56 protein-coding genes and 1 tRNA gene (1 of these 57 cut by a window edge) are annotated in these 55,261 nt (G+C 64.8%); 30 read left to right on the top strand and 27 right to left on the bottom strand.

The genetic code is table 11. From position 1 onward, the window contains the following. The 3 genes in view from B5X73_RS17805 to B5X73_RS17795 are tightly spaced (each overlapping or abutting the next) and all read left to right on the top strand, a layout consistent with a single transcriptional unit that may run on beyond the window. On the top strand, positions 1–684 hold the 3' portion of the coding sequence (locus B5X73_RS17805; protein WP_079522755.1) for a hypothetical protein. Its footprint begins 111 nt before the window's first position; only the last 684 of its 795 coding nucleotides appear in the window; the start codon falls outside the window, past its left edge; it ends in the stop codon at positions 682–684. Then, complete coding sequence (locus B5X73_RS17800; RefSeq protein WP_079522754.1) at positions 681–1,910, top strand: hypothetical protein; 1,230 nt, start codon at positions 681–683, stop codon at positions 1,908–1,910. The genes B5X73_RS17805 and B5X73_RS17800 overlap by 4 nt, the downstream gene beginning before the upstream one ends. Then, the gene (locus tag B5X73_RS17795; RefSeq protein WP_079522753.1) at positions 1,907–2,758 is read left to right on the top strand and encodes a hypothetical protein; all 852 of its coding nucleotides are present in this window, start codon (positions 1,907–1,909) and stop codon (positions 2,756–2,758) included. Before B5X73_RS17800 ends, B5X73_RS17795 begins: the two co-directional genes overlap by 4 nt. Before the next feature lie 9 nt (positions 2,759–2,767). On the opposite strand, the gene dbpA is transcribed toward B5X73_RS17795, so the two are convergent. The 8 genes from dbpA to B5X73_RS17755 form a co-directional block, all read right to left on the bottom strand. After that, a complete protein-coding gene (dbpA, locus tag B5X73_RS17790; protein WP_079522775.1) occupies positions 2,768–4,144 on the bottom strand; it encodes an ATP-dependent RNA helicase DbpA in 1,377 nt (458 codons plus the stop codon). A gap of 40 nt (positions 4,145–4,184) precedes the next feature. Beyond that, the gene (locus B5X73_RS17785; protein ID WP_079522752.1) at positions 4,185–5,261 is read right to left on the bottom strand and encodes a hypothetical protein; all 1,077 of its coding nucleotides are present in this window, start codon (positions 5,259–5,261) and stop codon (positions 4,185–4,187) included. A 5-nt stretch (positions 5,262–5,266) separates the two neighbouring features. Next, positions 5,267–6,370: a hypothetical protein gene (locus tag B5X73_RS17780; protein ID WP_079522751.1), complete on the bottom strand. Its 1,104-nt coding sequence runs from the start codon at positions 6,368–6,370 to the stop codon at positions 5,267–5,269. Between the two features lie 8 nt (positions 6,371–6,378). Beyond that, a complete protein-coding gene (locus tag B5X73_RS17775; protein ID WP_217699790.1) occupies positions 6,379–7,356 on the bottom strand; it encodes a hypothetical protein in 978 nt (325 codons plus the stop codon). A gap of 11 nt (positions 7,357–7,367) precedes the next feature. After that, positions 7,368–8,465, bottom strand: a complete 1,098-nt coding sequence (locus B5X73_RS17770; protein ID WP_139382826.1) for a hypothetical protein — start codon at positions 8,463–8,465, stop codon at positions 7,368–7,370. 172 nt (positions 8,466–8,637) lie between these two features. Beyond that, entirely contained in the window at positions 8,638–9,357 is a 720-nt protein-coding gene (locus tag B5X73_RS17765) for a pseudouridine synthase (protein ID WP_036109873.1), read from the bottom strand. A 4-nt stretch (positions 9,358–9,361) separates the two neighbouring features. Continuing rightward, positions 9,362–10,135 (bottom strand): ABC transporter permease, encoded by a 774-nt coding sequence (locus B5X73_RS17760; protein ID WP_079522748.1) that lies wholly within the window; start codon positions 10,133–10,135, stop codon positions 9,362–9,364. Further along, on the bottom strand, positions 10,132–11,064 hold the full coding sequence (locus tag B5X73_RS17755) for an ABC transporter ATP-binding protein (RefSeq protein ID WP_079522747.1): 933 nt from the start codon (positions 11,062–11,064) through the stop codon (positions 10,132–10,134). The genes B5X73_RS17760 and B5X73_RS17755 overlap by 4 nt, the downstream gene beginning before the upstream one ends. An 82-nt stretch (positions 11,065–11,146) precedes the next feature. Between B5X73_RS17755 and B5X73_RS17750 the strand changes: the two genes are divergently transcribed. Continuing rightward, complete coding sequence (locus B5X73_RS17750; RefSeq protein ID WP_079522746.1) at positions 11,147–11,893, top strand: FAD-binding oxidoreductase; 747 nt, start codon at positions 11,147–11,149, stop codon at positions 11,891–11,893. Between the two features lie 65 nt (positions 11,894–11,958). Continuing rightward, the gene (locus tag B5X73_RS17745; protein ID WP_254857328.1) at positions 11,959–13,185 is read left to right on the top strand and encodes a peptidase MATCAP family protein; all 1,227 of its coding nucleotides are present in this window, start codon (positions 11,959–11,961) and stop codon (positions 13,183–13,185) included. Positions 13,186–13,195: 10 nt separating this feature from the next. On the opposite strand, the gene B5X73_RS17740 is transcribed toward B5X73_RS17745, so the two are convergent. Both B5X73_RS17740 and B5X73_RS17735 read right to left on the bottom strand, forming a co-directional pair. Continuing rightward, on the bottom strand, positions 13,196–15,292 hold the full coding sequence (locus tag B5X73_RS17740; RefSeq protein WP_176167882.1) for a reprolysin-like metallopeptidase: 2,097 nt from the start codon (positions 15,290–15,292) through the stop codon (positions 13,196–13,198). Between the two features lie 125 nt (positions 15,293–15,417). After that, entirely contained in the window at positions 15,418–17,304 is a 1,887-nt protein-coding gene (locus tag B5X73_RS17735) for a reprolysin-like metallopeptidase (RefSeq protein WP_079522743.1), read from the bottom strand. 196 nt (positions 17,305–17,500) lie between these two features. Here B5X73_RS17735 and B5X73_RS17730 point away from each other — a divergent pair, with 196 nt between their 5' ends. From B5X73_RS17730 to B5X73_RS17720, 3 genes are all read left to right on the top strand, one after another. After that, positions 17,501–19,801, top strand: coding sequence for an NADP-dependent malic enzyme (locus B5X73_RS17730; RefSeq protein ID WP_036109889.1), 2,301 nt, complete (start codon positions 17,501–17,503; stop codon positions 19,799–19,801). A 136-nt stretch (positions 19,802–19,937) separates the two neighbouring features. Beyond that, positions 19,938–22,631 carry a pyruvate dehydrogenase (acetyl-transferring), homodimeric type gene (aceE, locus tag B5X73_RS17725; RefSeq protein ID WP_036109892.1) on the top strand — a complete coding sequence of 898 codons (2,694 nt, stop codon included), beginning with the start codon at positions 19,938–19,940 and terminating at the stop codon, positions 22,629–22,631. A 121-nt stretch (positions 22,632–22,752) separates the two neighbouring features. Then, positions 22,753–23,097 carry a DUF4377 domain-containing protein gene (locus B5X73_RS17720; RefSeq protein ID WP_176167881.1) on the top strand — a complete coding sequence of 115 codons (345 nt, stop codon included), beginning with the start codon at positions 22,753–22,755 and terminating at the stop codon, positions 23,095–23,097. Positions 23,098–23,193: 96 nt separating this feature from the next. Here the strand turns inward: B5X73_RS17720 and B5X73_RS17715 are convergent, their stop codons facing one another. Both B5X73_RS17715 and B5X73_RS17710 read right to left on the bottom strand, forming a co-directional pair. After that, the gene (locus tag B5X73_RS17715; RefSeq protein ID WP_036109896.1) at positions 23,194–23,517 is read right to left on the bottom strand and encodes a hypothetical protein; all 324 of its coding nucleotides are present in this window, start codon (positions 23,515–23,517) and stop codon (positions 23,194–23,196) included. A 95-nt stretch (positions 23,518–23,612) separates the two neighbouring features. Beyond that, a complete protein-coding gene (locus B5X73_RS17710) occupies positions 23,613–24,296 on the bottom strand; it encodes a glutathione S-transferase (protein ID WP_079522741.1) in 684 nt (227 codons plus the stop codon). Between the two features lie 107 nt (positions 24,297–24,403). Here B5X73_RS17710 and B5X73_RS17705 point away from each other — a divergent pair, with 107 nt between their 5' ends. After that, complete coding sequence (locus B5X73_RS17705) at positions 24,404–24,712, top strand: DUF3247 family protein (RefSeq protein WP_079522740.1); 309 nt, start codon at positions 24,404–24,406, stop codon at positions 24,710–24,712. A gap of 58 nt (positions 24,713–24,770) precedes the next feature. Here B5X73_RS17705 and B5X73_RS17700 read toward each other — a convergent pair whose 3' ends face one another. Both B5X73_RS17700 and B5X73_RS17695 read right to left on the bottom strand, forming a co-directional pair. Then, the gene (locus B5X73_RS17700) at positions 24,771–26,075 is read right to left on the bottom strand and encodes a thioredoxin family protein (RefSeq protein WP_079522739.1); all 1,305 of its coding nucleotides are present in this window, start codon (positions 26,073–26,075) and stop codon (positions 24,771–24,773) included. 62 nt (positions 26,076–26,137) lie between these two features. Then, positions 26,138–27,397, bottom strand: coding sequence for an MFS transporter (locus tag B5X73_RS17695; protein WP_079522738.1), 1,260 nt, complete (start codon positions 27,395–27,397; stop codon positions 26,138–26,140). A gap of 100 nt (positions 27,398–27,497) precedes the next feature. On the opposite strand from B5X73_RS17695, the gene B5X73_RS17690 reads away from it, so the two are divergent. After that, positions 27,498–28,205 (top strand): hypothetical protein, encoded by a 708-nt coding sequence (locus B5X73_RS17690; protein ID WP_079522737.1) that lies wholly within the window; start codon positions 27,498–27,500, stop codon positions 28,203–28,205. On the opposite strand, the gene B5X73_RS17685 is transcribed toward B5X73_RS17690, so the two are convergent. Beyond that, positions 28,206–29,027 carry a ferritin-like domain-containing protein gene (locus B5X73_RS17685; protein ID WP_079522736.1) on the bottom strand — a complete coding sequence of 274 codons (822 nt, stop codon included), beginning with the start codon at positions 29,025–29,027 and terminating at the stop codon, positions 28,206–28,208. Positions 29,028–29,097: 70 nt separating this feature from the next. After that, positions 29,098–29,511: a universal stress protein gene (locus B5X73_RS17680; RefSeq protein WP_079522735.1), complete on the bottom strand. Its 414-nt coding sequence runs from the start codon at positions 29,509–29,511 to the stop codon at positions 29,098–29,100. Between the two features lie 199 nt (positions 29,512–29,710). On the opposite strand from B5X73_RS17680, the gene B5X73_RS17675 reads away from it, so the two are divergent. The 5 genes from B5X73_RS17675 to B5X73_RS17655 all read left to right on the top strand — a co-directional run bounded on the left by B5X73_RS17675 (position 29,711) and on the right by B5X73_RS17655 (position 32,676). After that, positions 29,711–30,172: a hypothetical protein gene (locus B5X73_RS17675; protein ID WP_036109922.1), complete on the top strand. Its 462-nt coding sequence runs from the start codon at positions 29,711–29,713 to the stop codon at positions 30,170–30,172. Positions 30,173–30,303: 131 nt separating this feature from the next. Next, the gene (locus B5X73_RS17670; protein ID WP_043696203.1) at positions 30,304–30,828 is read left to right on the top strand and encodes a peroxiredoxin; all 525 of its coding nucleotides are present in this window, start codon (positions 30,304–30,306) and stop codon (positions 30,826–30,828) included. A gap of 2 nt (positions 30,829–30,830) precedes the next feature. Further along, the gene (locus B5X73_RS17665) at positions 30,831–31,361 is read left to right on the top strand and encodes a hypothetical protein (RefSeq protein WP_079522734.1); all 531 of its coding nucleotides are present in this window, start codon (positions 30,831–30,833) and stop codon (positions 31,359–31,361) included. 61 nt (positions 31,362–31,422) lie between these two features. Beyond that, entirely contained in the window at positions 31,423–32,175 is a 753-nt protein-coding gene (locus B5X73_RS17660) for a DUF2884 family protein (protein WP_079522733.1), read from the top strand. Between the two features lie 66 nt (positions 32,176–32,241). Then, positions 32,242–32,676 (top strand): PA2169 family four-helix-bundle protein, encoded by a 435-nt coding sequence (locus tag B5X73_RS17655; RefSeq protein WP_036109934.1) that lies wholly within the window; start codon positions 32,242–32,244, stop codon positions 32,674–32,676. A gap of 3 nt (positions 32,677–32,679) precedes the next feature. On the opposite strand, the gene B5X73_RS17650 is transcribed toward B5X73_RS17655, so the two are convergent. Next, complete coding sequence (locus B5X73_RS17650; RefSeq protein ID WP_079522732.1) at positions 32,680–32,901, bottom strand: hypothetical protein; 222 nt, start codon at positions 32,899–32,901, stop codon at positions 32,680–32,682. Between the two features lie 108 nt (positions 32,902–33,009). Then, entirely contained in the window at positions 33,010–35,901 is a 2,892-nt protein-coding gene (locus B5X73_RS17645; RefSeq protein ID WP_079522731.1) for an ATP-binding protein, read from the bottom strand. 107 nt (positions 35,902–36,008) lie between these two features. On the opposite strand from B5X73_RS17645, the gene B5X73_RS17640 reads away from it, so the two are divergent. Both B5X73_RS17640 and B5X73_RS17635 read left to right on the top strand, forming a co-directional pair. Beyond that, the gene (locus tag B5X73_RS17640; protein WP_036109944.1) at positions 36,009–36,647 is read left to right on the top strand and encodes a response regulator; all 639 of its coding nucleotides are present in this window, start codon (positions 36,009–36,011) and stop codon (positions 36,645–36,647) included. Positions 36,648–36,763: 116 nt separating this feature from the next. Next, entirely contained in the window at positions 36,764–37,600 is an 837-nt protein-coding gene (locus tag B5X73_RS17635; RefSeq protein ID WP_176167880.1) for a DUF2884 family protein, read from the top strand. 7 nt (positions 37,601–37,607) lie between these two features. Here B5X73_RS17635 and B5X73_RS17630 read toward each other — a convergent pair whose 3' ends face one another. Further along, a complete protein-coding gene (locus B5X73_RS17630; protein ID WP_217699789.1) occupies positions 37,608–38,552 on the bottom strand; it encodes a D-2-hydroxyacid dehydrogenase family protein in 945 nt (314 codons plus the stop codon). A 12-nt stretch (positions 38,553–38,564) separates the two neighbouring features. Further along, positions 38,565–38,954 carry a VOC family protein gene (locus tag B5X73_RS17625; protein WP_079522727.1) on the bottom strand — a complete coding sequence of 130 codons (390 nt, stop codon included), beginning with the start codon at positions 38,952–38,954 and terminating at the stop codon, positions 38,565–38,567. A 148-nt stretch (positions 38,955–39,102) separates the two neighbouring features. On the opposite strand from B5X73_RS17625, the gene B5X73_RS17620 reads away from it, so the two are divergent. After that, positions 39,103–39,564, top strand: coding sequence for a MarR family winged helix-turn-helix transcriptional regulator (locus B5X73_RS17620; protein WP_079522726.1), 462 nt, complete (start codon positions 39,103–39,105; stop codon positions 39,562–39,564). 116 nt (positions 39,565–39,680) lie between these two features. Continuing rightward, positions 39,681–40,232: an isochorismatase family protein gene (locus tag B5X73_RS17615; RefSeq protein WP_079522725.1), complete on the top strand. Its 552-nt coding sequence runs from the start codon at positions 39,681–39,683 to the stop codon at positions 40,230–40,232. Between the two features lie 3 nt (positions 40,233–40,235). On the opposite strand, the gene B5X73_RS17610 is transcribed toward B5X73_RS17615, so the two are convergent. From B5X73_RS17610 to B5X73_RS17595, 3 genes are all read right to left on the bottom strand, one after another. Further along, a complete protein-coding gene (locus B5X73_RS17610) occupies positions 40,236–40,766 on the bottom strand; it encodes a cupin (protein ID WP_079522724.1) in 531 nt (176 codons plus the stop codon). 17 nt (positions 40,767–40,783) lie between these two features. Continuing rightward, the gene (locus tag B5X73_RS21085; protein WP_079522723.1) at positions 40,784–41,497 is read right to left on the bottom strand and encodes a hypothetical protein; all 714 of its coding nucleotides are present in this window, start codon (positions 41,495–41,497) and stop codon (positions 40,784–40,786) included. Between the two features lie 427 nt (positions 41,498–41,924). Further along, entirely contained in the window at positions 41,925–42,584 is a 660-nt protein-coding gene (locus B5X73_RS17595; protein WP_176167879.1) for a transcriptional regulator, read from the bottom strand. Between the two features lie 191 nt (positions 42,585–42,775). Here B5X73_RS17595 and B5X73_RS17590 point away from each other — a divergent pair, with 191 nt between their 5' ends. From B5X73_RS17590 to B5X73_RS17575, 4 genes are read left to right on the top strand one after another with little or no spacing between them, the layout of a single operon-like run. Then, a complete protein-coding gene (locus B5X73_RS17590; RefSeq protein WP_036109965.1) occupies positions 42,776–43,372 on the top strand; it encodes an anthranilate synthase component II in 597 nt (198 codons plus the stop codon). Between the two features lie 23 nt (positions 43,373–43,395). Continuing rightward, complete coding sequence (trpD, locus tag B5X73_RS17585) at positions 43,396–44,427, top strand: anthranilate phosphoribosyltransferase (protein ID WP_036109968.1); 1,032 nt, start codon at positions 43,396–43,398, stop codon at positions 44,425–44,427. Between the two features lie 48 nt (positions 44,428–44,475). Further along, positions 44,476–45,315 carry an indole-3-glycerol phosphate synthase TrpC gene (gene trpC / locus B5X73_RS17580; protein ID WP_079522721.1) on the top strand — a complete coding sequence of 280 codons (840 nt, stop codon included), beginning with the start codon at positions 44,476–44,478 and terminating at the stop codon, positions 45,313–45,315. A 7-nt stretch (positions 45,316–45,322) separates the two neighbouring features. Beyond that, positions 45,323–46,033 (top strand): haloacid dehalogenase-like hydrolase, encoded by a 711-nt coding sequence (locus B5X73_RS17575; protein WP_079522720.1) that lies wholly within the window; start codon positions 45,323–45,325, stop codon positions 46,031–46,033. A 9-nt stretch (positions 46,034–46,042) separates the two neighbouring features. On the opposite strand, the gene B5X73_RS17570 is transcribed toward B5X73_RS17575, so the two are convergent. Next, complete coding sequence (locus B5X73_RS17570; protein ID WP_079522719.1) at positions 46,043–46,789, bottom strand: sulfite exporter TauE/SafE family protein; 747 nt, start codon at positions 46,787–46,789, stop codon at positions 46,043–46,045. Positions 46,790–46,925: 136 nt separating this feature from the next. On the opposite strand from B5X73_RS17570, the gene B5X73_RS17565 reads away from it, so the two are divergent. After that, a complete protein-coding gene (locus B5X73_RS17565) occupies positions 46,926–47,873 on the top strand; it encodes a bifunctional helix-turn-helix transcriptional regulator/GNAT family N-acetyltransferase (protein WP_079522718.1) in 948 nt (315 codons plus the stop codon). A 45-nt stretch (positions 47,874–47,918) separates the two neighbouring features. Here B5X73_RS17565 and crp read toward each other — a convergent pair whose 3' ends face one another. Then, complete coding sequence (crp, locus tag B5X73_RS17560) at positions 47,919–48,614, bottom strand: cAMP-activated global transcriptional regulator CRP (RefSeq protein WP_036109985.1); 696 nt, start codon at positions 48,612–48,614, stop codon at positions 47,919–47,921. Positions 48,615–48,950: 336 nt separating this feature from the next. Between crp and speD the strand changes: the two genes are divergently transcribed. Continuing rightward, positions 48,951–49,736, top strand: coding sequence for an adenosylmethionine decarboxylase (gene speD, locus B5X73_RS17555; protein WP_036109987.1), 786 nt, complete (start codon positions 48,951–48,953; stop codon positions 49,734–49,736). A gap of 40 nt (positions 49,737–49,776) precedes the next feature. Here speD and B5X73_RS17550 read toward each other — a convergent pair whose 3' ends face one another. Then, on the bottom strand, positions 49,777–50,661 hold the full coding sequence (locus B5X73_RS17550) for a LysR family transcriptional regulator (RefSeq protein ID WP_197056647.1): 885 nt from the start codon (positions 50,659–50,661) through the stop codon (positions 49,777–49,779). Between the two features lie 141 nt (positions 50,662–50,802). Here B5X73_RS17550 and B5X73_RS17545 point away from each other — a divergent pair, with 141 nt between their 5' ends. Further along, on the top strand, positions 50,803–51,675 hold the full coding sequence (locus tag B5X73_RS17545; protein WP_079522717.1) for an aldo/keto reductase family oxidoreductase: 873 nt from the start codon (positions 50,803–50,805) through the stop codon (positions 51,673–51,675). 78 nt (positions 51,676–51,753) lie between these two features. Here B5X73_RS17545 and coq7 read toward each other — a convergent pair whose 3' ends face one another. Beyond that, positions 51,754–52,395 (bottom strand): 2-polyprenyl-3-methyl-6-methoxy-1,4-benzoquinone monooxygenase, encoded by a 642-nt coding sequence (coq7, locus tag B5X73_RS17540; protein WP_079522716.1) that lies wholly within the window; start codon positions 52,393–52,395, stop codon positions 51,754–51,756. A 269-nt stretch (positions 52,396–52,664) separates the two neighbouring features. Between coq7 and rplM the strand changes: the two genes are divergently transcribed. The 4 genes from rplM to B5X73_RS17520 form a co-directional block, all read left to right on the top strand. After that, on the top strand, positions 52,665–53,093 hold the full coding sequence (gene rplM / locus B5X73_RS17535) for a 50S ribosomal protein L13 (RefSeq protein WP_036109995.1): 429 nt from the start codon (positions 52,665–52,667) through the stop codon (positions 53,091–53,093). Between the two features lie 9 nt (positions 53,094–53,102). After that, on the top strand, positions 53,103–53,495 hold the full coding sequence (gene rpsI, locus B5X73_RS17530) for a 30S ribosomal protein S9 (RefSeq protein ID WP_036109997.1): 393 nt from the start codon (positions 53,103–53,105) through the stop codon (positions 53,493–53,495). Positions 53,496–53,555: 60 nt separating this feature from the next. Beyond that, a tRNA-Gln gene (locus B5X73_RS17525) sits at positions 53,556–53,629 on the top strand. A 1,409-nt stretch (positions 53,630–55,038) separates the two neighbouring features. Further along, positions 55,039–55,261: transposase (locus B5X73_RS17520; protein ID WP_139382825.1), on the top strand; the 223-nt coding region annotated here is incomplete at its 3' end.

Here is a 55,261-nt window from a genome sequence, read left to right as displayed (position 1 = left end):
TTTCTCAGGTCAGGTGTCATGGCCAGGCTCCTGGCGTCTTTCGACGCGCATGCCGATGCGGCCCGGAAATGGTACGTCGATGCCTTTCATGGGCGACCCGTGGCTCGCGAAACGTTCGATCGCTTTGGCCAGTCGCTGGAGACCGATCGCATCGTCAGTTTTACCTACGAATACAACCGGGACGGAAACGCCATGACGCACGTCTACCATGGTCGTTCCGGCGCCAATAACCCGTGGAGTGCCCTGCCTTCTTCACGACGCGCCGCGCCCTACGCGTCGTACTTTTCCCGTGTGTCCGCAGACACGGTAGTGTGGAATCGCGAGAGGCTTCCTGCGGGCCGCGATGCCGAACGTAAGATTGCCCGCCAGATCGAGCGCGATATTCGTGACGGTCTGGTGTCTTCGGGCGGAACATTGCGCGGATTCAGCAGCGCAGCCCTTTGCGGGACCTGCGAAAGCGCCTTGCGCACGCTCTCGGACAGATGGGGGATATCGGTCAGAGTCACTCATTATGTCGAGGGCGGTTCCGCTCATCGACGCTTTCAGAACTTTCGCAAGCAGTATATCGAGTCGATTTATGCGGCGCTGAATGGCACTTCGTTGAACCGCCCGTACGCTGCTTCTTCCGGGGCGTCGCCAGTGCCGACGTGTATGCGAACGTCGCAGGTGGAGGTCGCCGAATGAAACGACACCTCAAAGCACCGCGGCGCGTTCATCGTTACCACGGAAGGACGATCGTCTTTTTGCTGCTGGCGTCCGCCCATGCCGTCGCTACGCCAACGGCGGAGCGATTCCACGCGCCCCCGTCACTCGGTGACGCGTTTCAGGCGTGGACGTTTCACTCGCTCGCCAGGATGGACGCGCATAGTCTCGGCGACTTTCATCCTCTCCAGGCGGATGTCGCCTGGCGTAGCGAGTATCTGAAAGACCCGGGCTCCATATACAGCGACCTGCATCCGCATCTCTTCTCCAGGATCGCCGGCGAGCCGCCACGCCCCGATGTCTTCCCCGCCGATGTTTCCAGCGGACGAAAGATCGCATGGGACCTGGGCTTCGATAAGGCCCTCATCGGATATCAGGTCCTTCCCGGGTATCCGCAACGACTTCCGGTCACCGCACATCATCCCCTGGTCTCCGCCAGCCTGGAAAAAGCGGGTGTGCGGCGGCGTTATTTCGATCTCGCATACAAGCTCAGCGGCACGGAGCTCTCCATGATCACGGCGGAGATGGCCGTGGCTCTGGAAGTGCTCCGGCATTGGGTCGACACCACACCGGTCGACGACCGCGGCATGTTGGGCGTCAACGCGCATGCGCTTGGACGGTTCGAGGCTGCCGATAATCTTGCGGATATCCCGGACGCCGATCTCGCCTACCTCGCGGATGTCCTGCGTCTGGAACTGTCGCTATGGAATGCGGGCCGGGCAAATGCCGAAGGCTCGAATGCGGTACCTCAGCGAGAACTGCCGACTCCCCTGCGCATCGCCCGGGTGGCGGCCGCCTATCGCACGTCGCAACCGCCCCTCTACACGGCATGTCTGGCCGACGGGCAGCGAGATCCGGCGACATCGGGCGACAATCCCGAGGACTTGTCGCGCCCCATCTGCTTTACCGACGCAACCGACCGGGCCGTCTATCGGTGGTATCGCGCCGCTCGCGCACACCAGTTGGCGCAGGCGCCCGAAGCATTCTCCCGCTTCGACGTCGCGGCGCGCCTGATCGACACCTTTGCCGACGTCCGTCCCGCCTGGGCGGGCGCGTACACGAACCAGGCGCTGGACTGGTCGAACCATGTCGAGGTTGTCGAGGCACAGATGGCGCTCGCTGGGGACGCCTCGGGCAGTCACGACATCACCTTCTACCGTCTCGTCGAACGAGCCAATCTGCTCATCTGCCGGAGGTCCCTGCCATGAAACATCGTTACGGGCTTTTCGGGGCTTATCTTCTTGCCATCGGCTTGCTGTTCGCGTCGGCCTGGTCCGTAGCGGGACCCGTATTGAAACGTCGCGTAGACGCGGTAGGTACGGGCAGCGTCAACGCACGAATCCTCGCATCGTTCCAGACGCACATACGACCCGCTCAGGAATGGTATGTAACGGTGCTCGACGGCGGCACACCCAGCACCGCTCAGTTCGCGGCATTCTCGCGGCAGTTCGCGACGGCCACCTTCGTCAGTTTCACCTACGAGTACTCAGTCAACGGCCGGTCGATGCAGCGCGTGTATCACGCACGCTCGGGGCATAACGAGCCGAACACGGGCATGGCCGGTGTTCGTGCGCCCAGGTCCTACCGGAGTTTCTTCACGCATCAGGGCGCCGACATCGTCGCCTGGCACGATGCACGGCCCAACACGAGTACGGTGACCGTGTCTCCCGTTCCCGGCGACAACTTTCCGCAGCAGCGTAAGCGCGACGCGGAGCTGAAGGTCGCCCAGCGCATCGAGCGCGACATTCTGGCGGGTCGCGTTCCGGCGGGAGGTCAGCTCTATGGGTTCTCGAGTCAGGAGCCTTGTGCGTCCTGCGAAGCGGCACTACAGGCACTGTCGGACCGCCGTAACATCACCGTGAGGGTCTCGTTTCTCGGTTTTGGCAGCGCGGCATATACGGCGTTCGACCGTCTCCGGCACCAGCATCTGACGTCCATTGAGGTGGCGGTCAACGGGGGGCAGCTGAACCTGTTGAACCAGTCGGCTGAGTCGCCGGCTGCCCGGGTTGGGGTCGCATGCATCGACACACCGGGGGATGGCGAGGTGGCCGACTGAGCGAGCCGCTCAACCTAAGGGGCGTACGCGAAACGTGCGCCCCTTGATCTTCCCGGCGCGCAAGCGCTCGAGCGCCCGGTTGGCGAGATCCCGTCGGATCGCCACGTATGCGCGCGTCGCAAACACGTCGATCTTGCCGATGTCCTTGCCGTCCAGGCCCGCGTCGCCGGTCAGCGCACCGAGGATGTCACCGGGGCGCATCTTGTCTTTACGGCCACCGTCGATGACCAGGGTCTTCATCGGCGCGAGGTTGAGGACTTTCTTCCCTTCGGGTTGCGCGCGGGCCGGATGCCGCGGGATCGTGCCGCCGAGACGCTCTTCGATCGCCTTGATCTTCGGCAACTCGCGGGAGCTCGCCAGCGAGATGGCCATGCCGTTGGCACCGGCGCGACCGGTGCGCCCGATCCGATGCGTGTGCGTATCCACGTCGTGCGCGATGTCGAAGCTCACCACCAGCGGCAGCGCGGCGATGTCGAGTCCTCGCGCGGCGACGTCGGTCGCCACGAGGATCGAGCAGCTGTGGTTGGCGAAGCGCACCAGCACCTCGTCACGATCGCGTTGTTCGAGATCGCCATGCAGGGCGAGCGCCGTGAAGCCACGCCGGTCGAGCTCAGCGGCCAGACTCTCGGTGTCCTTGCGCATGTTGCAGAAGACCAGGGCGGCCTCGGGCTTTTCGTGCGACAGGATGCGTGCGAGAACATCGGCCTTCTGCGCCGGCTCGACCTCGACCACGCGTTGCTCGATGGTCGGGACGTCGTGCGGTTCATCGGCGGTCACCGTGACGGGGTTGCGCTGGACGCGACCGCTCATGGTGCGGATGTCGTCCGGATACGTGGCGGAGAACAGCAGCGTCTGGTGGTGCTTCGAGATCCGCTTGACGATGTCGTCGATGGCCTCTTCGAAACCCATGTCGAGCATCCGGTCCGCCTCGTCCAGCACCAGCATCTTGATGCCGCCACCGTGCAGGCTCTCGCGTTTGAGGTGCTCCTGCACCCGGCCCGGCGTGCCGACGACGATGTGCGGATCGTGTTCCAGCGACGCCAGCTGCGGGCCGAGCGGCATGCCGCCGCAGAGCGTCAGCAGCTTCACGTTCGGGATGTTCACGGCCAGCCGTCGCAGCGCCTTGCTGACCTGGTCGGCCAGTTCACGGGTGGGGCACAGCACGAGTGCCTGCAGGCGGATTTCGTCGGGGTCGAGCTGCTGTAGCAGCCCCAGCCCGAACGCCGCCGTCTTGCCACTGCCGGTGCGGGCCTGGGCGATGACGTCGCGGCCCTCGAGAATCGGCGGCAGACTGTCCCGCTGGATGGGCGTCATCGACGTGTAGCCGATGCCCTCGACGGCGGAGAGCAGGGCGGGCTTTAGGGGCAGGGAAGCAAAGGTATCCATGGCGGCATGATCGCACATCGTCCCCCGGTACCCCTCCCTGTCAGCATCCGGGCGCGGCCGACGGTTCCGCAGAGACGGCGGTGTCTTCCGTGGACGACCCCTCCGAGACCCGGGGCAGGCGCGGTGGACCCAGGCGAAACGACCGCCGCCGCCACGAAAAGCCCTTGAACGTCCGGTCGAGAGCGCGCGGACTCAGGTCGCGGTGAATCTGGGCGGCGCGCGCGCTGTCCAGCACGTCGCGGGCCAGTAGCGGCTCACCCTCGGAGCCGACCAGCATGCGACCTTTGAGACGGGCGCTGCCGGACTCGATCAGGGCGCGCTGCTCGCCGCTGGGAATGGAGCCGAACATGTGGCTGACCCTGACGTCGACACTGTATTCGTCCGACAGCCTGCGCATGGCATCCTCACAGGAGCCGCACGTAGCGCCGCCGATTGCACCGCGTATGCGTCCACCACGAGGGATCACACCCGCACGGATGTCATTTTCGATCGTGCGCATGGCCTTGAACTCGGCATCGAGGCCGCCTTGCGCGCCGGGGGCCGTGTAGCTTGCCAGTACCGAGCCGGACGAGGGGAGGACACGCGCACGCACGTTCATGCTGTCGAACTCATCGAACAGCAGGTCGTCGCCGATATCCGCGTCGACGAGATCGTTCGCTGCGCCGAACGTCTCCGTGGCGCTCGTCTCCTCGATGTCGCTGCCCGATGATCCGTCGAGGCTGCCCGGCGACTGCGGTGGAGTAGGTGATCCCCGTGGCGTGGTGCCGCCGAAGGCATCGTCGGCGATGACGCTCAGGGGTAGGCCATCCATCGCGTGGTAGACCCTGACTTGGTCGACCCCATTCAGCGTGAAACGGTATTCGAAACGGGCGACCCGCGATCTGGTCATCGTCTCCTCGAGGCCTTCCCAGCGGATCGCGCGGTACTGCTCGCGATAGCTTTGCACGATGAGCTTACGCATCGCATTGACGAAGTACTGGCTGCTGCGTTCGAGCTGGGCCGTGACATTGCCTTTGTCGAGGCCGACCGACTCGATCACGACGGGTGCCGCGCGCGCGTGGACGACGACGAGGGCGGCAACGCCTGCCCCCAGGGAAACGATCAGGTGGCGATGCATGGGCCTCACTCCGGAATGGGGCACGAAAGCAGGTCGGCGCGCGCGAACGATGCCTCGGCCTCGGCATCGCCGATGGCTTCCGAGGTGACCAGGCTCTCTGCCACGGTGGCCTCGACGAACTCGAGAACGCCGGCCAGGTCCACCAGCGTCAGAACCAGGCCGGCGAACCTGGCCAGACGGCTGAGGCCGTCATCATGGTGTTCCGGCACGTAGGTGCTTTGGCGCGTGTACTCCGCCAGATACCAGGCATGCACTGCGCGGTCGGTGGCAGCGGCGAAGCACAGGGGCCGGTCGTCATCGCCACCTGTGCCCGCCGATGACGCGCGAGGTGTGCCATCGCGGGTGCAGGGCGAACTGCCCGCATATCCCTGGGCATCGCGGTAGGCGGCCGCAGTGCGCGCTACACGGTAAACGACCGGCAGGCTTCGATGCCCCGACGAGCTTTCCGCGCCCGCTTTCCAGTGGATCAGCCGGTATTGCACGAGCGTAGAAAGGTACTCCAGATCGTAGGGACGCAGCTGGTCCATATGCTGCGCACGCATCACACGCGTAAATACGTCTGGGTCGATCGCTTTGGCTATCCACTCGTCAGAAGGAACCGCGATCGCCTGCGCACGGAGAATCTGCATGCCGACCGCGTACACCGCGGCCTTCGTGGAGTGACGATAACCCGTCAGATCGAGCATATGCCAGAACACGTCGGCATCGACGTCGGCCTTGATCGCGCTGGCGGCGACGAAGTCATCGCGAAAGCCCGCCTTCACTTTGATATCCATCCGGGGACGCGCTCTCGTCATGCCGAGATCCCACTGCAACGCGGCGAGCGCACCCGCGGCCGTGAGGCCGCGGGCCGAGAACGCGTCGACGGTGGCCACCCAGTCCACGTCATTGGTGAACTCGGGCTGGGCGATCAGGTCGCTGTACGGAGAGCCCGGATTCGAGAGCATTTGCCGGGCGATGTCCTGCGCGGCCAACGATGCCTGCTCTCCGCCAAGGCGCGCGATGCGCGTCCGTTGCCAGCGGGCGAGGACGTCCGCACCCGTGACGCGGGTGGCTTGTACCTCGGCAGGGCCGGCGAGTGCGACGAACGCGACGACGATAAAACGCATGCGTTTTGTCACGAGTTGCAGGCCTCGGCTTCTTCGGCGGTGGCGGTCGTTGTCTCGGCGCGTTCGATGGCGCCGGCCGCTCTCAAGGCTGAACGGGTTCGACCCAGGTTCTCCTTCGTGATCTGCTCGTTGGTGTACGCGTTGCGGCTCGATCGGAGCTCGATAGAGGCTCTACGGCTTTTCGCGATCGGATCGTCGCCGACGGGCTTGATCGTGACGACGCGGTTACCGACCACCATCTTCTCCGGCTCGATCATCTGGTGAATCGACCCGTTGATATCGTAGCGGCTCGCAAGCTCATTGAATGCCGCTTTGCATGACGCGCAGACTGTCTTGCTGACGAAGCCATCGACCGTTCCGCCTGCGCTTACGGCGCCCTCCCGGATGTCGACATCCATGCGGCGAACGATCTTCAGTTCGGCGTCGTTCGCATGCGATGCGACATCGCCGAAGTTGGTTTCCTCGATACCTCCCTCTACATCCGGCAGGGACGTTGCACGCACATCCCCCGGTGCGTCGTTCGTGTAGAAGACGGTTTCTTTCGCCTCCTGTCCCGGGAGCTCATCGATGGAGGCATTGCCTGTCGACGCATCGGTATCGTTGGTGTCGGATGCCGAGGAACCGCTGCCCTTTTCCTTCTTGGAAATGCCGACATCGGCAATGGTTTTCATAGAACGACCGCTTCGGGCGTGGTAGACGGTTCTGTAAGTTCTGCCGTTTTTTTCGTAGGTATATTCAATGCGTGCGACAGTGGCCCCGACGAGTTCGCGCCGGATGTAGCTGATCGTGTTTCGATTGGCGCTGGCGGCCATGCCCGGATAGTCAGTGGCCAGCATCGAGCGCATCGCATCGACGTGCGAACGGCCTTCCGCGGCTAGCTCACTGACTGCGTTGCCGTCGGCCATATCGATCGTGATAGTGCCGGCAGACGTGCTCCATGGCGCGACCGCCAGGGTGAGCGCGAGGAGTATGGCGTGCGGAGCCATAACGAAAGTCTTCATGGGGAAATCCTGCAGCTGAGTCGGGTGGAGCGCTCGGACGCGACCTGCGCGTCGGCCTCATCGATATCGCCATGGGTGGCAAGGCGCTCGGTGACGAATGCGTCCGCGGTTTCGATGAACGAGGCCATATCCATGAACACCAGAACCACGCCGATAAGGCGCGCCAGGTTGGCGAGGCCATGGTGCGGGTTCTCATGCATCGGAATTCCCGACATGTCGAGCCGCAGTTGTCGACGGAACCACGCGAGTACGCCACGGTCCGTCGCGGCGATAAAGCAAAGTGGCCGGTCGTTCTCCAGCGCTTCGGGGCCCGTCGGCTCGCCGGGGCGCGCGGCGTTTCCCTGGCAATAGCCTTTGGAGGTGAAGTAGCCGCTGGCATCGGCGTAGGCTGCGGCAACGCGCGCCAGTCGATACGCCGCAGGAAGGCGTTGTGCGGCTGTACCCTTCATCTGTGCGCCCCGTAGATCGAGCGATCCACGTAACCAGGTGGTCAGATAGCGCAGATCCGCGTCGGGAATGTTGTCGGGGTACCTTTGGTTCATGTATCGCGCGAGAACGTCTGGCTTGATCGCCATGCGCGCGTAGTCTTCGGGCGGGTTGGCGGCGACTGCGTCGCGCAGCATTTGCAAGGCGAGCGCATAGCCAGCGGCGGCGGTGATCGCCGAGCCGCTCATGTCCCGCGCCTTCCAGAAGATATCGGGGTCGATGCCTGCTTTGATCGCATTGGCGGCCGCCTCGCGGCCGCGGTAGTCGCGCGCGGCGGTAGGTTCCAGCGTGACTTCCTCACCGGGTCGGGCCTTGGTGAGGCCTGTCTGCAGGCGCAGCGCGTTCAGCGCGGCGTCGCCATCGGCCGCGCCCGCCGGCTGCATGGCGGCCAGGTATTCGTTCCATGCAGGCGTATTCGTGACGAGTGGCTGCTCAACCAGGTCGCTATAGGGCGAAGCAGGCGTCTGCAGGAACTGAGCGAGGAAGGTGGCCGTATCGGGCTCGATCGCCCGTGTCGTACCCATGATACGGATACGTGCGGCGAGGTATTCGTTGTAGGCGTCGACGGGCGCGGCGGCGCTTGCCGCGGTTGACGCGCTGAACAGCACGGCGACGATGGCCGGCCGGAGGGGTGACTTCATGTCGGGATCGTCCTTGATGTGGTGCGCGCTGCCACTCCGGCAGGCGGGCACCATTGTCCATCAAGGATTCGTTTGCGCGTGTCGGCGCAACCGGTATCGCTCAGTCAACCTTACGCTGATGCGTCGTAGGCGAAACTACCTACCATTGGGTCCGCGAGGGCAGGAGGCCCTTCAGTTCGGCTTCGGTCAGGTTGCGCCACTGGCCGGGCTTCAGGTGCCCCAGCTTCACGTTGACGACGCGCACGCGCCGCAACTGGGTCACCCGGTAGCCGAACTCGGCGGCCATCAGGCGGATCTGCCGGTTCAGACCCTGCGTGAGGATGATGGCGAAACCGAACTTCGCGATCTTCCTCACCTTGCACGGCCGGGTCATCTGGCCGTGGATGCGCACGCCCCTGGCCATGCCCCGAAGGAACTCGTCGGTCACGGATTTGTTCACCGCCACGAGGTATTCCTTCTCGTGGTTGTTCTCCGCCCGCAGGATCTCGTTGACGATGTCCCCGTTGCTGGTCATCAGGATGAGGCCTTCGGAGTCCTTGTCCAACCGACCGATCGGAAAGATGCGCTGCGGATGGTCGACGAAGTCGACGATGTTGCCGTCGACGGTCTGGTCCGTCGTGCAGGTGATACCGACCGGCTTGTTCAGTGCGATGTACACGCCGCGGCTTCTGGACGGGCTTGCGATCAGCGTGCGCGCGACCACCACCTCGCCATCGACCTTGACCACGTCGCCGTCGAGCGCCTTGGCGCCCGTGCTCACGACTTCGTCGTTGATCGTGACGCGGCCGGCGATGAGCAGCTCGTCGGCCTCGCGTCGCGAGCAGAGTCCCGCCTCGCTGATGTACTTGTTGACGCGCATCGGCTTACGAACGCATTCCGACGCCGCGGCTGAGCAGGCGCAGCGCCACGGCCGACAGGCCGACCACGAAGACGATCATCACGATGAACGCGGTGACGATGGGCACGTCGCTGACGCCGAGCACGCCGAAGCGGAACGCGTTGACCATGTACAGGATCGGGTTGACCAGCGAGATCGAGCGCCACGGCTGGCCGAGCAGGTCGACCGAGTAGAACACGCCGCCCAGGTAGGTCAGCGGGGTGAGCACGAAGGTCGGGACCAGCGCGATGTCGTCGAACTTCTTCGCGAATACGGCATTGACGAAGCCGGCCAGCGAAAACACCGTGGCACCCAGCACGACCGACAGGAAGGTGATGACCGGATGGGACACGTGCAGGTCGGTGAAGAACAGCGCGATCAGCAGTACCAGTGCGCCGACGACCACGCCACGCACGACGGCGCCGATGACGTAGCCGAGCAGGATCACCCAGTTGGGCATCGGCGACACCAGCATCTCTTCCACGTAACGGCCGAACTTGGCGCCGAAGAAGGATGACGAGATGTTGCCGTAGCTGTTGGTGATGATGCTCATCATGACCAGACCCGGCACGATGTACTGCATGTACGTGAAACCATGCATCTCACCGATACGGCTGCCGATCAGCTTGCCGAAGATGACGAAGTACAGCGTCATCGTGATGGCCGGCGGGATCAGCGTCTGCGTCCAGATACGCATGATGCGCATGATCTCGCGACGGACGAGAGTGCCCAGCGCGACGAGGTTGGTGGAGGCGCTCATGCCGCGTTCTCCCGGCCGTGCTCGACCAGGCGGACGAAGAGTTCCTCCAGCCGGTTGGACTTGTTGCGCATCGAGGTCACGGTGACGCCGTGACCGGAGAGCGTGGCGAACAGGGAGTTGAGGTCGTGTGAGCGGGACATCTCGGCTTCGATGGTGTGGTCGTCCAGGACGCGCAGCACCACGCCGGCCGGGGTCGGCAGGTTGGCCGGCACGCTGGCCACGTCGAGCACGAAGGTCTCGACGTCGAGGGTGGCGAGGAGGCTCTTCATCGACGTGTTCTGGACGATGCGGCCCTGGTCGATGATGGCGATGTTGCGGCAGAGCTGTTCCGCTTCCTCGAGGTAATGCGTGGTGAGGATCACCGTCGTGCCGGCCTCGTTGATGCCCGAGACGAACTGCCACATCGAGCGCCGGATCTCGATATCGACACCGGCCGTCGGTTCGTCGAGGATCAGCAGCTTCGGCTCGTTCATCATCGCGCGGGCGATCATGAGGCGGCGCTTCATGCCGCCGGACAGGGTGCGCGCCTGCAGGTGCGCCTTGTCCCACAGGCGCAGCTCCTTCAGGTACTTCTCGGCGCGGACCCGGGCTTCCCCCCGGCCGACGCCATAGAAACCGGCCTGGTTCACGCAGATGTCGAAGGGCTTCTCGAACTGGTTGAAGTTGATCTCCTGGGGGACCAGGCCGATCAGGCGCATCGCGTCGCTGCGGTGCTTGTGGATCGATACCCCGAAGATCTCGGCGTCGCCCGAGGTCGAGTTGACCAGGGAGGACAGGATGCCGATGAGGGTGGATTTGCCGGCACCGTTGGGGCCGAGCAGGGCGAAGAAATCCCCCGGCTGGACGGTCAGGGAGATGCCCTTGAGGGCCTCCACGCCGTTGCCGTAGGTTTTCCGGAGATTCGTGACGTGCAGAGCGGGGATGGTCATGGGCTGCGCCGGGATGACAAGCCGCCTATTATACCGGGCTTTGCCGGGTCCCCTCGTTCCCTGGCGTCAACAGAGACTTTCCATGGCCGAACAATTCGAGCTCCGTCTGACCGACAGCTTCATGCTTGCCCCCTCGGTCCGGCACCTGTCGTTCGAGCGGGTGGACGGTCAGCCGCTGGCCTTTGCCCCGGGCCAGTTCCTGCAGGTCCACTTCCACTACGACGACGGCAAGGCGACCAAGCGCAGCTACTCGGTCGGCAGCGTGGGTGACGGCAGCGGCCCGGTCCAGCGGATCGAGATCGCCGTGAGCTATGTCGAGGGCGGGGCAGCGACGAAGCTGCTGGGCGACCTGGAACACGGCCAGACCGTGGACGCCAGCGGCCCTTACGGCCGCTTCTGCCTGATGGACGGCGACCGGAACACGCGTTACATCCTGATCGCCACGGGCACCGGCGTGACCCCGTACCGGGCCATGCTGCCGCAGATCGAGGCCCTGATCGCCAGTCGCGGCTGCCGTTTCGTGCTGCTTTACGGCGCCCGCAACGAGGGTGAACTGCTCTACGGCGAGGAGTTCGAGGCCTTCGCGCGCAAGCATGAGGGCTTCACCTTTCACGCCTGCCTGTCCCGCGGCGCCCGTCCCAGTCCGCGTCCGCACGACCGCCTGGGTTACGTTCAGGACATGCTGGCGGAGCTGGAGCCCAGCGCCGAGGGGGATATCGCCTATCTCTGCGGCAATCCCAACATGGTCGATGCCGCGTTTTCGGCACTGAAAGACCATGGTCTGCCCGTCCAGCATATTCGCCGGGAGAAATACATCTCCTCGCGCTAAACTCGCCCCCCATGCACGCCTACGCCGCCCCGTCTGACCTCTCTGCCGAGATGCGGCGGTACGCGATGCTCGACCAGCGCCTGCTCGCTGCCGTCCGCGCCATCCGTATCCTGCCCACGGTCTCCTGGCCCGCCTCGGTCGAAGAACGCCTGATCGCGGAGTTTGGCGCCGGACGGCTCTCGGTCCCGACCATCGCGTACCACCCGCCGCAACTGGGCGACACGCGCGCCGAGCTGGAAGCGATCGAGACCGAAGCGTCCGAGGATCATCCGATCGCCGACTACCTGCGGCGCACGGCCGAGTCGTGGCGGATCGCCACGCAGATGCTCGAGTCCGCCGGCACCGACGGCGTCACGCAGGCATCCGTCGCGCTTTACGGTCGCCCCGGCGATGCCATACCCGGCAGCAACCGCAGCAACCTCGATGCCGCCCGCTATTTCGTGGACCTGGCCGACGAACTGGGCGCGGATCTGGAAACCGAAGACGCCACCGGCAACATCCCCGCGGAAGAGCTGCGCCGCGACATGGCCTCCCAGCTGGACGCTTTCTTCTCGCCAGGCACCATCTCCGTCGAGGTGGATCCGGAGCTGACCGCGAAGGCGGCGGCCGGTGCGACCCGCATCCGTCTGCGCGGTGGTATCCGTTTTACCGAATACGATCGTCACCAGCTGCTGGCCCATGAGGCCTTCGTCCATTCGCTTACCGCGTTGAATGGTCGCGAGCAGCCGGTCCTGGCATCGCTGGCGCGCACGTCGCCACGTGTCACCGCGACGCAGGAGGGCCTGGCGGTGTTCGCCGAGCTGATGTCCGGCGCCATCGATATCTCGCGGCTGAAACGAATCAGCCTGCGCATTCTGGCCATCGACATGGCCCTCAACGGTGCCGATTTCGTCGAGGTGTTCCGGTACTTCCGTGAGTGCGGGCAGAACGTCGCCGACAGCTTCCACTCGGCACAGCGCGTCTTTCGTGGCGTGCCGCTCAGCGGCGGCTCGGCGTTTGCGAAGGACAACGTCTACCTTACCGGCCTGCTCGCGGTGCACACCTTTTTCCGCTGGGCGTTGCGTCAGCGCCGCCTCGACCTGCTGCGCAACCTCTTCGCCGGCAAACTGGCACTGCACGACGTCATGAGCCTCGAAGCGCACTTCGCGAACGGCGATATCGCGGCCCCTCGCTATCTCCCGCCGTGGATGCAGCACGTGCACGGGCTGGCGGGGAAGCTGGCCTTCTCGCTGTTCGTGAATCACATCCACATGGCGGGCGTCGAGGCCGAGGAAATCTCGCTCGGCCTCTGAGCGGCTCCGATCAACGGATACGGAAGTCGCCGGGCGACAGGGCGAAGAAGGGCGTGCTCGTGTCGCTACAGGCAACCGACAGTCGGCCGCGCATCGTTGGCGCGACGGTCCCGGGGATGGTGAAGCGCGCCGTTCCGTTGTTCCTCACACGGGTGAGCAGGTTCTCTTCGAGCCAGCTTTCGCCGCCGTCCACGGATAGCCTGACGTCCACCCTCGTGCAGGAAAGCGGGGGCTTGTCGGTGCCGGCGACGCGCCATTTCACGGCGATCGCCTTGCCGCGGCTGAGCGTTGCGCTTTTCCGGGGAGCGACGACCTCGAATGCGGCGCCCGTGTCGACGACGTCGACCGTGATATCGCGGCTGACGACGTGCGCCAGCTGGTCGAGGTTGTCGCGTGCGGTGAGCCGGAAGTTCAGCGTGCGATCGCGCATGGGGAAGGTGTCACCGCGACCGATCGGCTCCTTGCCAAGCAGCACCCCGGTCGCCGGGAAGGTCTGGCTTCCGCTGGCAGTGGGGCGTCGCGACCGGAACAGCGGTCCGTTGCCGGTATCCGTGAGTTCGGCCGTGGTCTGAGCGCGGCCGCGGTCGATCTGCTCGAACGTGTACGTAGGTGTGGCACCGGCATGCACGTAGCTCAGTGCCCCCGCCAGTTCGAACGGTGTCCGCGCGGGGACCGCCACATAGGACGGGTAGCTGGTGTCGACCATCGGGGTGCGGATCGGGTTGACGCGGGTGGCGGCGCACGATCCGCCTTCGGAATCCAGCCACGCGCGGATCTCTCCGATGCTGCGGCCGTGGAAGTAATCGTCCGAGCGCGTCTGCAGGTTGGCGGACGTGATGCCGGCGTAGCCCATGATCGTGGAGCCGCCGCCGGGCTCTACCGCTGCATCGGGCTCACGCTGATCCGACCCGGGGTCGGCGATGTTGAAGGTGTGTTGTCCGCCGAACTGGTGGCCCAGTTCATGGGCGACGTAATCCACATGGAAGGTGTCACCGAAGGGATCGGCGCTGCCTGTCATGCCTGCCGCCTTATCCGCGCCACCGTCTTCGTAGTCCTGATCGGTGACTTTCGTTCCCGGCCGTATGTCGATCGTGCGTGTTGCGTTAAGACATGTGTTGCCGATGCGTCCCGCCAGTCCCGCGGTGCCGGAAGCGACAGCATGCACGAGATGGCCGACGTCATAGTTCTCGCGGCCCAGTGTCTGCGCGGCGACGGCGGCGTTGCGCAGGACGAGCTGGTCGTCGTCCCCGAGACCTTTGAAAGGGTCCGTGTCCTTATCCGCGAAGATGAGTCGGTCGTTGTTCTCCGCCAGCTGGAAATGCACGCCCAGGTCGTTCTCGTAGATCGCGTTCAGCCGGTTGACGACCTTCGCCACGCCGGCCAGGCCATCCTCGACAGTGCCGCCCATCTTCGCGACGTAGTCGCTGCTGGCGCTCATGGCGATGCGAAACGTTCGCAGGAGCTGGCCGCTGCCGGTGCGTGCCTTGCCTGCCCGCGTTCCCGGCGCGGCGGTGGGAAGGCCGCCGCCGTGCGGCGTTGTCTCGCGCAAAGCGGGACCTGCGGGTGCATCCGCTCGCCGGAATACGACGTGGATGGCCGGGGAATGTCGCGAGCGAGCCCCGGGGGCGCGTTTTACCGGCGTTTCGGGCTGAACGATCCAGTCGCCGGCGCGATCGGTCACACGAGCATGCACCGCGCCGGCCGCATCGATGTCGATACGCGCGGTGCGCCCTTCGGCATCGCGACCGATCATGCTGCGCAGCCCGGGAAAGCGCGCGGCCAGTCCGGGGGGCAGTACGCCCGAGTCCTCGAGGGTGAAGCGAGTGGCGCCGCTAACGGGCAAAGGAAGCTCGATGGTCTGCGCGGTCTGGCTGCTGCGCCCGACCGCCCGCGCTTGCCCGAAGGCGGCCAGACCGTCGGCGCGCAGTGCGACACGTCGCTGATGAACGGGAGAGCTGGTCGTCGCCGCTGACCGGGCACTTGCGCCAGCACGCGTCACGTCCGACCAGAGCGCCTGAGGAGTGGCATAGGCGACCGGGAGGCCGGATAGCAGCGCAGTGATGGCCGTGAAGATTACGAGGCGTCGGGGAGGGGAGTACAGGGACATGGAATTCCTTTTCGCGTGGGGACGCGTCGAGATGCGATGTGGGTGGACGTGCTCCATGACGCCACACGTGCGTGGTCAACATCTGTAGGGGAATCCCGATAGACCGCTAAGCGATGGCCTTCGCGTCACGGCGCGCGGATCACAAAAGGGCCTGGCGATACCGCGAAAAAAGGTCGCCAGTCGCAACGAAGACGAAGACGGGCGACATCGCTCGTCACTTCCGTGGGAAGCCGCACTGTCGCCGAGCCGTTATTCGGCACGTCCGTGGCCAGCGACGTTTCAAGCCAGTGCGAGCCGGCATCCACCGAGAGGTCGACATGCAGGAAGTGACAGGAAATCGGCTTCTCCGTGGTGCCCGCCACGTCCCAGCGGATGTCGAGCGCGCCACCGGCGACGGCAACGATCCCGGCGGCCGGTGCCGCCATCGCAAAAGCGCGCCCCGTATCCACGACCCGCACCCGCCTGTCCGCGCTGGCGAGCGTGGCCGTCGCGCCGGCGTTGTCACGCACCGTCAGGCGGAAATGCAGGTCGCGCGATGTGGTTGGCAAGGTTTCTCCCGGACTCGCCCGCTCGTCACCGAGCAGTACCGGAAGACGAGGGAAGGTGCGTTGCGGCGTCGATGATGGGGCGAAGGAGCGAAACAAGGGCCCCTTCCCGTCGTCGACGAGCGGCCCCCGCTGCCCTGTCCCCGCATCCATCTGCTCCCAGGTATAGGTCAGGCGATCGCCGGGGGATGCCGCTTCCACGGCGGCGTCGAGGGTAAACGGCGTACGCGCCGGAATCACGGTGGTTTCGGCCAGCGGCACGGGATCGATCCAGGGTGCGACGGCGGATGTCAGGCGTCGCCCGGCGCAACGCCCGCCGCGCGATCCGAGCCACGCCTGGATCTGCTCGATGCTTCGGGCGTGAAAGTACAGGCCCGGGCGCGGCTGGAGCCAGTGGTCTTCCGTGCCGCAGCCCGACGTGGCGTAGCCCATGATCGTGCTGCCGCCACCCGGTTCCACGGCGCTGTCGTCGAGTGTGATGCGCCGGCACGCATCGGCGGTCGGCCATGCGCCGAGCTGGCGTCCGAGGACGTGCATGAAATAGCCGAAGGCATGCGATGACCCGGCCGGGTCTCCATGTCCGCTCCACGCGGCGGCCTTGTGCGTGGCGAAGAAGTCCGCATCGCGTGCGTCGCTGCACGATGTGCCGACATGACTGTCGCCGCCCTCGAACGTGCTGAAGGCATGGCCGATATCGTAGTGACGCGATCCGATTTCCCGGTCGATCAGCGTGACGGCCGCCGGGCCGGGTTCATGCGTTTCGAACAGGTCGCCACGCGCGCTTGCGACGACGATGCGGTGGTTGCGATCCACCAGGGTGAGATGGACACCCAGGTCGGTTTCGAGCACCTCGTTGGCGCGGTTGACCAGATGGACGATCTCCGCGAGCGCGCTGGCGACGGTACCGCCGTTCCTGGCGACGTAACGGCTGCTCGCGGCGACGGCGAGCCGGAAGTCGTAGCGCACGATGCCTCCCTGGCGCGCGCTCCGCCGACGTTTCAGGGGCGTGACCGCCTCGGTGGGTGCCTGCCGCGTCTGGGCGGCGCCACCCGTTTTGGTGACTGGCGTACTCGCGTTGCCGAGGGCAAGGAAGTCTTCCGGCTCCCTCTTCCACGTGTCGCCGGGGCGGATGAGCCACTCCGTACTGCCCGACCGGACGCTCGCCCGGATACCGCGCGGGGAGAGGTCGAGACGAAGCGTGCGGCCTTCGTCATCCTCGCCACGGAAGCTGCGAAGGCCGGGAAATCGCTTCACCAGCCCGCGCGGCAACGTGCCGGAATCGCGGACATGAAAGACGCGCGCGCGACCGTCCGCCAGTGGAAGGACGACATCGGTGCCGGGGCGCGGTGCCAGCGGGAGCCGAAGAAGCCGCTGACGCAGGGCCGTTTCGTCGACGGTGACCGTGGCAGCGAGGGCCCAGCCCGGGGCGAGAAGAAGCGCGAGAACCGAGGGAGCGATAAAACGCATGAGGACGGCCGGGAGACGGGAAGGGCCGACCACGTTAGGGAGCGGGGCGCCCCGGTTCTGCCGGATTCCGCAAGGCAGAAATGTAGGTTTTTCATATCACTGGATGTCGCAATGCAACACACCGCGACGCGGGAGAACCGCGGTCGCGGTGCTAACATCGCGGGCTACTTTCCCACCTAAGCTCCCACAGGACTCCATGGCCATCTCCGAGGAACTGAGGCAAGCCGCTCTCGAATATCACCGTCTTCCGCGCCCCGGCAAGATCAAGGTCACGCCGACGACGTCGCTGCTCACGCAGCGAGATCTCTCGCTCGCGTACTCGCCGGGTGTCGCCGCCGCCTGCGATGAGATCGTCGCGAATCCGACCTCCGCCGCCGAGCTCACCGCGCGCTCCAACCTGGTGGCGGTGATCACCAACGGCACGGCGGTGCTCGGTCTGGGCAATATCGGTGCGCTGGCCAGCAAGCCGGTGATGGAAGGCAAGGGCGTGCTGTTCCAGAAGTTCGCCGGGATCGACGTGTTCGACATCGAGATCGACGAGACCGATCCGGACAAGCTGGTCGATATCATCGCCAGTCTCGAGCCGACGTTCGGTGGCATCAACCTCGAAGACATCAAGGCACCGGAGTGCTTCATCGTCGAGCGCAAGCTGCGCGAGCGGATGAAGATTCCCGTGTTCCACGACGACCAGCACGGCACCGCGATCATCGTCGGCGCGGCGGTCATCAATGCGCTGCTGGTCACGGGCAAGAAGATCGAAGACGTGAAGCTCGCCACCACCGGCATGGGCGCCGCGGGCATTTCCTGCGTCGACATGCTGGTGACGCTGGGCCTCAAGCGCGAAAACATCCTCGCCTTCGATCGTGACGGCGTGCTGCACAGCGGGCGCACCGATCTGGATCCGGACAAGCAGCGTTACGCGCGTGACACGGACAAGCGCACGCTGGCCGAGATCGTCGAAGGCGCGGATATTTTTCTGGGTCTTTCCGCCGGCGGTATTCTCAAGCCGGAAATGGTCGCCACGATGGCCGACCGCCCCATCATCTTCGCGCTGGCCAATCCGAATCCGGAAATTCTGCCGGAAGACGCCAAGGCCGTGCGTCCCGACTGCATCATGGCGACGGGCCGCTCGGATTATCCGAACCAGGTCAACAACGCGCTGTGCTTCCCCTACCTGTTCCGCGGCGCGCTCGACGTCGGTGCCTCCGTCATCAACGAACCGATGAAGGTGGCCTGCGTCAAGGCCATCGCTGAGCTCGCACGTCGCGAAGCGTCCGACGTGAGTGCGCGCGCCTACGGTGGCAAGCCGCCGAGTTTCGGTCCCGAATACCTGATTCCGCAGCCGTTCGATCCGCGTCTGCTGATTCAGCTGCCGCCGGCGATCGCCAGGGCGGCGATGGATTCCGGCGTGGCCGAGCGTCCCATCGAAGACTTCCCGGCGTACATCGAAACGCTGACCAGCTTCGTCTTCCGTACCGGCCTGCTGATGAAGCCGGTGTTCGAGCGGGCGAAGGCCGATCCCAAGCGCGTCGTCTACGCTGAAGGCGAAGAAGAAACGACGCTGCGCGCCGTGCAGACGGTGGTCGACGAAGGCCTGGCCAAGCCGATCCTGGTCGGTCGCCCCGACGTCATCGAAAAGCGTATCGCGCGCGCAGGCCTGCGTCTGAAACCCGGCATCGACTTCGAGATGTGCAACATCCATTCGGATCCGCGTTTCGAAGACTACTGGCGTCTGTACCACTCGATCATGGAGCGCCGCGGGGTCACTCCCGCGTCGGCCAAGGCGGTGGTGCGTTCGCGTCCGACGGTCATCGCGGCGCTGATGGTGGAGCGTGGCGAGGCCGACGCGATGATCTGCGGCCTGGTCGGCACCTACCAGAGCAAGCTCGAATACATCGCCGACATCATCGGCCTGGACGAGGGCGTTTCGGAGGCCTCGGCCATGGCCGCGGTGGCGACGGAGAAGGGCACGTTCTTCTTCCTCGACACCTACGTGCAGGAAGATCCCAGTGCCGAGCAGATCGCCGAGGCCACGCTGCAGGCCTCCATCCGCCTGAAGCTGTTCGGCATCCAGCCCAAGATCGCCCTGCTGTCCAGTTCCAACTTCGGCAGCCGCGAGACCCGCAACTCGCGCAAGATGCGCGAGGCGCTCAGTCTGATCCGCAAGAGCGTCCCCAAGCTGGAAGTCGAGGGTGAGATGCAGGCGGACGTGGCGCTCAACCCCGAACTGCGCGAGCGGATCTTCCCGAACTCGCGGCTGGAAGGTAAGGCCAACGTCTTCGTCTTCCCGAACCTGGATGCCGCCAACACGGCCTACAACATGGTCCGCACCCTCTGCGACGGCGTCGTCATCGGCCCGATTCTCATGGGCGTGGCCAAGCCGGCGCACATCCTGACGCCCCAGGCGACGGTCCGCCGTGTGGTCAACATGACCTCCGTGGCCTGCGTCGAGGCGCAGATCCGTGCGGGTAAGCCCAGGACGGTCGTAAACGACTGATTGCCGGGTTTATCACGAGGCAAATCCCCATACCGCCGCGTATGCGAATACGTTGCGGTATCATGTGAAGGTTTTCCCGCCACCCGCGGGCTTCTTCAGACCCCATGAGCGCGCGGCCAGCGCGAGCGGAGCATCCATGGACCAGATCGACGATATCCTGAACCAGGACCTCGACCCTACCGAAACCCGGGAATGGGTCGAGTCGCTCAACGCCGTCATCAATCATGACGGTACCGAGCGCGCGCATTACCTGCTGGAGCGCATGGTCGATTCGACCCGTCGCGCGGGCGGCTACCTGCCGTTCGATCCGACGACGGAGTACGTGAACACCATCCCGCCGCACATGGAAGCGCGCAGCCCGGGCGACGCCGCCATCGAGTGGCGCATCCGCTCGCTGGTCCGCTGGAACGCCCTCGCCACCGTCGTTCGCGCCAACCGCAAGCCGGGCGACCTCGGCGGCCACATCTCCAGCTTCGCCTCCTCGGCGACCCTGTACGACGTCGGCTTCAATCACTTCTGGCGCGCCCCCAGCGCGGACCACCCGGGCGACCTGGTGTTCCATCAGGGCCATTCGGCGCCGGGTGTCTACGCCCGCTCGTTCCTCGAAGGCCGCATCGGCGAAGAACAGCTCGACCTGTTCCGCATGGAAGTGGAAGGCAAGGGCCGTGGCCTGTCCTCCTACCCGCATCCCTGGCTCATGCCCGACTACTGGCAGGTGCCGACCGTCTCGATGGGTCTCGGCCCGATCCAGGCGATCTACCAGGCGCAGTTCTGGAAATACCTCGAACACCGCGGCCTCATTCCGAAGTCCGATCGCAAGATCTGGTGCTTCATGGGTGACGGCGAGTCGGACGAGCCGGAGTCGCTGGGTGCGATCTCGCTGGCCGGCCGGGAGGGCCTCGACAACCTGATCTTCGTCATCAACTGCAACCTGCAGCGTCTCGACGGCCCGGTTCGCGGCAACGGAAAGATCATCCAGGAACTGGAAGGCGTGTTCCGTGGCGCCGGCTGGAACGCCATCAAGGTCGCCTGGGGCAGCTACTGGGATCCGCTCCTCGCCCGCGACACCTCGGGCAAGCTGCGTCAGCTGATGATGGAAACCGTCGACGGCGAGTACCAGGCCTGCAAGGCCTTCGGTGGCGCCTACACGCGCGAGAAATTCTTCGGCAAGTACCCGGAAACCGCCGCGCTGGTCGCCAACATGTCCGACGACGACATCTGGCGCCTGAACCGCGGTGGCCACGATCCGCACAAGGTCTATGCGGCCTACCACGCGGCCGTGAACACCAGGGGCATGCCGACCGTCGTCCTCGCCAAGACGGTGAAGGGCTACGGCATGGGCGCCGCGGGTGAGTCGCAGAATCCGGCGCACAACCAGAAGAAGATGGACACCGACGCGATCCGCGCCTTCCGCGACCGCTTCAACATTCCCATTCCCGACGACAAGCTCGACGAAGTGCCGTACTACCATCCGGGCAAGGACTCGGAAGAGGTGCAGTACATGCTCGAGCGCCGTCGCGCGCTCGGCGGTTCGCTGCCGCAGCGGCGCCGCAAGTCCGACCAGTCGTTCAAGGCACCGACGATCGAGTCGTTCGAGCAGATCACCAAGGGCACCGGCGATCGCGAGATCTCCACCACCATGGCCCTCGTGCGTGGCATGAACCTCATGCTGCGTGACAAGGAGCTGGGCCCGCGCATCGTGCCGATCGTGGCCGACGAAGCCCGCACCTTCGGTATGGAAGGCATGTTCCGCCAGATCGGTATCTATGCGCCGTTCGGCCAGAAGTACCGGCCGCAGGACGCCGACCAGCTGCTGTATTACCGCGAAGACCAGAAGGGTCAGGTGCTGCAGGAAGGCATCAGCGAGGCCGGCGGTATGAGTGCCTGGCTGGCGGCGGCCACCAGCTACAGCATCAGCAACGTGCCGATGCTGCCGTTCTTCATCTACTACTCGATGTTCGGTTTCCAGCGCATCGGCGACCTCTGCTGGGCCGCTGGCGACATGCGCGCGCGTGGCTTCCTCATCGGCGGTACCTCGGGCCGCACCACGCTCAACGGCGAAGGCCTCCAGCACGAAGACGGTCACTCGCACCTGCTCTCCGGCGCGATCCCGAACGTGGTGTCGTACGACCCGACCTTCTCCTACGAGCTGGCCGTCATCATGCAGGACGGTACGCGCCGCATGATGCAGGAGCAGGAAGACGTCTACTACTACATCACCGTGATGAACGAGAACTACGCCCACCCCGATCTGCCGAAGGGCAGCGAGGAAGGCATCGTCAAGGGCATGTACCTGTTTAAGGACGGCGGCAAGGCGAAGAAGAACGAGCCGCGCGTACAGCTGATGGGTTCGGGCACGATCCTGCGCGAAGTCATCGCGGCCGCCGAGCTGCTCGAGAAGGACTTCGGCGTCTCGTCCGACATCTGGTCGGTGCCGAGCTTCTCGGAAGTCCGTCGCGAAGGTTTCGACGCCGAGCGCTGGAACCGTCTGCATCCGGAATCGCCGCAGCGCGTGCCGTACATCACCGGTCTGCTCGCCGACCGTCAGGGTCCGGCGATCGCCGCGACCGACTACGTGCGTGAGTTCGCCGATCAGGTCCGCGCCTTCATGCCGGACGGCATGCGTTACACGGTGCTGGGCACGGACGGCTACGGCCGCAGCGATACGCGTGCGCACCTGCGCAGCCACTTCGAGGTCGATCGCTACTGGATCGCCCAGGCCGCCCTGGCTGCGCTGGCGAAGGAAGGCAAGGTCAACGCCAAGGACGTCAGCCGCGCGATCAAGGAATACAAGCTCGACATGGATAAGCCGAACCCGATGACGGTCTGACAGCCGTCATGTGCGACGCGTAGAAAGGGCCGGAGCGATCCGGCCCTTTCTTTTTTGGCATCACGTCATGTCGATGGCGGGGCTGTTATCCATGAACGCAACCGACTGCGGAATTCCTGCCATGCGCCTTCCTTTGCTCACTGTTGCCGTCGTCACGCTCGCTGCGTGCGCGACCTCGCCCCAGCAGGGCTCGACATCGCGGCTGCTGTATATCGCCGGCAGCAAGGTGCCATGCACCAACGGCGTTATGAAGACCGAATGCCTTCAGTACCGCGAGGAGCCGAGCAAACCGTGGCAGGTGACATACGTGCCGGTCGAGGGCCTCGACTGGAAGCCAGGTAACGAGTACCTGCTGAAGATCACCGAGGTTCACTCGAAGAATGCGCCGATGGATGCGTCGCGCGTTACCTGGCACGTCGACAAGATTGTCGAACAGCACGCCGAGTCGATGCCGCCGACACCGTGATCGATGGCTGAACCCGATCGCTTCGATAGCAAAAACCTCGGGCAATAAAAAAGGCCGGAAGTGATTCCGGCCTTTCGTCGGGCGGTTCGACGTCGATCAGTCGTCGTCGCGCAGCGCGTGGCGGATCAGCAGGAAGGTGCCGATGGCTGCCGCGGCGATGCCGATGGTGACGCCCGGGTTGCGACGGACCTGCTTGCGCAGCTTGCGATACTGATAGGTCGCCTCGTCGGCGAAATCCTCGGCCAGGTAGCGCGCACGACGACCGGTGCTGCGGCTGGCGAACTTGTTGGTGACGCGACGGGTGCGATCGAGCAGATCGTTGCCCGAGCTCTGCGCCTCATCGGCGTAGTGACGGACGCGCCCCGATACACCGTTGACGGCGCTTTCGACCTGACGCGCGAATTCACGATTTCTGCTCATGGTGACTCCCTCTCAAGTGATGCGGACGGGGATCGACTTTGCGATCCCCGCCGTGAGCACGGTGTAAACAGCCGAGGGTGCGATTGAACGGCGATTCAGCGGGGCGGCTTCGGCGCCAGGTCGTAATCGCCGCCACGTTTCAGGGCCGCCTGATAGGCCGGACGTGCGTGGATCCGGTCGAGGAAGGCGGTGAGGCGAGGGCGCGACGCGTCCAGTCCGCCCCGGCTTGCGGCGGCTTCCAGCGGGAAACTCATCTGGATGTCGGCGGCCGTGAACTCGTCACCGGCGAACCAGCCTGACTGGCCGATTTCGCCTTCCAGATAGTCCAGGTGCAGCTTGAGCTGCGGATCGATGAACGTTTTCTGCCCGCCCTTCGCCATCATTCGTGCCACCGGCTTCGCAAAGAACGGCACCGGGGCGCTCTCCATGCGGACGAACACCAGCTTGAGCAGGAGCGGTGGCATGGCCGAGCCTTCCGCGTAGTGCAGAAAATAGGTGTAACGCCGCGCATCGGCGGTATCCGCGGGTGGTTTCAGTCGCCCGTTGCCGTATCGACCGACCAGGTATTCGATGATCGCGCCCGACTCCGCCACGGTGATGTCGCCGTCGACCACTACCGGCGATTTGCCCAGCGGATGGATGGCGCGAAGCGCCTTGGGTGCCAGCATCGTCTTCGGGTCGCGTTCGTAGCGGACGATCTCGTACGGCACGCCGAGTTCCTCCAGCAGCCACAGGACGCGCTGTGAGCGCGAGTTGTTCAGGTGATGGACGGTGATCATGGCTGACTCGCGCGTGGAGGGAGGCGCAGGTTAGCAGCGTGCCACGTAGACATTCCATCGACGGGCGGAGAGTAGCGTCTGGGATCTTGTTCACGAGGAGCGATGCCATGAGCCGCGAAGCCGAGACGATTCACACTGGCCCCGGATCCATCGAGCGCCTTCAGGCGCTCATCGGGGAACTGAGGGATAACGCGAAGGTCGTGCTGCATCTGCGGGACGGCTCGCGGATGGAGGGCGTCGTGGCGGTGGTGCCCACGGTGCAGAATTTTGTGGACCCAGCCGGCACCGAAGGCGTCAACGGCGTGGTCAAGCTGATCGACCCCGCCCGCCCCGAATGGTCGGCGACGGTCTCGCTCGACACGATTGCGAAGGTGGAGCACCTGGATTCGGTGGTTTACGGGACGTCACAGAGCTGAGTGACGATGTGGAACCGGGGTCCGCTGCCGGCTCGCCCCGGTGTCCGGCGGCCCCGTCTCAGCCGGCAGCGGCCAACGACTCCTGCAGCTTCTTGCTCTGCTCCGGAAAGGCCTTGCCTTCCGCCGCGATGGTCTCCGCCACCACCTTTTTCGCCTCGCCATCGCGATGGAGTGCACGAAGCGCCTTTACCCGGAACGTCGCTACCGTAAAGCGATTCGCGCCATAGGCCTTCGTGGCCGCCGCGTCCAGATACGGGAGCCCGCCGGCAGCATCGCCTTTCTCGACGAGGCGGCGTCCATAGCGGTAGCTGTACACGTAATCGTCCGGGTACGCCGCGATGAGCTGCTTTTCCAGCGTGTCGAGCTCATCGCCCGCCTTCGCCCGCACGAGGTAGACGCGCAGGTTGTCGGCGAGATTGCGATCGCTCCTGAGGTCGCCGTGCAGCTTCTCGCGGCTTAGATCGATCGCCTTGCGCAGGACGGCCTGCTCACCCTCGTGATCGCCAAGCGCCGCATCGAGATCGGCAGCCGTCAGTACGGCGCTTCGCTGATCGGCACATGCGGGAGCAGCGGTGAAGACCTGCGCCGCGATGAACTGCTCGTACGGCGCCTTCTGCGGGCGCAGTGCGGCAGTGCGCGAGTCGGGATGTCGCGCTTCGGTGGCACCGATCAGATCGTCGAGTACGTACGGACGATCGCAGCCGATATTGCCGTCGAGAATCTTGGTCGCCGCGGCAACGATCGCGGCATCATCCTTCTTCTCCTTCGCCTGGAGCAGAAGCAGACGCTGCTTGGCGAGCGCGACGCGTTTGTCCTTGTCGGACACGTTGCGGACCATCGGTGGCAGCGTGTCGAACCATGCCATGCCTTCGGTGCCCTGATAGCGCAGCTGGTAGGTGTCGAGTACGTCGGCCACCGAGGCGAGCGAGCCCTTCGCGGCATCCGCTTTCTGCTTCGACAGGCGTGCATCGCCGGAGAGCAGTCCGCCGACTTCTTTATAGAACGTGTCGCGGGGACGTTCGGCGAGGATGCGTCCGAGCTCCTCGCCGTCCGGGCCGATGGCCACGTACGTGGGCAGGAAGTGCACGTTCCACTTCGTCATCCAGGCCTTGTCCGCCGGTTGGTCGGCGTCGGCCTCATAGAAGATCACCTTGGTATTGAGATCCGTCCACTCCTTGCCGTTGAGCACGTGACTGGCCATGAAGTAGCACGAGTAACACCATACCGCCTGAAAATCGACGAGCACCGGCTTGTGCTCGCGCTTGCCCTGGGCGAGGGCGGCATCGAGACTGGCAGGACCCTCATGGGCGGCGAAAGCCGGCGCGGCGAGGGCGACAAGGGTGGCGGCGAGCAGGCGCTTCATGGTGGACGTCCCCTTTTTGGCGGTATAGACGTCCACCCTAATAACACGTTTTGACGGGTGTGTCAGATCGTGTCGCTGGCGCCTTCGACGGGCTCCGGCTCGGATACCAGCCCCTGGCGGTGGCGCAGGGACGGGAACCACCACATCCAGAGCCCGACCACGACCAGTGTGCCGATGCCGCCGATAAGCGTCGCGTTGACCGCGCCAAGTGCCGCGGCGAGTATCCCCGACTCGAATTCGCCCAGCTGGTTGGAGGTGTTGATGAAGATGGCATTGACGGCGCTGACGCGGCCGCGCATGTCGTCGGGTGTCTCCAACTGCACCAGCGCGCCGCGGATCACCATGCTGACCATGTCGAACGCGCCCAGCGCGAACAGCGCGACGATGGACAGCCAGAGCGAGGTGGACAGGGTGAAGACCAGCGTCGCGATACCGAATCCGGCCACCGAGGCGAACATGATCGGCCCGACCCGGCGCTCGAGCGTGTGCCGTGACAGCCAGATCGACATCAGCAGCGCGCCCACCGCCGGAGCGCCACGCAGCATGCCCAGGCCCCAGGGGCCCGTGTGCAGGATGTCCTTGGCAAAGATGGGGAGCAGCGCGGTAGCGCCACCCAGCAGCACCGCGAACAGGTCCAGCGAAATCACGCCGAACACCGCCGGCCGACGACGAATGAAGTGCACGCCCGCGAACAGGGTTTTCAGGGTCGCCGGCTCACGGCGGGGCGGCGCGTGGTCGTACGACAGGCGCGACATCAGCGTGAACGCGACGAGGTAGAGCGCGGCGGACACGCCGTACACCGCGGCGGGGCCCGCGATATACAACAGGCCACCAAGCGCCGGACCGGCGATCATCGCGGCCTGTCCGGCGGCGGAGGTGGACGCCATCGCCCGTGGAAGCACATGCGCGGGAACGATGGCCGGGAGCATCGCCGACAACGCCGGAAACTCGAACGCCTTGCCGACGCCGATCACGAAGACCAGCGCGAGAATGCCCGCTTCGTTCAGATGGCCGGTGAAGCTGAAGACCGCCAGCGCCGCGATGGCGAGCCATTCGATCGCCTGGCACAGCGTAACGATCCGCCGACGGTCGAACTGGTCCGCGACATGTCCTGCCGGCAGCGCCAGCAATACCGAGGGCACGAACTGCACGAGGCCGATAAGGCCGAGATCCAGGGCACGCCCGGTGATCTCGTAGATCTGCCAGCCCACCGCGACCGACATCATCTGGAAGCCGAAGCTCGACGCGTTCCTGGCGAACCAGAACTGCAGGAAGGCGCGATGGCGCAGCAGGAAAACGGGCGCCGGGGGCATGGACGACATGAGGACTTCCTTGGGAGCGTGCGCGTATTTTACGCGTCGCCTTGCCAATCGCGTCGTCGAAGGGCGAAGCTACGGCTTTCCATGCCGGAATCGCAAGATCATGCGCAGACTCGCCACGCTCATCGCCGTTACCGCGCTCACCGCCGCCTGTTCGTCACCGCAGGATCAGCCGGCCGAGCAGGCGCCCGTCGCCAACAATCAGGCCGACGAAGCGGCGAAGAAGCTCGAGACCTACCAGCAGTTGCTGAAGCTGCACAACGATGGCCCGGCCGTGCAGCTGGGACATGAGATCGTCGACAAATATCCGGATACGCCAGCCGCCGCCGAGGTGAAAAAGACGCTCGCCGACCTGGAAACCAACTACAAGGCCGCCAGCGAGAAGGCGCGCCTGTCCGCGTTGTGGCTCTACCAGACCTCACCCATGCAGGGCGGCACGCAGAGCACGGCCACGATCCAGACCACGCGCCCCACGGGCGAAGAGACGGTGCGCCTGATCCTGCGGCGGCATACCGCCTGGGGCCAGAGCGTGTTTCTCTACGCGACCGGCGGCAAGGGCTTCGTCTGCAAGGGCGACTGCGATCTCAAGGCTACCTTCGACGGCAAGCCGAAAACCATCAAGGCCTTCCGCCCGCCGACGGGAGAACCCGCACTGCTGTTCCGCAACGACGCCGCCTTCCTCAAGGATCTTGCGAAGACGAAGCGGCTCACGATCGACGTCGTGACGATCACCCGTGGCGAAACCACCCTTACCTTCGAGACCGGCGGCTTCGACAACGACAAATGGACGCCGTTGCCGAAGAAGAAATGATCAGTGCAGGAACAGCTTCTCGGTGATCCGCGTCAGCGGCCATTCGAGCATGGCGTTCATCTTCGCGGGAAGATCCAGCGGGCGGAGCAGCATTTTTACGGTCATTTCCGCGGGAATATGCCGTTTGAGGAGGCCTTCCGCCTTGCTGGTGACGCGCCGGAATTCCGCGTCGTCGTGCGCTTTCTCCGGATACCGCACGTTGAAGACGTGGCGCAGTGCGATGTCGCTGTCCTCGTTCTTGATCTCGCTCAGGCGCTTGACCAGCACGCGCAACGTGCTGAAACGACCGATACCGTCGCGCTTTCGATAGATCCGGAAGTGCTGGTAGAAGTGCTTGTAATGACGCACTTCGTCGCTCTTGATGTGGTTGGTCAGTTCGCGCAGCACCGGCTCATCGGTGACGTCGTTGAGCGCGCGATAGAGGCTGGCGGTGCCTGTTTCGACGACGCAGCGCGCCGCCAGTTCGAGGCCACGGTTAGGCTCGAGTTCTTCGGCGGTGCAGACGGAACCGTAATGCGCGAAGAAGTTCCTGAAGCCTTCGTCCCAGTCGAACTCGGGCCATACATGGCGAACGTAGGCCGCCAGTGCGCGGCCATGCTGCATCTCCTCGTGCTCCCAGTGATCGCGGAGCCAGGCCTGCAGCTCGTCGTCACCGGCAAAATGATCGACGAGGTTGTGCGTGTACAGGTCCGAACCGCTCTCGACGAACGACGAGCTGCACAGCAGGAGGAACAGGTCTTCGTTGTGCCTGACCTTCTCGACGTCGATGCGCGAGAGGTCCAGTTGTTCGAGCGTCCATGGCAAGGTAGTGGCGTAGCTCACTTAAGGTGTTCCTCGATCGCTTGACGTGTTGCCCCCCGGGGCATTGCCGAATTGTGACAAAGCCAGGCGATTAGCGCACCACGGTCACGGGAACGTGTGCCTTGGCCAGCACGTCGGTCGAGGTCGAACCGACCAGCCAGCGGGCCAGGGCGCCCCGCTCGGTGTGTCCGATGACGATATGGTCGACCCCATGCTGAGCCACGTACGAGAGCAGGGCGTCGCCCGGGCTGCCGTGAACCATGCCCACCTCCACCTGTATACCCGGCGCGGACTGGAGCGCGGCGATTTCGGCCCGCAGGGCATCGAGGCGGTCCCTGCCGTTGTCGCTCATCATGAGAGCCGACGTGTCGGCGCCGTTGTCGAGCTGCCAGACGGAGACCACGTGCACGCTGGCCTGGGCGCAGGCGGCTAGTTCGATGGCGAACAGGTAGGCGCGACGGGCGGTTTCCGAGCCGTCGTAGCCGACGAGGATGTTCCTGGGCATGGCAGTTCTCTCAACCTTCTCTGACGAACGGGTTCGATAGTAGATCGGCCATGTCGACGCGGCGAGATGGGTTCACCGGGCGTCCACGTAGCCTGCAGCTTCCTGAACGGCCACGGCGGGACTCCGCATTTCTTCACATTCGTGAGTGGAGAATCCGCCCACACACAGTCCCTGCCACTCACTCTTACGGAGAATCAACATGATCAAGCGCATCGCGGGTATGGCCATTATCGCAGTGGCCGCGGCAGGTGCTTTCACGGTGCAGCCGGCGAAGGCCGAGTCGACCGCCGCAACGAAGTGCCACATGACCTTCAGCACCACCGGCTGGGCCGCCATCTACAAGAAGGCTGACGGCCGCGGCCACGTCCGTTGCGACAACGGCCAGAGCGCCGACGTGCTCATCCACGTTCGTGGCGGCGGTCTGACGGCTGGCAAGTTCAGCATCGAAGGCGGCAAGGGCGAGTTCACCAACGTCAAGGGCATCAGCGAAATCTACGGCGAATACGCTTCGGGCGGCGCCAACGCGGGTGTCGTGAAGAGCGCCGAGAGCGCCGCCATGACCAAGGGCGAAGTCTCGCTTGCCGTCACCGGCACCGGCCGTGGCTTCAACCTCGGCGTGGATCTGAGCAAGTTCGAAATCGAGCGTCTCGGCAGCAAGTAATCGCGACCGCGGTGAGTTTCGAGGGGCGCCCGATCGGGCGCCCTTTTTTTATGGCCGGCAGAGTGGGGTGAGGCCACCCCGGGAGGCCGGCGAGTACACTCACCCTATTCCATCCCTTTGAGGTTTCTCCCATGCGCCGCCTCCTCAGCGTCATCGCCCTGTCCCTAGTTACCGCCGCCGCCTGGGCCGCCACCCCGGTCGCCGGCGAGAAGGCCCCGGATTTCCGCCTGCAGGATCAGAAGGGTGACTGGCACACCCTCGACACCCATAAGGGCAAGTGGCTGGTGATGTACTTCTATCCGAAGGACTTCACGGCCGGTTGCACCACCGAGGTCTGCACCTTCCGCGACGACATCGCCAAGCTGCACAAGGCCGGCGCGGACGTGGTCGGCGTCAGCCTCGACGACGTCAAGTCGCACGCCGAGTTCGCCGAGAAGTATCACGTGCCGTTCCCGCTCCTGTCGGACGCCGATGGCGCCACGGCCGTGAAGTACGACGTGCTCAACAACAAGCTCGGCATGAAGTACGCCCGCCGCGAAACCTTCCTGATCGACCCGGCCGGCAAGATCGTCAAGGTTTACAAGGACGTCGACCCGGAGAAGAACTCCGGTCAGGTGTTGTCCGATCTCGACCAGTTCAAGAAGGCGGGTGCCTGAGCGTGCTCCAGGCATCCCGCAATGCACGCCCCTTCGCGCCGTGGCGCATCGTCGTATGGCTGGTCATGCTGCTCGCCGCGGCGGGCTTCGTGATCAATGCCTATGCGTCCGTGGTCGTTGCGCATGCGGCCGGGGCGCTCACGGAGGAAGCCGTAGCCGGCGGCCCAAGTCCCCGCATCGCCCTGGCCTGGTCGGTGGGTTACACGCTGGCCGCGTTCGGCATCATGGTCGTCGCGCTGTCCACACTGCGCTGGCGTGCATGGGCTCGGGATGCGATGCGCCTCGTCGCCCTGTTGCTCATGGTCTGGGCGGCTTACACGGCCTGGTTCGCCTACGGTCAGTGGCAACAGATCGGCGTCGTGCTCGGTCAGCCGGGCCTGCCGCCGGATCTGGTGGCGGTCGCAAGCAGGCAGCACACCATCATGCTGGTGAGCGTCATTCTCAAGGTCGTGTCGGTGCCCCTGCTGGGCTGGCTGGCGTGGGCGCTCGGCAGCGTGCGTGTCCGGCAGCAGTTTCTGGCATCGGGTCTGTGAGAACGGTTCAGCGAGGATTAGTCCGGCGGAAGGTATCGAGTCACTTTCGCCGGGATCCTTCATGACCGCTCGCCTGACCGCATTCGTACTGGCCTTCTGCTTCGCGGGCGGTGCCGCAGCCCAGGATCTCGATCACAGCTGCCGCATCGCAAGCAGCTACGATCTGACCGTACGGCCTGATGCGCTGCTGTTCGAGCGGCCGGAGGTCGCTCCCCGCACCGTGCGAATGCACGACGGATCGCTGTCCACGGATGGCCGGGACGTCAGCCTCAGGCCCGACGAGCAGGATCGCGTCGCGTTGTTCGAGCGAAGCGTCCGTGCGTTGTTACCCAAAGCGAAGGCCCTGGCGAGCGATGGGGTCGACATCGCTGCCCAGGCGGTACGCGATGAGGCGGCGACGGCGGCTCCGGGTGCGGCGGCGAGCGGCGATCTCGATCGCGCCCTGAATGCGCGGGTGGCCGACATCAAGCGCCGTATTGCCGCCAGCCAGAGCACCCGCGACTGGCAGGAAGACGCGATGCGCGCCTACGCGCAGGAAATCGTTTCCGACATAACGCCCATCCTGACCGAGGACGTGGGAGGCGAAGCGATGCAGCTTGCGATGAACGGCGATCTTCAGGGTGCGGCCGCGCTTCGTGACAGGGTCGCGTCGGTGTCCACTGGCGGGCAGGCGCGTGTCATGACCCGCGTGGAAAACGCACTGAGGCCCCGTGTACAGGCCTTGTGCCCGTCCATCCGCCAGTTGCTCGACCTCCAGTCAGGGCTGCGCGATGCCAGCGGGCACCCGCTGCTTCTGCTCGAGAGCGGCGAATGACCGCTGGCTGACCGGGACAGGCCGCATTTAGGGGGCGCTAAGTCCCGGGGGGCTAACGTCCGCCCCATGGAACGTACTTCGATCCGTGTCGTGAATGGGCTGATCCGCCGCGTCATCGCGGATCGGGATCTCTATCGTCAGGCGGCCCGTAGCGTCCGCGAGCCGGGGCTCCGCGCGATCCTTGAAGAGTCCGCCGACTCCCTGACCGCCATTGCGGGCGATCTGCAGGGTCAGGTGAGCGCCACCGGTGGTAAGCCTGCGCTGGTCGGTGGCGCCATGAGTGGCGTTCGTCGGACGATGATGGAAGCGACGGTAAAGCTGTCTCACGATCCCGACGTGACCTGGATACGCACTCTCGAACAGATGGAACATCGCCTGCTTGAGGCGTTTCTTCGTCTCGAGGCGTCATCCGGTGACCGTGCGGCGGTGGGCCGGCACATCGCGCGGCTGCGCCTGCTGCACCTGGACATGACCAACCTCGGCGGCGCGACCGGGCGCTGACCCTCAGGCGGCTCTGCGCAGGTCGCGCAGGGTCCGATGTAGCACCCTGTCAGCCGATACGTGCACACGTTGCCGGCCCATGAGCGTCTCGCGATCGGCGAAGAAGTTGGCGAAAGCGATGGCGTCCGCCGCATCGGTGCGGACAGCGATCTGCATGCCATCGCGGAAAATGCCCCAGGCATCCCCTACGTCGGCGATGTGGTACTCGATGATGTGCCCGCTCATGCTTGCCTCCGTCCCCGCGCGATCGCGTTACCTGACAGGATGGACTTGAGACACTGAGACAAAGAATCAGACGATTCTGAAAAATCGACTTTTCTTTTGAGAAAGTCCTCAAGTTAGGTGTCCGTGCTGCACGGCGTCCCGCAGCCGGGCCACGAAGCGATCCAGTAACGGGGGCACGTCGGCTAGCCGTGCCATGGCGTCCTCCGCTCCTGTACCTGATACGAGTGCGCGCTGGAGTGCTTCGACGCTGATCGCCTCCGGCGACACGCCGAAAATGCGCATACCCCCGAGTATGCGATGCAGCCGTTCGCCTGCGGCGCCGGGCGTTGCCGCGGCACGCAGTTCGCCGACGTCGTGGCGAAGGCCCGCGGCGAAGCGATCGACCATCGCGGGAAGTGCCGTCAGATCCCCGAAGGTTTCGCGCCACAGGTCGAAGTCCCACGAATCGCTGGTCGTCTGCGGCTCGTCTGCCGGCGGTACGATCGCGTCGCGCAGGGTCGCCAGTCGCAGCGGCTTGGTGACGAACGCATCTACGCCATCGGCCAGGCACCGATCCCGTTCCGTCGCCATGACATCCGCCGTCATGGCGACGATGCGCATCGTTTCGCCGCGCTCGCGAAGTGCGCGTATGAGTTCATGTCCGTCCATGACGGGCATGTGGATGTCGGTGAGGAGCACGTCGACACGCCACTGCCCGGCGATGGCCAGCGCTTCAGCGCCGTCGTTCGCGATTCGGTAGGGATGGCCGAGGCGTTCGAGTTGCGCGGCGACGAGTTCGCGGTTGATCGCGTGGTCCTCGGCGACCAGCACATGGCACGTACGCGCCACGGTGCCGGTTGGCTCGGGCACGGTGTGGGTGGGACTCGTCGCCTCGCAGACGGGAAGGCTGAGGTCCACGGTGACCCGCGTCCCCTGGCCTGGCGAACCGCTCATGGCGATCTGCCCATGCAGGAGTTCGACGAGGCTGCGACTGATGGTCAGGCCCAGTCCACTACCGCCGAAACGTCGTGCGGTCGACGCTTCGGCCTGACTGAACGGAGAAAACAACCGCTCGATATCGTCGGCCGCAACCCCTATCCCCGTGTCGCCGATGCAGAAGCGCACGGCCTGGACTTCATGTGCGTCCTCGACGACGTCGACCGTCAGCTCGACGCCGCCTTCCTCCGTGAATTTCACCGCGTTGCTGACCAGATTCAGGAGAATCTGGCGCAGACGGCTGCTATCCACAAGAAGGCATGCCGCAAGACGGGGATCGATGCGAGTGCCCAGTCGCAGGCCCTTCTTGCCCGCTTGCCAGCGATGAAGGTCGATGACTCCGGATACCAGTGAGCGGATGTCCACGGGTGAGGGATCGAGCAGGACGCGGCCCGCCTCGATCCGCGAAAAATCCAGCACATCGTCCAGGATTTGCAGCAGTGCCTCGGCCGAGCTCTCCGCCGTGGTCAGCAGTCGCCGTTGTGCCTCGTCCAGTTCGGTTTCACCCAGGATTTCGAGCGTGCCGAGGACTCCATGCATCGGCGTGCGGATTTCGTGACTCATGGTGGCCAGAAATCGGCTCTTTGCCTGAGTGGCGGCTTCGGCTGCGAGCTTTGCCGAGGCCAGCTGGCTCGACTGCCGGTGGCGTTCCGACACATCGATCCAGTAGCCGGTGAATTCGACGGCGTCGCCGACGCGCCGTGGCAAGGCGTGGGACGCCACCCAGCGCTCCGGTGCGACATCCCTGACTCGAAGCTCCGCATGCAGGGGTTGCAACGTCGCGGCACTCTGCGCCATCGCAGCCAGGAGCGATGACTGGTCGCGTTCGTCCACCCGTTCGAAGGCGCGACGTTCGTCGCGAAGGATCGTTTCCGCGTCGATGCCGAACATGGGCTCCGGGTTGCCGCCGACGTAGATGAAGGTGATGGGACCATCGGTCCGGTACATGAAGCGATAGACGACGGCCGGCATATGGCGTGTGACATCGGCCAGTTGCGCTTCGCTGCGCACGCGCCTTCGCGTTTCCCTGCGTAGCTGGAGGTAGGCGTACGACACGGCCATCAGCAACAGCAGTGCGAGCACGCCCGCTGGCCCGACCTTGCGTGCGATCTCCGTCCAGGACCCACCCCACGTGTAGTGCGAACGCAGCCACGTATTGCGGATCGACTGCGAGCGGCGTTCCGGCAAGCGGGCCAGAGCCCGGTCGATCAACGGGACCAGGGGGGCGTAGCGAGCCGACACGGCGACGGTGAGTTCAGCGCGCTCGTTCGTCGGGGCGGCCAGCTTGAGTTTCGCCGGATAATCGCGCCGGATCAGCGCCTCCGCGGTGGCGATGTCACCGACGTAAGCCTCCGCCGTGCCCGTGGCCACGGCCTGCAATCCATCCGCTGTGGTCCGGACATCGATGACGCCGACGCCAGGTATCGCCTTGACCGCTGCGGCCACGGCGCCCTGGGACAGGTTGGCCGCGACATGCCGTCCCGCGAGGTCGTGACTGTCGCCGATGGTGGCGAAATCCTCCCGGGTGACGATCATCACCGGAAATTCGGCGTAGGGCGCCGAAAAGATGAAATGCCTGCCGAGTTCCGCGTTACGCGCCGACGCGGCCGGGAGTACATCGATGTCGCCGGCTGACGCGGCGCGTACCGCCTCATGCCAGTCCGTTGTCGGTACCGTCCGCGTCCTGAGGCCGAGTGCGTGCAGCGCGGCCTCCAGATAGTCGATCGACAGACCCTCGGCTTCGCCATCCCGGCCGATCATCGATAGCGGTGCGGCTGTCGGATCGATGCCGATGCGCAATACCGGAAGCGTCGCCAGCCAGCGTCGTTCGTCCTCGCTCAGCGGGACATCGGCTTCCGACGATGATGGTAACGCCCACGCGTGATCGTCCGTCGTGCGCCCATCGCTCTGCCAGAGCGATGCCGATGCAAACGGTGGGTGATCACCCGCGTACGCCGTGTCGAGGGCCGCGCCCCAAGCGATGGCGAGACATCCCAATTTGACCAATTTTCTCAATAGCTTCATGGCGTTCCTTCGACCACGAACGGAGCTTTACTGTAATCTCCGCGATGCGAACAGAAGTAACATATTGCATGGAAAGCGGCTGCGCATTTCCGCCGCTGAGGGAAAACATGGTTCTGCGAACGATCATTGCCGACGATCATCCGGTAGTCCTGATGGGTACGCGCGCCGCGCTCGAGGCTACCGGTGACATCGAGGTGGTCGGTGAGGCAGCCAACGGCGATCGCTTGCTCGACGTACTCGCCGCGTGTCCGTGCGATGTCGTGGTCACCGACTTTTCGATGCCGGGCGGTCGTCACGGCGATGGGCTCGGCCTGATCGATCTCATCCGTCGTCGTTACCCCAGGTTGCCCGTCGTCGTGCTTACGATGGTCAACAACGCCGCCGTGCTGCAGGCCATGCGAGCGCGCGGCGCGCTCGGACTATGCGACAAGCGCGCACCCCTCAGGGAAGTGGCTGTCGCCGTCAGGCAGGCCGCCAATGGCCGTCCGTTTCTCAGCGATACGATCCGCCGGCAGTTCGACGAGGCGGGCGTACAGGCGCCCAGCGACGCGTCGCGTCTGTCGGCGCGGGAGATGGAGGTCGTGCGGCTCTATGTCGGCGGGATGTCGATCTCGCAGATCGCGGAGCGCCTCAGTCGCAGTGTCAAGACGGTGAGCCGGCAAAAGCGCGACGCGATGCGAAAGCTGGGGCTCGACCACGACAGTCGTCTGTCCGAGTACGCCCGCGAACGCGGCATCGCTTCCTGACCGTGCCGAACGTCATCCCGTGACCTGCAGCCCATGCGTCGTTCATCGCATCGGTTTAAACCATGAGCGAGCCGGCCGCATCTGAGTCGGCGTCATCCATCTCAGGGAGCAGGGCCATGCGCCGTTCAACGATCACCGGCACGCTCGCCGCCGTAGCGGTGCTTACCGCCAGCGCCGTCGGTGCGCGGACGATCAACTTCAGCACCGACACCTGCAAGAGCGATTACTCCACGCCTTACGATGTCGACGTCACGAGTTCGGGCCTGTCTTTCCATCGCAAGGACGGCACGCCGGCCCAGATCTTTCTTCATGACGGTACGGTGCGCGTGGATGGCAAGCAGGTTGCCGTCTCCCAGACCGATGCCGAGGCGCTGCGCCGTTACGAGGATGGCGTCCGCAAGCTCGTGCCCCAAGTCGCGACGATCGCCCGTGAGGGCATCCAGCTTGGTTTTGCGGCGATGACCACGGTGACACTGTCGTTCGCCGACGGCGACCAGCGGGCCGCCATGCTGGAGAAGCTGAAGCGTAAGCAGGCCCAGGCCTTGCGTGAGATCGACGAAGGTCTGGGTGCCGGCCACTGGTCCGGCGACCGGATGGAGGAGACGATCGGCGGTTCGATTTCCGACAGCGTTGGCGAACTGGTCGGGTCGGTCACGTCCAGCGCCGTGACAGCGGCTCTGTCCGGCGACTCCAGCAAGGTAGCCGCTTTGCAGGCGCGTGCGGAATCGCTGGAAAAATCCCTCGACGGCGAGATGAACAAGCGCTCGAAGGCGCTGGAGAAGCGTACCGACCTGATCTGCCCACAGCTCAACGATCTCGCCGAGCTGCAGCATGGCTGGTCGATACGCCAGCCCGATGGCAAGCCGCTGGAACTGATGACGGTCAAGCCCAAGGGCAGCGACGATCATGAAGACGAGGCCGCGAAGGGCGGCAGGAAAGTCGCGTCCTTCTGAGTTCTTTTCAGGTCCGCCTGCCCAGCCACTCTACGATGTTTCTGACCGAGTCGCCGTAGAACGTCCGGTACATTTCCTCCGTGACATAGCCGATGTGTGGCGTCGCCAGCACGTTGGGCAGGTCGCGGAACGGGTGGTCCGCAGGCAGAGGTTCGGTCTCGTACACGTCGACCGCGGCCCCGGCGATGCGTCCGCTGATCAACGCGTCGACCAGGGCGGCCTCGTCGACGATCGGGCCGCGGGAGCTGTTGATCAGGCGCGCGCCCGGCTTCATCGTGGCAAGTTCGGGGGCGCCGATGATGCCGCGCGTGCGCTCGCTGAGACGCGTGTGAATCGTGAGAAAGTCGGACTGTGAGAGCAGCGCCTGCTTGCTGACCCGGCGTACACCCAGTGCACTGGCCGTTTCCTCCTGCAGGTTCTCGCTCCAGGCGATCACTTGCATGCCGAAGACCTGCCCGATCCGTGCCACCTTCGACCCGATCCGACCCAGCCCGAGGATGCCCAGCGTCTTGCCGCCCAGCTCGGTGCCCAGGCCCGTCTGCCATCCTCCCGAGCGGACGGACGCGGCTTCACCCGCAATGTCGCGCGCCAGACCCAGGATCGCCGACCAAGTAAACTCGATGGTGGGTGTCGACGAGTAATCCGTATTGACCACCGCGACGCCGTGCTCCGCGGCGGCTTTCAGGTCGATCGACGCATTGGCCAGCCCCGTGGAGGCGATGAGACGCAGACGGGGCAGGGCGGCGATCAGGTCCGCCGTGAGCGCGGTGCGTTCGCGCATCACGCAGAGCACGTCGAACGGGGCCAGCCGCCGGACGAGGGCGTCGTGATCGTGGAGGTGGTCGTGGAAGATCGTGAGTTCCGCTCGTGCTTCCACGGGCGACCAGTCCGCCATGGTGCGGGCGACCTGCTGATAATCGTCGAGTACCGCGACGCGAATGCGATCGTTCATGGTCATTTCCGGTCAGAGGGTGGGCTGGATGAGATCCCAGGCGTTGCCGTAGAGATCTTCGAATACCACGACTGTCCCGTAGGGCTCATGCCGCGGCTCCTCGCGAAAGCGCACACCATGCCGGGTCATACGCGCATGGTCGGACGCAAAATCGTCGGTCTGCAGGAAGAGGAAGACGCGGCCTCCGCCTTGCTTGCCCACGTGCGCACGTTGCTCTTCCGTGACCGCGCGAGCCAGCAGGAGCTTCGTCCCCTCGGCGCCGCGTGGCGCGACCGTGACCCAGCGCTTGTCGGGACCCTGAGGCGTATCCTCGATCAGCGCGAAGCCCAGCGCGCCGGTAAAAAACGCGATGGCCTCGTCGTAGTCGCGGACGAGATAGGCGATGGCGCCGAGGGACTGCATGACGTTGTTCCTTGGGGATGCGGACGACCAAGCATCCAAGCTGACCGCGTTCGCCGCAAGCCCATCGTGGCACGACCGCAAGAAGTTTCGAAGGCAAACTTGCAAGTTAGGCTTGCAAGTTTGCCTTGCGGACCCTAGCCTGTTTCGTATGCCGACGAAACGCCCTGCGAAGCCACCATCCGCCGAAGCGGCCGCCGCCGATCTGCTCACCGCCTGCGGCCAGCTGATCCGTCGCCTGCGCGCGGAATCCAACAACCTCGAGCTGACCTGGTCGCAGATCGCGGCGCTATCGCGACTCGAGGGTGGAGCCATGTCCACGGCGGAGTTGGCACGCGCCGAAGCGGTCAAGCCGCAGTCGATGGGTGCGACGCTCGGCGTGCTTGAGGAAGAGGGGCTGGTGGAGCGAACCCCTCACCCGAGCGATGGGCGCCAGTTCCTCGTTCGCCTGACGCGAAAAGGTGTCGAAGCACGCCAGCGTACGCGCGACGCCAAGCAGGCCTGGCTCACGGGCGCCGTCGCGCGGCTGACGTCGGACGAGCAGGCGGACCTTATCGCCGCGGCCGCCGTCATGCGGCGCCTTGCGGACATGAGTCAACGGGACGCGTCGTGAAGCAGGTCGCCGATGCCCTGATCGCGATCGCACCGGTGTCCACCTCGCGCGAGTCTCCGATCGCACGCTCCCGCGTGTGACGTCTTCTTCCACCCACCCATCCCGAGGTTGTTAACATGCCGCTGAGCCAACTCGAAAAGAACGCCGCCCTCGTCGTCATCGACCTGCAGCACGGCATCGTCGCGCTGCCGACGGTTCATCCGTCGGCCGACATCGTTGCAAAGTGCGCGGCGCTTGCCCGCGCCTTCCGTGCGAAGCGTCACCCGGTGGTGCTCGTCAATGTGGTCGAGGCCGCACCGGGTCGTACCGACGCGCCGAAACATCCTTTCCCTACCGATCCCAGATTCGCCGAGCTCGTGCCCGAGCTTGAAGCGGCGCCGAGCGACATGCGCGTGAGCAAGCAGCGCTGGGGAGCCTTCCAGACGACGGATCTCGATGCGCAGCTGCGCGCGAAGGGCATCACGCAGATCGTGCTTGTCGGTATCGCTACGAGCATCGGTATCGAGTCGACGGCGCGCTACGCCAGCGAACTGGGTTACGACGTCGTGCTGGTCACCGATGCGATGACCGACCTCGTTGCGTCGGCGCATGAGAACAGCATCAAGACGATCTTCCCGCGCATCGGCGAAACGACGTCGACCGACGAGCTGCTGAAGGCTGTTGGCTGACGATCAGCGTTCGCCCTGGGCATTCCGATGACAATGTGCGGTCAGTGGCGGCGTGCCGCCGTTGACTGGATCCGCTGACGGAAAGGGAAGGGTGCGGATGCGCTCGATCATCTCTGTGGTCGGCGCTTCACGACAGATGTCCCATGACTGTCCCTTGGGATAGGCACCGACGACAAGGAAGTCGTCAGTCGCATCGAGCCGGCAGTGGCCGGTACCCGCGGGCAGCAAAATCACGTCGCCCTCGTCTGCGGTCACCTCGTGACCGCCGGGGCCGCCCAGCAGCAGTCGCGCGGAACCTGCGGCGAAGCCCAGCACCTCGTGCGCGGTCGAGTGATAGTGGTGGTAGTCGAAGATACCATCGCGCCAGTCCGCCGGCCACGTATTGCTCCCGAACAGGTTTTCCATCACCGGTGCGAGGTCATGTCCGCGAACCGCGTTGCGGTAGATCAGGACGGGCAGGGTCTCGTTGTTCGGTACCCAGTCGTTTCGGGTGAGTTGCAGAGCCTCGGGATAAATGCCGGGTTGCGTCGCCATGCGGTGTCTCCTGTCAGTCAGCCGTGATGCTCATGGGTGTCGTCGGCTGCAAGTCCGCTGCCGAGACCGAGTCCCGCGCCTGCCGCCATGCCGCCGCCCATTCCGCCACCGGCACCGGCACCGCCACCGCCTTTGCCGCCCCCGGCGCCGCCTCCTTCGGATCTGGCCCCGCCGTCACCCTTGCCCTTCGCGGCCACGACGCGGGCAGGGCCCTGTTTGGGGATGGCGATCTTGCCGGACACGGGCTCGAGGTCGAGCACCTTCCTGATAAACGTGCGGAGCGAGACCACCAGTTCATGCATGTGGACCGGACGGCCCTCGACCATCTCCGTGGCGGCACGTGCCGCCAGCGCCACCTGTTCCTCCGTGCCGAGAAGGATGATGTCCGATAGCGCGGCTTCCACCGCGTCACGTACACGACGCGCGCGATCCGAGCCGCTGGACATGTCGGTCGGGGCACCGTCGGTCTCGGCGGCGGCCGCACGAAGGCGTAGGTCCCGCATGTGGCTCGGATCGACCGCCAGGTTGCCGGTGAAGGATCCGCCCAGCGTCTTGTAGGCAGCGATAAGCGTGCGCAGGCGCTCGTTGATCTGCCGGTTCTCACGCTCGCGTCGCTGCTGCACGGTCTGTTGCGCGAGGAGGCGGATACCCACGCCGATCAGGGTGATGACCGCCAGCCCGAAGAGGGTGGAGAAGAGGCCTTGCCAGGAGCTGAAGTCGAGGTTGCGCATCGAAAGCCCGTTTCGCTGAGGTTTGGCGTTGAATTCACGCTAACTGGTCTTTCGTGTGCCCGATGTCTTTCCCTTGGCGCAACGATGCACCGGGCCGAGCGCCGTCACACCATTCAATACGAGTTGAGCTGATCGAATCAGAGCATCCAGCAAGGCCCCGTCGACATCGAGCCCGCCCTCGTACTCGGCGAGGTTCCGTTTGTTATGAGCCTGACTCAGTGCGCGCCATTGCAGTGGCTCAAGCTTAAGCGTGTGTGCGAGGCACTGGAAAACCTGATAGCGGTTCTCGGACCGGTATCCATGCCAGCGAAGTGCAGCCAGGGACAAAGCATGCGCTGCGTTGTACGCCAGGTCGAAGCGGCTCTCCATGCATAGCGATGTAAGTTGCGAATCTTGCAGGCGAACCGTTCCCGAATGGATTAACCCATCAAGCTCGGCCTGTGCTGGTGGCTCGGCCTTGAGTTGGCCGACGCGAACCAGATTGTCCAGTGGCGATGAGGTCATCCATGCCTCCCAATAGCGTTATGAAATCACCCGCCAGTACCTTCGTCAGGAACGGCTGACTGGCCTCGACGCGGCGACGAAGCTCGGCGCTTGAGTACAGCATCGGACTGATTGCCCGACCAAGACGTTTCTCGGCGGACGCCACGCTGCCATACACGTCTTCCAGTGTCAGCGAGTCCGATACCACGAGCACGTCGATGTCGCCCGATGCGGCTGCTCGGCCTTTCGCGATGGAGCCATACAGCATCGCCCAATGAATCTTGTCGGCCAGGGGCCTGAGGGATTCCGCGAGAATGCCTGGAACGCCAAGGAGTTTGTCCACGAGGCTTTTCAACTCGTAGAAAACGGGGCTTTCTCCGTTAGCGCGGTAGTGTTTCTGATTCCCGACAAGCGACTGGACAACTAGTCCACTGCGAAGCATTCGGCTTAGTTCGCGTTGCACCGCGCCTGATCCAACCCCCGCCAGATCGATAAGTTCCTTGGTAAAAAAGCTTCGATCGGCTTGGCCATACAGAAGCGCCAGCACTCGCTGTTGTGTGCCGGTAAGCAGCGCGTCAGCCACACTGATCGACGGGTTGGACATGGCACAAGTACCTCGGGGAGCAGTGTCTAGGTTACCCACTTAAGGTATTAGATTACCCTTTCTGGGCAAGTTAGTGTCTTCTTGTTCCTGTGAAGTGGCCGCCCGTGTCCCCTTCCATGGATAATGGCCGACACGCCGCCGTCCACACATACGGCTCCGGCTCATCCCATCCCCACCTTACGGGTGCTCCCTTGCTGTTAATGATCGACAACTACGACAGCTTCACCTTCAACCTCGTCCAGTACCTCGGCGAGCTGGGGCAGGAGGTCAAGGTCGTGCGCAACGACGCGCTCACCGTCGCCGATATCCGTGCGCTGGCGCCATCGCGCATCATGATTTCGCCCGGCCCCGGTACGCCGGACGACTCCGGCGTGTCGATCGACATCCTGCGTGAGATGGCCGGCGAGCTGCCGATCTTCGGGGTCTGCCTCGGTCATCAGGCCATCGGCCAGGTGTTCGGCGGCAAGGTCATCCGGGCGCGCGAGATCATGCACGGCAAGACGTCGCCGGTGAAGCACAAGGGCCTCGGCGTTTTCGCCGGCCTGCCGAATCCCTTCGAGGCCACGCGGTATCACTCGCTGGTGGTCGAAAAGCATTCGATCCCCGACTGCCTCGAGGTGACCGCCTGGACGGAGCGCGAGGACGGTTCGCTCGACGAAATCATGGGCCTGCGTCACCGCACCCTCGACATCGAAGGCGTGCAGTTCCACCCGGAGTCGATCCTCACCCAGCACGGCCACGACCTGCTGCGCAATTTCCTCGGCATGCCGTTGCCGCTCGCTGCCTGACGAAGAACAAGGATTCATGCTCCATGCCGATGACTCCCTCCGAGGCGCTCCAGCGCACGATCGAGCACCGCGAGATCTTCCACGACGAGATGATCGAGCTGATGCACCAGATCATGCGCGGCGACGTCAGCCCGCTGATGACGGCCGCGATTCTCATCGGGCTGCGTGTGAAGAAGGAGACGGTCGGTGAGATCACCGGCGCGGCGACGGTCATGCGCGACCTCTCCGCCAAGGTCGACGCCGGCACGCATCCGCATTTCATCGACATCGTGGGAACCGGCGGCGACGGCGCATCGACGTTCAACATCTCCACGGCGTCGATGTTCGTTGCCGCCGCCGCGGGCGCCCGCGTGGCCAAGCATGGCGGGCGCAGCGTCTCGTCCAAGTCCGGCAGTGCCGATGTCCTCGAAGCGCTCGGCGCACGGATCGACCTGCTGCCCGCGCAGGTAGCGGTGTGCATGAGCGAGGTCGATATCGGCTTCATGTTCGCCCCGAATCATCACCCCGCGATGAAGGTGGTCTCCCCGGTCCGTCGCGAGATGGGCGTGCGCACGATCTTCAACATCCTCGGGCCGCTGACCAATCCGGCGGGCGCGCCGAACATCCTGATGGGCGTGTTCCATCCCGACCTTGTCGGCATCCAGGTGCGTGCCCTGCAGGCGCTGGGCGCGAAGCACGCGATGGTGGTCTGGGGGCGCGACGGGATGGACGAGATCTCGCTGGGCGCCGCCACCCTGGTGGGCGAACTGCGCGACGGTGTGGTGCGTGAGTACGAGATCGAGCCGGAGGACTTCGGTCTGTCGATGGCGTCGAGCCGTAACCTCCGCGTGGAAGACGCGACGGAGTCGAAGGCCATGCTGATCGACGCCATTTCCGGCGTGGCCGGCGTGCCCCACGACATCGTCTGCCTGAACGCGGGCGCGGCCCTTTACACGGCCGACGTGGCGCCGACGATCCAGGACGGCATCGATCTGGCACGCAAGACCATCGCAAGCGGCGCCGCACGTGCAAAAATGGACGCGTTCGTGGCCGCGACCCAGCGGCTCGGCGCCTGAGATCGCCGGGGTTCCCCCTTGCCCGGCCTTACCCTAGGAACCGCTTAGATGCCCGACATTCTCCATCGCATTCTCGACCGCAAGGCGGAAGAAGTGGCCGAGCGTAAGCGCAAGCGGTCGCTCGACGACCTCGCGGCGCGCATCGCCGGACTTGAGCCGACCCGCGGCTTCGTCGCCGCCATCGATGCCAAGCTGCACGACGGCCATCCGGCGGTTATCGCGGAAATCAAGAAAGCCAGTCCCAGCAAGGGGCTGATCCGCGCCGACTTCAACCCGGCCGAGATCGCGCGCAGCTACGAGAACGGCGGCGCCGCCTGCCTCTCCGTGCTGACCGACGCGGATTTTTTCCAGGGACATGAGGACTTCGTGCGCGAAGCGCGCGACGCCTGCTCGCTGCCGATCCTGCGCAAGGACTTCATCGTCGACGAGTACCAGGTCTACGAAGCGCGCGTCATCGGTGCCGACTGCATCCTGCTGATCGTCGCCGCCTTTGCCAGCAAGGAAAACGGGGACGTCACCTACGACGACAAAGCCCTGCTCGAACTGTCCATGCTGGCCGCCGAGCTTGATCTCGATGTCCTCGTCGAGGTCCACAACGAGGACGAGCTCGAGATCGCGCTCGATCTTCCGGTGCCGCTCATCGGTGTGAACAACCGCAATCTGCGGACGTTCGAGACCTCGCTCGGCACGTCGCTCCGGCTTAAGGATCGTGTCGGTGACGGCACGCTGGTCGCCGAGTCCGGCATCCACACGCCGGAAGACGTGAAGATCCTGCGCGACAAGGGCATCGACTGTTTCCTCGTCGGCGAGGCATTCATGCGCGCGGCGGATCCGGGTGCGGAACTGCGCAAGCTCTTCGGTACGGCCAGCCAGACGCACAAGCAGTAGAGCCGATATGAATCAGGGGCATGAGGCGGCGGTGTCCGGGGACACCACCGCCGTCGACGCACGTCGCGTCGTGCTGTTCGACTTCGACGGTGTGATCGTCCGTCACCAGACGCTCGAACTGTTCTTCCGGGAGCGTCTGTCCGGAATGGGGCGCTGGCGGTTGTTACTCGCCCTCCCCGTGGTCCCTTTCGTGCCACTGCTGCTGCCCACGGTAGCCGGTAGCCGATTCCTTGGCAGGACCTTCCTCCGCGTGGTGACCTTCGGCCGTCGCGAAGCGGCCTATCGTCGGCAGGTCGGCGCGTTCGCCCGTGCCTACGCGCGGCGTCCGGGCGTCTTCCTCCGCGACGCCGTGGCCACGCTGCGGCGGCACGTGGATGCCGGCGACAGGGTGGTCATCGTCAGCGGCAACGACCTGACCGTCGTCGAAGCGATTCTCGATGAGGTCAACCTGACCGGCTACGAGCTGATCGGTTCGACGACGCGTGGCGGTCCGATCGGCGTGCATTTCACCGTCCACAACGTCGAGGGCATGAAAGTCCGGACGCTCGACAAGGCGGGCGTCGCGCGCCCCTGGGCCATTGCATATAGCGATTCCCTGTCCGATCTCGCCCTGCTGCGCGCCGCTGACCGGGCCGTTCTGGTCAATCCGTCGCCGAAGGTCGAGAAGAGGGCGCGTCGCGCTTTGGCGGATAAGCTCGAGGTCGTGCACTGGTTCTGACGGCACGACTCAGCGAAGCAACCGCGCTCCCAGCTGGAAGAGGCTGATTCCCACGACCAGGCAGCCCACGGCGCCCATCACGTAGCGCGGCGGGAGGTGCTTCACCAGCCACGCGGCAAACGGCGCGGCGATAATGCCCCCCGTCAGCAGGCCGAGCACGATAGGCCAGTGCTGGATGCCCATGTGGAAGATCAGCGTCGTCGAGATCGCGATCGTGACCACGAACTCGGCGGCATTCACCGTGCCGATCGTTTGCCTGACGGCGCCGCCGCGTGCCAGCAACGTGGAGGTGGCGATCGGGCCCCAGCCGCCACCGCCAATGGCGTCGAGCAGGCCGGCGGAGAAACCAAGCGCCCCCTTGTGGCGAACCCGATGGTGAGACACCCCGCGGCCGGCGGCGCGCAGAAGCACGACCGTGCCCAGGACAAGCAGATAGACGTAGACGAAGGGCTTCAGCATCTCGCCATCCACGCTGGCGAGAAACCAGGCGCCAAGGATGCCGCCGGCCATGCCCGGGATGGCCAGGCGCCGGAACATCTTCCAGTCGACATTGCCGAAGAAGGCGTGCGCACCACCCGACACGCCGGTGGTGAAGACCTCGGCCGTATGCACGGTCGCACTGGCGACCGCCGGGGGCAGGCCGAGCGCAAGCAGCACGGCATTGGACACCAGTCCATAAGCCATGCCGAGCGCGCCGTCGACCAGCTGTGCCAACAGCCCGACGCCCGCGAATAGGAGGAACTGGCTCCAGTCCATGCCGGTCCGTGTCGTGAGTGGTGGTCTCACCATAACCAATGGGGGCGCGTACCCGACATGAAGAGGGGGTTATCGCTTGCGTGCGGCATCCCGCCGCCGCTAGCCTCGCTTCTCGTCCCCACGACATGGATCCCCGATGTACCTCTCGTCCCTGCGCGAACTCGCGCTTGGCAGTCGCCTGAAAGCGCTCAGCGATCACTTCTATCAGGCCGTGGATGAGGTTTACCGGGCCTGCGGTGCCGGTATCGAGTCGCGCTGGTTTCCGGTCCTTCGCTTTCTTCGCGACGTCGGCCCGACCACGGTCACCGACGTCGCCCTGGCGATCGGCCAGACGCACTCCGCCGTCAGTCAGCTCGCCGACCGCCTCGTCGATGCCGGTATGGTGGTCCGTCAGCGCGATCCTCAGGACGGGCGCCGCAGTGTGCTGGCACTCACGGACGCGGGCGAGCGCGCGCTGGGGGCTCTTGGCCCGGTATGGCTGGCGATCCGCCGGGGCATGGCGGAGTCGATGGGTCCGCGCGGACTGGCACTGCTCGACGCCATCGACGGTTGCGAGCAGGCGCTGGCGAGCCGTCCCCTCGTCGCGGCGATCCTCGATCAGCGGGCGGCACTGACCCGCGAAGCCGTCCAGGTGGTGCCCTTCGAGCCCGCCCTGAGCGAGCACTTCCGTCGCCTCAACCAGCAATGGCTGGAGCGGTACTTCCGGGTCGAGGACGTCGACCGCGCACTGTTTGCCGATCCCGAGGGGATGGTGCTGGCGCAGGGTGGCGCGATCTTCTTCGCGTTGTACGCGGGCGAAGTCGTCGGTACGTGCGCGCTCATCCACGAGGGGGAGGGCATCTACGAGTTGTCGAAGATGGGTGTGGACGAGAATTATCGGGGTCTGGGCGCCGGCCGGGCCTTACTGGACGCGGCGATCGCCGACTATCGCGCCCGCGGGGGCACGGAGTTGTTCCTGGAATCGAACAGCAAACTGACCAAAGCGCTGGGCATGTACCAGCGCGCGGGATTCGTCCTGCAGCCCGCGCTTCGTCCGGGCTCGCACTACGAGCGCGCGGATGTCTACATGGTGTACCAGGGCTAGCCGGGACGGCGGGACGGCCCAAGGCCGGTCCCGCGTATTTCGTGGTCAGCGGGTGCCGCGCACCACGATGGTCTTGCCGGCCACGTCGATCATCCGCTCTTCTTCCAACTGCTTGAGCACGCGGCCGACCATCTCACGGGAGCAACCGACGATGCGGCTGACTTCCTGGCGGGAGATGCGGATCTGCGTCCCGTCGGGATGGGTCATGGCATCCGGCTCCTGACAGAGATCGAGCAGGGTCCGCGAGACCCGGTTCGTCACGTCCATGAAGGCCATGCGGCTGACCTGGCGCGACGTGCGCAGCAGGCGGTGAGTCAGCTGGGAGCCGATGGCGAAGAGCAGCTTCGGGCATTCGGCGGACAGCGGTCCCTCGAGCAACTGGAACAGGCGTTCGTAGCTGATCTCGGCCATTTCGACGGCGGTACGGGTGCGAACGAGGGATTCCCGCTGCGCCTGCTCCACGAAGAGGCCCATCTCGCCGATGAACTGGCCCCGGTTGATGTAGGCCAGGATCAGCTCGCGGCCCTCCTCATCCTCGGTGCAGACCGCCAGCGAGCCTTCCACGACGTAATAGAGCGTGTTGGCCGGATCGCCGGGACGGATGATCGCGGTCTTGCCCGGATACCGGCGGCGGTGGCAGGCGTCGAGGAAGCGGCCCATGGCGGCAGGGTCCGGCGCGAAGCTGGTCGGAGCCTGCGAGCGCTCGAAAGCCTGTTGGAGCAGATATTTGAGTTGAGCCACAGCTGATTCCGTTGAGCCTCAATGGCATGGCGTCCCCCAATTTCGTCACGCCGCCGCCGGGATTCCGTCGGGCGACGTCGACTTGCCATGTCCCCGGGGCGATTATTGCAGACAACCGGGTGTCAAAATCCACAAATTAAATCGATCCAGCCCCTGCTGGTTCAAATCCGGGCCATCTTGCCCCATAATTTCACCCCCTCGGCGTCGGGACCCCTTGTCTCACGTCGTACACAAGCGCCGGGCACACTGTCGGCCTGTCGCTTACATCGCTGCGGGGACCCTAGCTGCTAACCCGCGTCTGCTGCTGGCCGTTATTCCCGGCCTCGGAGAGTCGCTGTGGTCAAACCGCTTCCCCGCCTTCGCCTGCAAGGTTTCAACAACCTTACCAAGGCGTTGAGCTTCAATATTTACGACATCTGCTATGCCGTTTCGGAACAGCAGCGTCAGAACTACATCGAGTACATCGATGAGCAGTACGACGCCGACCGCCTGACCCAGATCCTGACGGATGTGGCCGAGATCATCGGCGCCAACATCCTGAATATCGCCCGGCAGGATTACGATCCCCAGGGCGCCTCGGTCACGATCCTCATCTCCGAGGAGCCGGTCGTCGAGAAGCTCGGCCGCGACACCATCTCCGGTGCCGTCGTCGCGCACATGGACAAGAGCCACATCACGGTCCACACCTATCCGGAAACGCATCCGCACAACGGCATCGCGACCTTCCGCGCGGACATCGACGTGGCCACCTGCGGCGTCATCTCGCCGCTGAAGGCGCTGAACTACCTGATCGACAGCTTCGAGTCGGACATCGTCATCGCCGACTACCGCGTCCGCGGCTTCACGCGCGACGTGAAGGGCAAGAAGCACTTCATCGATCACAAGATCAATTCGGTGCAGGATTACCTGGCCAAGCACATCCGTCAGAAGTACGAGATGTTCGACGTCAACGTCTACCAGGAAAACATCTTCCACACGAAGATGCACATCAAGGACTTCGACCTCGACACCTATCTGTTCGAGGCCCAGGCCGACGATCTCTCCTTCAAGGAGCGTCAGCGCATCGAGTCGCTGCTCCGTCGCGAGATCGAGGAACTGTTCCACGGCCGCAACCTGATGTGACCCCGAAGCCCCGCGAAAGCGGGGCTTCCGCTATCCGGCCCTACGCGGTCGCGGCGCTTCTGATGAAGTCGATGAAAGCGCGCAGCGGTGCCGGTACCAGACGCCTGCCCGGGTAGTAGAGGAAGGGGCCCGGAAAGGCCAGCCACCAGTCCTCGAGGACGGGTTCCAGGGCTCCGCTGTCCAGCTGCGGGCGAATCCAGTCCTCGAACAGAAACACGATGCCGGTGCCGGCCACGGCCGCCTCCACGGCGAGGTCGGAGGCGCCGCCCGCGCGGACGATCAGCGGCCCCGTGGGCTCGACCATCACGGTCTCCCCGTCCTTTTCGAATTCCCAGGCGGGCATGTTGCCGCTGGCGAAGCGACCGCGCAGGCAGGCGTGGTCGAGCAGATCGCGGGGATGGGACGGGCGGCCGTGGCGCGCAAGGTAGGCCGGTGAGGCCGCCGCCGCGTAGCGCTGGACCCGGGGTCCGATCGGCACGGCGATCATGTCCTGCTCGAGCCGTTCGTCATAACGAATACCCGCATCGCAGCCTTCGGCAAGAACGTCGACGAAGTTTTCGTCGGTCAGGACCTCGAGACGAATGTCGGGATACGCGGCCAGGAAGGGCGGCACGATCGCGGGCAGCGCCAGCCGCGAGGCGCTCATCGGTACGTTGAGACGCAGCGTGCCCGCCGGGCGATCCCGGAAGTGATTGACGACATCCAGCGCGTCGTCGACCTCGGCCAGGGCAGGGGCGAGACGGTCCAGCAGGCCCTTACCGGCGTCGGTGGGAGAGACGCTGCGCGTCGTGCGATTGAGCAGGCGGACACCGAGCTGGGCCTCCAGCCTGCGGACCGCTTCGCTCAGGGCCGAGGCGCTGCCGCCGCTAAGGCGGGCGCCCTCGCGGAAGCCGCCGGCCGAGGCGACCGTCACAAAGGCGTTCAGATCGGCGAGGTCGGCTTTCACGGGCATATCCCCTGGTCGGGCGCATTGTGCGGATTGCGGTACAAGCCGTCCCGATTGTGCCCGCTTATCGCCTTATCCTGCAGCCCCTACCTTTGTAGCTCACCTTCCAGGAGCTCTCCCATGTCCCCGATCCAGAAGTCCGGCACGTTTCATCTCGGCGATCGTCCCGTCCATCGGCTGGGTTACGTCGCGATGCAGCTCGCGGGCCCGGGTGTGTTCGGTCCCCCGAAAGATCGCGACGCGGCGCTGGCCGTGCTGCGCGCCGCGGTGGAAAGCGGCGTCGACCACATCGACACCAGCGATTTCTACGGCCCGCACGTCACCAATCAGCTGATTCGTGAGGCGCTTCATCCGTACCGCGACGACCTCGTCATCGTGACCAAGATCGGTGCGCGCCGCGACGACAAGGGCGGCTGGCTGCCGGCGTTCTCCGCCGACGAGCTGACCGGCGCGGTGCACGACAACCTGCGCAACCTCGGTCTCGACGTGCTCGACGTGGTCAATCTGCGTGTGATGTTCGATACGCACGGCCCGGCCGAGGGATCGATCGCCGACATGGTCGAGGCGGTCGCCGAACTGCAGCGGAAAGGCCTCGTGCGGCACGTCGGCCTCAGCAACGTGACGCCGGCGCAGGTGGCGGAGGGGCGTGGGATCTGCGACATCGTCTGCGTGCAGAACATGTACAACCTCGCGAAGCGGGACGACGACGCGTTCGTCGACGCACTGGCGAAGGATGGCATCGCCTATGTACCGTTCTTCCCGCTGGGTGGTTTCAGTCCGCTGCAGTCGGACACGCTCAACGAGATCGCGACACGCCTCGACGCGACACCGATGCAGGTCGCGCTCGCGTGGTTGCTGCACCGCTCGCCCAACATCCTGCTGATCCCGGGTACGTCGTCCGTAGCCCACCTTCGTGAGAACCTCGCCGCCGGCGATCTCGTCCTGAGCGATGAGGTGCTGCGTGAACTCGACAGCGTCGGCAAGGCGGCCTGACGCGCCATCACCCGTCCGAAAATAGGAAGGCCCGCAGATGCGGGCCTTCTCGTAGGGATCGTCGAACCGTTTCCGCCTTCAGAAGCGATAAGCGACCGTCTTCATCACCGCGGATGCCGCGTGCATGAGGCCGGGAACCGGCCAGGGCAGGTCGATGCCGCCGCGTGCCTGCGCCGCATCCGCGTGACGAAGTTCATCGGCCTGCATCTGCGTGAGGATGGCGCGCGAACGATCGTCCTGCGCGGGCAGTCGCTCGAGATGCTCGGCCAGATGCGCTTCCACCTGGCGCTCCGTCTCGACCACGAAGCCGAGACTGATCGGATCGCCGATGGCGGCCGCGGCGACGCCGATGGCGTAGCTTCCCGCATACCACAGCGGATTGAGAAGGCTGGGGCGGCTGTCGAGCTGCTTCAGTCGCTCGGCGCACCAGGCGAGATGGTCGGTCTCTTCCTGCGCGGCATGCATCAGGTGCGCTCGCGTTTCTTCGGTGCGGGCCAGGGCGGCCTGGCCGACATAGAGCGCCTGCGCGCAGACTTCGCCGACGTGATTGATCCGCATGAGTCCCGCGGCGTGGCGGCGTTCCGCGTCGGTCATCGGCGCGTCCGCTATCGCATCGCCAGGCGATCGCCGGACGGCTTCCGGCGAGCCCGCGACGGCTTCCATGGCGCGCTCCACGCCGGCCAGCAAACGGTCGAAAGGACTGAGGGTGCGAACGGACATGGAAGAAACTCCTGACGAACGGGGATGACGCACGGTACAATGCTCGGCTCCCGGAGAAAGGTGAAGTCGCTGCGGCTGCTTGTCGCGCACGTCGGCCTTGTCATCCGGGAGGCTTGTGAAACGGCCCGGTCATCATGTTATGATTGTCGGCCCGAAGCTCACCTGCACGGTGGGCTTGCGCGATGAGGGAAAAGTCAGCTATTCTCTCGCGCCTTTGCTTTCACCGATTCCGTGTTCCGCCCTGCAAGGCGGCAAACCAGGTATTTGAAATGAAAACGTTCACCGCCAAGCCGGAAAGCGTCAAGCGTGATTGGTTCGTGGTTGATGCCACGAACAAGACGCTCGGTCGTCTGTCGACCGAGATCGCGCGTCGCCTCCGCGGCAAGCACAAGCCCGAGTTCACCCCCCACGTCGATACCGGCGATTACATCGTCGTGATCAACGCCGAGAAGGTGGCTGTGACCGGTGCCAAGCTGGACGACAAGATGTACCACCGCTTCACCGGCTACGTCGGCAACCTGAAGACCACGAGTCTCAAGGATCTGCTCGCCACGCATCCGGAGCGAGTCATCGAAATCGCCGTCAAGGGCATGCTTCCGAAGAACCCGCTGGGTCGCGCTATGTACCGTAAGCTCAAGGTATACGGCGGCGCCGAGCATCCGCATACCGCTCAGCTGCCCCAGGCGCTGGAAATCTAAGGAACTATGATGGCTATCCAGCAGAATTACGGTACCGGCCGCCGCAAGACCTCCGCCGCCCGCGTGTTCCTCCGCAAGGGCACCGGTGGCATCGTGGTCAACGGCAAGCCGCTCGACCAGTTCTTCGGCCGCGAGACCTCGCGCATGATCGTGCGTCAGCCGCTCGAACTGACCGAAAATGTCGAAAAGTTTGATATCATGGTCACCGTCGCTGGTGGCGGCATCACGGGTCAGGCCGGCGCCATCCGCCTCGGCATCGCCCGCGCCCTCGTCGAATACGACGAAGCGCTGAAGTCGCCGCTGCGTAAGGCTGGTTTCATGACCCGCGACGCTCGTGAAGTTGAGCGTAAGAAGGTCGGTCTCCACAAGGCCCGCCGCGCAACGCAGTTCTCGAAGCGCTAATTGGTTTAGTGCTTCAAAGTTCGACGCTTCAAGGTCAGAGCGCGTCGAAACCCGGTTTATTGGGAGATCGTCTAACGGTAGGACCGCAGCCTCTGACGCTGCTTATCTAGGTTCGAATCCTAGTCTCCCAGCCAAACTCAAGGCCCCGCTTCGGCGGGGTTTTGTTTTTTCCGTGGCTGAAAAAGAGTTAGAGCGCACGGAGCTCGTCACGTGACCGCCCGGTTGCCGCTTCGACGACGTCTGGCTCCTCTGAAATGCTCCCACAATGCCGCCACATCGCCCTCAAACGAGGGTTGATTTACTACCATCGCCGCGTGCCTGGAACCACCCAGGAGGTCAGCGTCTCCATGAGAACGCGTGACTTCCGTGAAGCGCAGCACTTACCTAAGCTGCTTGACCGCAAATTCCTGCAAGTGATCGAGTTGCCGCACCCCGTGTCTGGCCCCGAAGCCATTTGCGGCAAGAGCTGCTCGCTGCAATAAAAGACGACCTCAGGCGCCACGCCACCACACCTCACGGACGTCCGGTGTGCGCCTACTGTTGATGACGACGGCGATGTCGCTGCGGCCGATCTCCGGCAAATCGATGCCGATCTGGCAGACGCCCGGAGGTCACTCCAGAAAAGAGACGCCGTCGGCATGGACAAAAGCGTCGACGATGTAACGGCTCGCTACGATATCGCGCCCGAGCACCGGGGGCATTTTGGCTTTAGGGCTGTCGCGAGCTCGCGTTCAGCGGCTGGAGCAGTCTCGTCAGCATCTCCGGGTCGGTGCGGCCCCAGAGATCGATCTGGACGCCCTGGAGGTTCCCGTCGTGTCGCTCCGCGCGCCGTCACGGCTTGAGGCTGAATCCGGGCCGATCCTCTCCGAGCTCCTTCCACGCTTCTTGGCCCTGATGTCCGCCGAAAGTGGTTGGCGCGGACAAACGCTGCGTCAGAATAAAGGTACTTACCGCATCCTACAGAGCCTCTGTAGGGATCTACCTGTCCTAGCTTACCGACGCCCGGAGCTGGAGAAAGTGCTCGACACGCTCCGAGCGCTGATTACGGCAAGGCAGCAAGATGGAAAGGTCTCGGTCTCACCACGATCATCGATCAGGGCGGCCCGGAGATGCCCCACCTCGCGGTTAAGACGCTGAAGCGGCACTTTGCCGCGCTGGGTAGCCTCTTCAAGTATCTGATTGAGCGCGGCGAGTATGAGGGATCAAATCCCGCACACGGCTTCAGCTTCCCGGAGAAAATGCGTCCGAAGATGAAGCGGCAAATACGGGAGGGTGACCGCTTCGCCAGATTATTCAGTTCGCCGGTCTGGACCGGATGTAAGGCCGCACGCTCTCGTGGCCAGGTGGGCGAAATGATCATTAAGGACGAGAAGTATTGGTTGCCACTACTTGGCCTCTATCACGGTAATCGGCTTGAGGAGTTCGCCCAGTTGGTTCGGTCTGACCTGCGCCGCGAGGAGGGAATCTGGTTGTCGACTCCCCGTAAACTTACTCCAGACATAAACCGAGGTCTCCGGGCAAAATATCCCCAAGGAGACCCACGATGCGCAAGAGCAAGTTCACCGAGAGCCAGATCGTCGCGACGCTGAAGCAGGTCGAAGGCGGCAGGCAGGTCAAAGATATGTGCCGGGAGCTGGGCATTTCCGAGGCGACGTACGACGCCTGGAAGTCAAAGTACGGCGGCATGGAGGCATCCGATGTGCATCGACTGCGCGATCTGGAAGCGGAGCACAACAAGCTCAAACGGATGTACGCGGATCTGGCGA

This window comes from Luteibacter sp. 22Crub2.1 (genome assembly GCF_900167995.1).
GTDB lineage: Bacteria > Pseudomonadota > Gammaproteobacteria > Xanthomonadales > Rhodanobacteraceae > Luteibacter > Luteibacter mycovicinus.
This window is presented reverse-complemented; position numbering and strand designations above follow the sequence as displayed.

Excerpts from the sequence above, each read along its gene's own strand:
- B5X73_RS17800 (WP_079522754.1), top strand. The coding sequence starts at position 681 with ATGAAACGACACCTCAAAGCACCGCGGCGCGTTCATCGTTACCACGGA.
- B5X73_RS17795 (WP_079522753.1), top strand. The coding sequence starts at position 1,907 with ATGAAACATCGTTACGGGCTTTTCGGGGCTTATCTTCTTGCCATCGGC.
- dbpA (WP_079522775.1), bottom strand. The coding sequence starts at position 4,144 with ATGGATACCTTTGCTTCCCTGCCCCTAAAGCCCGCCCTGCTCTCCGCC.
- B5X73_RS17785 (WP_079522752.1), bottom strand. The coding sequence starts at position 5,261 with ATGCATCGCCACCTGATCGTTTCCCTGGGGGCAGGCGTTGCCGCCCTC.
- B5X73_RS17780 (WP_079522751.1), bottom strand. The coding sequence starts at position 6,370 with ATGCGTTTTATCGTCGTCGCGTTCGTCGCACTCGCCGGCCCTGCCGAG.
- B5X73_RS17775 (WP_217699790.1), bottom strand. The coding sequence starts at position 7,356 with ATGGCTCCGCACGCCATACTCCTCGCGCTCACCCTGGCGGTCGCGCCA.
- B5X73_RS17765 (WP_036109873.1), bottom strand. The coding sequence starts at position 9,357 with ATGCGCGTCAACAAGTACATCAGCGAGGCGGGACTCTGCTCGCGACGC.
- B5X73_RS17760 (WP_079522748.1), bottom strand. The coding sequence starts at position 10,135 with ATGAGCGCCTCCACCAACCTCGTCGCGCTGGGCACTCTCGTCCGTCGC.
- B5X73_RS17755 (WP_079522747.1), bottom strand. The coding sequence starts at position 11,064 with ATGACCATCCCCGCTCTGCACGTCACGAATCTCCGGAAAACCTACGGC.
- B5X73_RS17750 (WP_079522746.1), top strand. The coding sequence starts at position 11,147 with ATGGCCGAACAATTCGAGCTCCGTCTGACCGACAGCTTCATGCTTGCC.
- B5X73_RS17745 (WP_254857328.1), top strand. The coding sequence starts at position 11,959 with ATGCTCGACCAGCGCCTGCTCGCTGCCGTCCGCGCCATCCGTATCCTG.
- B5X73_RS17740 (WP_176167882.1), bottom strand. The coding sequence starts at position 15,292 with ATGTCCCTGTACTCCCCTCCCCGACGCCTCGTAATCTTCACGGCCATC.
- B5X73_RS17735 (WP_079522743.1), bottom strand. The coding sequence starts at position 17,304 with ATGCGTTTTATCGCTCCCTCGGTTCTCGCGCTTCTTCTCGCCCCGGGC.
- B5X73_RS17730 (WP_036109889.1), top strand. The coding sequence starts at position 17,501 with ATGGCCATCTCCGAGGAACTGAGGCAAGCCGCTCTCGAATATCACCGT.
- aceE (WP_036109892.1), top strand. The coding sequence starts at position 19,938 with ATGGACCAGATCGACGATATCCTGAACCAGGACCTCGACCCTACCGAA.
- B5X73_RS17720 (WP_176167881.1), top strand. The coding sequence starts at position 22,753 with ATGCGCCTTCCTTTGCTCACTGTTGCCGTCGTCACGCTCGCTGCGTGC.
- B5X73_RS17715 (WP_036109896.1), bottom strand. The coding sequence starts at position 23,517 with ATGAGCAGAAATCGTGAATTCGCGCGTCAGGTCGAAAGCGCCGTCAAC.
- B5X73_RS17710 (WP_079522741.1), bottom strand. The coding sequence starts at position 24,296 with ATGATCACCGTCCATCACCTGAACAACTCGCGCTCACAGCGCGTCCTG.
- B5X73_RS17705 (WP_079522740.1), top strand. The coding sequence starts at position 24,404 with ATGAGCCGCGAAGCCGAGACGATTCACACTGGCCCCGGATCCATCGAG.
- B5X73_RS17700 (WP_079522739.1), bottom strand. The coding sequence starts at position 26,075 with ATGAAGCGCCTGCTCGCCGCCACCCTTGTCGCCCTCGCCGCGCCGGCT.
- B5X73_RS17695 (WP_079522738.1), bottom strand. The coding sequence starts at position 27,397 with ATGTCGTCCATGCCCCCGGCGCCCGTTTTCCTGCTGCGCCATCGCGCC.
- B5X73_RS17690 (WP_079522737.1), top strand. The coding sequence starts at position 27,498 with ATGCGCAGACTCGCCACGCTCATCGCCGTTACCGCGCTCACCGCCGCC.
- B5X73_RS17680 (WP_079522735.1), bottom strand. The coding sequence starts at position 29,511 with ATGCCCAGGAACATCCTCGTCGGCTACGACGGCTCGGAAACCGCCCGT.
- B5X73_RS17675 (WP_036109922.1), top strand. The coding sequence starts at position 29,711 with ATGATCAAGCGCATCGCGGGTATGGCCATTATCGCAGTGGCCGCGGCA.
- B5X73_RS17670 (WP_043696203.1), top strand. The coding sequence starts at position 30,304 with ATGCGCCGCCTCCTCAGCGTCATCGCCCTGTCCCTAGTTACCGCCGCC.
- B5X73_RS17660 (WP_079522733.1), top strand. The coding sequence starts at position 31,423 with ATGACCGCTCGCCTGACCGCATTCGTACTGGCCTTCTGCTTCGCGGGC.
- B5X73_RS17655 (WP_036109934.1), top strand. The coding sequence starts at position 32,242 with ATGGAACGTACTTCGATCCGTGTCGTGAATGGGCTGATCCGCCGCGTC.
- B5X73_RS17650 (WP_079522732.1), bottom strand. The coding sequence starts at position 32,901 with ATGAGCGGGCACATCATCGAGTACCACATCGCCGACGTAGGGGATGCC.
- B5X73_RS17645 (WP_079522731.1), bottom strand. The coding sequence starts at position 35,901 with ATGAAGCTATTGAGAAAATTGGTCAAATTGGGATGTCTCGCCATCGCT.
- B5X73_RS17640 (WP_036109944.1), top strand. The coding sequence starts at position 36,009 with ATGGTTCTGCGAACGATCATTGCCGACGATCATCCGGTAGTCCTGATG.
- B5X73_RS17635 (WP_176167880.1), top strand. The coding sequence starts at position 36,764 with ATGCGCCGTTCAACGATCACCGGCACGCTCGCCGCCGTAGCGGTGCTT.
- B5X73_RS17630 (WP_217699789.1), bottom strand. The coding sequence starts at position 38,552 with ATGAACGATCGCATTCGCGTCGCGGTACTCGACGATTATCAGCAGGTC.
- B5X73_RS17625 (WP_079522727.1), bottom strand. The coding sequence starts at position 38,954 with ATGCAGTCCCTCGGCGCCATCGCCTATCTCGTCCGCGACTACGACGAG.
- B5X73_RS17620 (WP_079522726.1), top strand. The coding sequence starts at position 39,103 with ATGCCGACGAAACGCCCTGCGAAGCCACCATCCGCCGAAGCGGCCGCC.
- B5X73_RS17615 (WP_079522725.1), top strand. The coding sequence starts at position 39,681 with ATGCCGCTGAGCCAACTCGAAAAGAACGCCGCCCTCGTCGTCATCGAC.
- B5X73_RS17610 (WP_079522724.1), bottom strand. The coding sequence starts at position 40,766 with ATGGCGACGCAACCCGGCATTTATCCCGAGGCTCTGCAACTCACCCGA.
- B5X73_RS21085 (WP_079522723.1), bottom strand. The coding sequence starts at position 41,497 with ATGCGCAACCTCGACTTCAGCTCCTGGCAAGGCCTCTTCTCCACCCTC.
- B5X73_RS17595 (WP_176167879.1), bottom strand. The coding sequence starts at position 42,584 with ATGTCCAACCCGTCGATCAGTGTGGCTGACGCGCTGCTTACCGGCACA.
- trpD (WP_036109968.1), top strand. The coding sequence starts at position 43,396 with ATGCCGATGACTCCCTCCGAGGCGCTCCAGCGCACGATCGAGCACCGC.
- trpC (WP_079522721.1), top strand. The coding sequence starts at position 44,476 with ATGCCCGACATTCTCCATCGCATTCTCGACCGCAAGGCGGAAGAAGTG.
- B5X73_RS17575 (WP_079522720.1), top strand. The coding sequence starts at position 45,323 with ATGAATCAGGGGCATGAGGCGGCGGTGTCCGGGGACACCACCGCCGTC.
- B5X73_RS17570 (WP_079522719.1), bottom strand. The coding sequence starts at position 46,789 with ATGGACTGGAGCCAGTTCCTCCTATTCGCGGGCGTCGGGCTGTTGGCA.
- B5X73_RS17565 (WP_079522718.1), top strand. The coding sequence starts at position 46,926 with ATGTACCTCTCGTCCCTGCGCGAACTCGCGCTTGGCAGTCGCCTGAAA.
- B5X73_RS17545 (WP_079522717.1), top strand. The coding sequence starts at position 50,803 with ATGTCCCCGATCCAGAAGTCCGGCACGTTTCATCTCGGCGATCGTCCC.
- coq7 (WP_079522716.1), bottom strand. The coding sequence starts at position 52,395 with ATGTCCGTTCGCACCCTCAGTCCTTTCGACCGTTTGCTGGCCGGCGTG.
- rplM (WP_036109995.1), top strand. The coding sequence starts at position 52,665 with ATGAAAACGTTCACCGCCAAGCCGGAAAGCGTCAAGCGTGATTGGTTC.
- rpsI (WP_036109997.1), top strand. The coding sequence starts at position 53,103 with ATGGCTATCCAGCAGAATTACGGTACCGGCCGCCGCAAGACCTCCGCC.